The organism is uncultured Roseibium sp. (assembly GCF_947499295.1).
Taxonomy (GTDB): Bacteria; Pseudomonadota; Alphaproteobacteria; order Rhizobiales; family Stappiaceae; genus Roseibium.
This window is the reverse complement of the sequence record NZ_CANMNP010000001.1, coordinates 797,694-855,364: the sequence shown is the minus strand read 5'-3', so window position 1 is coordinate 855,364 and position 57,671 is coordinate 797,694. Positions and strand designations below refer to the sequence as shown.

General features: G+C 55.6%; 53 protein-coding genes and 1 pseudogene (2 of these 54 cut by a window edge). 25 read left to right on the top strand and 29 right to left on the bottom strand.

Annotated elements, in window-relative coordinates; all coding sequences use genetic code 11:
- The 7 genes and pseudogenes from chvE to Q0835_RS04055 form a co-directional block, all read left to right on the top strand.
- Window positions 1–563, top strand: partial view of a multiple monosaccharide ABC transporter substrate-binding protein gene (gene chvE, locus Q0835_RS04085; protein WP_298815611.1) — the 3' portion only. It extends 502 nt beyond the left edge of the window; only the last 563 of its 1,065 coding nucleotides appear in the window; its start codon lies beyond the left edge, outside the window; the stop codon is at window positions 561–563.
- An 82-nt stretch (window positions 564–645) separates the two neighbouring features.
- On the top strand, window positions 646–2,160 hold the full coding sequence (mmsA, locus tag Q0835_RS04080; protein WP_298958571.1) for a multiple monosaccharide ABC transporter ATP-binding protein: 1,515 nt from the start codon (window positions 646–648) through the stop codon (window positions 2,158–2,160).
- A gap of 12 nt (window positions 2,161–2,172) precedes the next feature.
- On the top strand, window positions 2,173–3,417 hold the full coding sequence (gene mmsB / locus Q0835_RS04075) for a multiple monosaccharide ABC transporter permease (protein ID WP_298815615.1): 1,245 nt from the start codon (window positions 2,173–2,175) through the stop codon (window positions 3,415–3,417).
- Between the two features lie 3 nt (window positions 3,418–3,420).
- A complete protein-coding gene (araD1, locus tag Q0835_RS04070; protein WP_298958569.1) occupies window positions 3,421–4,416 on the top strand; it encodes an AraD1 family protein in 996 nt (331 codons plus the stop codon).
- Between the two features lie 3 nt (window positions 4,417–4,419).
- Window positions 4,420–6,162 carry an L-arabinonate dehydratase gene (araD, locus tag Q0835_RS04065; protein ID WP_298958568.1) on the top strand — a complete coding sequence of 581 codons (1,743 nt, stop codon included), beginning with the start codon at window positions 4,420–4,422 and terminating at the stop codon, window positions 6,160–6,162.
- Window positions 6,162–7,086, top strand: a pseudogene (locus Q0835_RS04060) (Gfo/Idh/MocA family oxidoreductase). The gene araD and the pseudogene Q0835_RS04060 overlap by 1 nt, the downstream one beginning before the upstream one ends.
- 26 nt (window positions 7,087–7,112) lie before the next feature.
- Entirely contained in the window at window positions 7,113–8,621 is a 1,509-nt protein-coding gene (locus Q0835_RS04055) for an aldehyde dehydrogenase (NADP(+)) (protein WP_298958567.1), read from the top strand.
- 75 nt (window positions 8,622–8,696) lie between these two features.
- On the opposite strand, the gene Q0835_RS04050 is transcribed toward Q0835_RS04055, so the two are convergent.
- From Q0835_RS04050 to Q0835_RS04030, 5 genes are all read right to left on the bottom strand, one after another.
- A complete protein-coding gene (locus Q0835_RS04050) occupies window positions 8,697–9,857 on the bottom strand; it encodes a Gfo/Idh/MocA family oxidoreductase (protein ID WP_298958566.1) in 1,161 nt (386 codons plus the stop codon).
- Between the two features lie 182 nt (window positions 9,858–10,039).
- A complete protein-coding gene (locus tag Q0835_RS04045) occupies window positions 10,040–11,095 on the bottom strand; it encodes a sugar phosphate isomerase/epimerase (RefSeq protein ID WP_298815625.1) in 1,056 nt (351 codons plus the stop codon).
- Window positions 11,096–11,171: 76 nt separating this feature from the next.
- The gene (locus Q0835_RS04040; protein WP_298958563.1) at window positions 11,172–12,128 is read right to left on the bottom strand and encodes a substrate-binding domain-containing protein; all 957 of its coding nucleotides are present in this window, start codon (window positions 12,126–12,128) and stop codon (window positions 11,172–11,174) included.
- 107 nt (window positions 12,129–12,235) lie between these two features.
- Window positions 12,236–13,243, bottom strand: coding sequence for an ABC transporter permease (locus Q0835_RS04035; RefSeq protein WP_152504383.1), 1,008 nt, complete (start codon window positions 13,241–13,243; stop codon window positions 12,236–12,238).
- 2 nt (window positions 13,244–13,245) lie between these two features.
- Window positions 13,246–14,769 (bottom strand): sugar ABC transporter ATP-binding protein, encoded by a 1,524-nt coding sequence (locus tag Q0835_RS04030; RefSeq protein ID WP_298958562.1) that lies wholly within the window; start codon window positions 14,767–14,769, stop codon window positions 13,246–13,248.
- Window positions 14,770–14,971: 202 nt separating this feature from the next.
- Here Q0835_RS04030 and Q0835_RS04025 point away from each other — a divergent pair, with 202 nt between their 5' ends.
- Window positions 14,972–16,006, top strand: coding sequence for a LacI family DNA-binding transcriptional regulator (locus Q0835_RS04025; protein ID WP_298815631.1), 1,035 nt, complete (start codon window positions 14,972–14,974; stop codon window positions 16,004–16,006).
- A gap of 40 nt (window positions 16,007–16,046) precedes the next feature.
- Here the strand turns inward: Q0835_RS04025 and Q0835_RS04020 are convergent, their stop codons facing one another.
- The 8 genes from Q0835_RS04020 to Q0835_RS03985 form a co-directional block, all read right to left on the bottom strand.
- A complete protein-coding gene (locus Q0835_RS04020) occupies window positions 16,047–17,162 on the bottom strand; it encodes an isocitrate/isopropylmalate family dehydrogenase (protein WP_298815633.1) in 1,116 nt (371 codons plus the stop codon).
- An 11-nt stretch (window positions 17,163–17,173) separates the two neighbouring features.
- Window positions 17,174–17,821, bottom strand: a complete 648-nt coding sequence (gene otnC / locus Q0835_RS04015; RefSeq protein ID WP_298958560.1) for a 3-oxo-tetronate 4-phosphate decarboxylase — start codon at window positions 17,819–17,821, stop codon at window positions 17,174–17,176.
- Window positions 17,818–19,050: a 3-oxo-tetronate kinase gene (otnK, locus tag Q0835_RS04010; protein ID WP_298958558.1), complete on the bottom strand. Its 1,233-nt coding sequence runs from the start codon at window positions 19,048–19,050 to the stop codon at window positions 17,818–17,820. Before otnK ends, otnC begins: the two co-directional genes overlap by 4 nt.
- Entirely contained in the window at window positions 19,047–19,844 is a 798-nt protein-coding gene (locus Q0835_RS04005; RefSeq protein WP_298815639.1) for an N-acyl homoserine lactonase family protein, read from the bottom strand. Before Q0835_RS04005 ends, otnK begins: the two co-directional genes overlap by 4 nt.
- The gene (locus Q0835_RS04000) at window positions 19,841–20,131 is read right to left on the bottom strand and encodes a putative quinol monooxygenase (protein WP_298958556.1); all 291 of its coding nucleotides are present in this window, start codon (window positions 20,129–20,131) and stop codon (window positions 19,841–19,843) included. The genes Q0835_RS04005 and Q0835_RS04000 overlap by 4 nt, the downstream gene beginning before the upstream one ends.
- A 15-nt stretch (window positions 20,132–20,146) precedes the next feature.
- Window positions 20,147–21,430 carry a TRAP transporter large permease gene (locus Q0835_RS03995; RefSeq protein ID WP_298815643.1) on the bottom strand — a complete coding sequence of 428 codons (1,284 nt, stop codon included), beginning with the start codon at window positions 21,428–21,430 and terminating at the stop codon, window positions 20,147–20,149.
- Window positions 21,430–21,957 carry a TRAP transporter small permease gene (locus Q0835_RS03990; RefSeq protein WP_298958554.1) on the bottom strand — a complete coding sequence of 176 codons (528 nt, stop codon included), beginning with the start codon at window positions 21,955–21,957 and terminating at the stop codon, window positions 21,430–21,432. Before Q0835_RS03990 ends, Q0835_RS03995 begins: the two co-directional genes overlap by 1 nt.
- A 68-nt stretch (window positions 21,958–22,025) precedes the next feature.
- Window positions 22,026–23,039, bottom strand: a complete 1,014-nt coding sequence (locus Q0835_RS03985) for a TRAP transporter substrate-binding protein (protein WP_298958552.1) — start codon at window positions 23,037–23,039, stop codon at window positions 22,026–22,028.
- A 221-nt stretch (window positions 23,040–23,260) separates the two neighbouring features.
- Here Q0835_RS03985 and Q0835_RS03980 point away from each other — a divergent pair, with 221 nt between their 5' ends.
- Window positions 23,261–24,301, top strand: a complete 1,041-nt coding sequence (locus tag Q0835_RS03980; protein WP_298958551.1) for a Gfo/Idh/MocA family oxidoreductase — start codon at window positions 23,261–23,263, stop codon at window positions 24,299–24,301.
- A complete protein-coding gene (locus Q0835_RS03975) occupies window positions 24,294–24,968 on the top strand; it encodes a GntR family transcriptional regulator (protein WP_298958549.1) in 675 nt (224 codons plus the stop codon). Before Q0835_RS03980 ends, Q0835_RS03975 begins: the two co-directional genes overlap by 8 nt.
- A 52-nt stretch (window positions 24,969–25,020) precedes the next feature.
- Here Q0835_RS03975 and Q0835_RS03970 read toward each other — a convergent pair whose 3' ends face one another.
- Entirely contained in the window at window positions 25,021–25,575 is a 555-nt protein-coding gene (locus tag Q0835_RS03970) for a DUF2585 domain-containing protein (protein ID WP_298958547.1), read from the bottom strand.
- Window positions 25,576–25,756: 181 nt separating this feature from the next.
- On the opposite strand from Q0835_RS03970, the gene Q0835_RS03965 reads away from it, so the two are divergent.
- Both Q0835_RS03965 and Q0835_RS03960 read left to right on the top strand, forming a co-directional pair.
- Window positions 25,757–27,358, top strand: a complete 1,602-nt coding sequence (locus tag Q0835_RS03965) for a peptide chain release factor 3 (RefSeq protein WP_298958545.1) — start codon at window positions 25,757–25,759, stop codon at window positions 27,356–27,358.
- Between the two features lie 123 nt (window positions 27,359–27,481).
- Window positions 27,482–28,222 (top strand): class I SAM-dependent methyltransferase, encoded by a 741-nt coding sequence (locus tag Q0835_RS03960; RefSeq protein WP_298958543.1) that lies wholly within the window; start codon window positions 27,482–27,484, stop codon window positions 28,220–28,222.
- Between the two features lie 23 nt (window positions 28,223–28,245).
- Here the strand turns inward: Q0835_RS03960 and Q0835_RS03955 are convergent, their stop codons facing one another.
- The gene (locus tag Q0835_RS03955) at window positions 28,246–31,848 is read right to left on the bottom strand and encodes a P-loop NTPase fold protein (protein WP_298958541.1); all 3,603 of its coding nucleotides are present in this window, start codon (window positions 31,846–31,848) and stop codon (window positions 28,246–28,248) included.
- Between the two features lie 173 nt (window positions 31,849–32,021).
- On the opposite strand from Q0835_RS03955, the gene Q0835_RS03950 reads away from it, so the two are divergent.
- From Q0835_RS03950 to Q0835_RS03940, 3 genes are all read left to right on the top strand, one after another.
- On the top strand, window positions 32,022–32,900 hold the full coding sequence (locus tag Q0835_RS03950; protein WP_298958539.1) for a choline kinase family protein: 879 nt from the start codon (window positions 32,022–32,024) through the stop codon (window positions 32,898–32,900).
- A 161-nt stretch (window positions 32,901–33,061) separates the two neighbouring features.
- Window positions 33,062–33,907: a metal-dependent phosphohydrolase gene (locus tag Q0835_RS03945; RefSeq protein WP_298958537.1), complete on the top strand. Its 846-nt coding sequence runs from the start codon at window positions 33,062–33,064 to the stop codon at window positions 33,905–33,907.
- 324 nt (window positions 33,908–34,231) lie between these two features.
- Window positions 34,232–35,677 carry a diguanylate cyclase gene (locus tag Q0835_RS03940; RefSeq protein WP_298958535.1) on the top strand — a complete coding sequence of 482 codons (1,446 nt, stop codon included), beginning with the start codon at window positions 34,232–34,234 and terminating at the stop codon, window positions 35,675–35,677.
- An 80-nt stretch (window positions 35,678–35,757) separates the two neighbouring features.
- On the opposite strand, the gene Q0835_RS03935 is transcribed toward Q0835_RS03940, so the two are convergent.
- A complete protein-coding gene (locus Q0835_RS03935; RefSeq protein WP_298958533.1) occupies window positions 35,758–36,210 on the bottom strand; it encodes a thioesterase family protein in 453 nt (150 codons plus the stop codon).
- A gap of 12 nt (window positions 36,211–36,222) precedes the next feature.
- Window positions 36,223–37,269 carry a methyltransferase gene (locus Q0835_RS03930; protein ID WP_298815671.1) on the bottom strand — a complete coding sequence of 349 codons (1,047 nt, stop codon included), beginning with the start codon at window positions 37,267–37,269 and terminating at the stop codon, window positions 36,223–36,225.
- 347 nt (window positions 37,270–37,616) lie between these two features.
- Here Q0835_RS03930 and Q0835_RS03925 point away from each other — a divergent pair, with 347 nt between their 5' ends.
- Window positions 37,617–38,132, top strand: coding sequence for a DNA topology modulation protein FlaR (locus tag Q0835_RS03925; protein WP_298958531.1), 516 nt, complete (start codon window positions 37,617–37,619; stop codon window positions 38,130–38,132).
- 338 nt (window positions 38,133–38,470) lie between these two features.
- On the opposite strand, the gene minE is transcribed toward Q0835_RS03925, so the two are convergent.
- Genes minE through minC form a run of 3 tightly spaced genes read right to left on the bottom strand, consistent with a single transcriptional unit; the run spans window position 38,471 to window position 40,441 of the window.
- Complete coding sequence (minE, locus tag Q0835_RS03920) at window positions 38,471–38,731, bottom strand: cell division topological specificity factor MinE (protein ID WP_298815675.1); 261 nt, start codon at window positions 38,729–38,731, stop codon at window positions 38,471–38,473.
- Entirely contained in the window at window positions 38,728–39,549 is an 822-nt protein-coding gene (minD, locus tag Q0835_RS03915) for a septum site-determining protein MinD (protein WP_298815677.1), read from the bottom strand. The genes minE and minD overlap by 4 nt, the downstream gene beginning before the upstream one ends.
- 55 nt (window positions 39,550–39,604) lie before the next feature.
- Complete coding sequence (gene minC / locus Q0835_RS03910; RefSeq protein ID WP_298958529.1) at window positions 39,605–40,441, bottom strand: septum site-determining protein MinC; 837 nt, start codon at window positions 40,439–40,441, stop codon at window positions 39,605–39,607.
- Window positions 40,442–40,814: 373 nt separating this feature from the next.
- Between minC and Q0835_RS03905 the strand changes: the two genes are divergently transcribed.
- Both Q0835_RS03905 and Q0835_RS03900 read left to right on the top strand, forming a co-directional pair.
- Window positions 40,815–41,147, top strand: a complete 333-nt coding sequence (locus Q0835_RS03905) for a hypothetical protein (protein ID WP_298815681.1) — start codon at window positions 40,815–40,817, stop codon at window positions 41,145–41,147.
- A 214-nt stretch (window positions 41,148–41,361) separates the two neighbouring features.
- The gene (locus Q0835_RS03900; protein WP_298815683.1) at window positions 41,362–42,282 is read left to right on the top strand and encodes a DMT family transporter; all 921 of its coding nucleotides are present in this window, start codon (window positions 41,362–41,364) and stop codon (window positions 42,280–42,282) included.
- Between the two features lie 11 nt (window positions 42,283–42,293).
- On the opposite strand, the gene Q0835_RS03895 is transcribed toward Q0835_RS03900, so the two are convergent.
- The 7 genes from Q0835_RS03895 to Q0835_RS03865 form a co-directional block, all read right to left on the bottom strand.
- Complete coding sequence (locus Q0835_RS03895) at window positions 42,294–43,439, bottom strand: ABC transporter permease (protein WP_298815685.1); 1,146 nt, start codon at window positions 43,437–43,439, stop codon at window positions 42,294–42,296.
- A complete protein-coding gene (locus tag Q0835_RS03890; RefSeq protein ID WP_298816053.1) occupies window positions 43,436–44,371 on the bottom strand; it encodes an ABC transporter ATP-binding protein in 936 nt (311 codons plus the stop codon). Before Q0835_RS03890 ends, Q0835_RS03895 begins: the two co-directional genes overlap by 4 nt.
- The gene (locus Q0835_RS03885) at window positions 44,371–45,327 is read right to left on the bottom strand and encodes an HlyD family efflux transporter periplasmic adaptor subunit (protein ID WP_298815687.1); all 957 of its coding nucleotides are present in this window, start codon (window positions 45,325–45,327) and stop codon (window positions 44,371–44,373) included. The genes Q0835_RS03890 and Q0835_RS03885 overlap by 1 nt, the downstream gene beginning before the upstream one ends.
- Before the next feature lie 189 nt (window positions 45,328–45,516).
- Window positions 45,517–46,221, bottom strand: a complete 705-nt coding sequence (locus Q0835_RS03880; RefSeq protein WP_298815689.1) for a ParA family protein — start codon at window positions 46,219–46,221, stop codon at window positions 45,517–45,519.
- 390 nt (window positions 46,222–46,611) lie between these two features.
- Window positions 46,612–46,974, bottom strand: a complete 363-nt coding sequence (locus tag Q0835_RS03875) for a rhodanese-like domain-containing protein (protein ID WP_298958527.1) — start codon at window positions 46,972–46,974, stop codon at window positions 46,612–46,614.
- 6 nt (window positions 46,975–46,980) lie between these two features.
- Complete coding sequence (locus Q0835_RS03870) at window positions 46,981–47,196, bottom strand: DUF2892 domain-containing protein (protein WP_298958524.1); 216 nt, start codon at window positions 47,194–47,196, stop codon at window positions 46,981–46,983.
- Between the two features lie 63 nt (window positions 47,197–47,259).
- On the bottom strand, window positions 47,260–47,886 hold the full coding sequence (locus Q0835_RS03865) for a Crp/Fnr family transcriptional regulator (protein ID WP_298958522.1): 627 nt from the start codon (window positions 47,884–47,886) through the stop codon (window positions 47,260–47,262).
- 246 nt (window positions 47,887–48,132) lie between these two features.
- Here Q0835_RS03865 and Q0835_RS03860 point away from each other — a divergent pair, with 246 nt between their 5' ends.
- Window positions 48,133–49,017 carry an alpha/beta hydrolase gene (locus Q0835_RS03860; protein WP_298815697.1) on the top strand — a complete coding sequence of 295 codons (885 nt, stop codon included), beginning with the start codon at window positions 48,133–48,135 and terminating at the stop codon, window positions 49,015–49,017.
- 114 nt (window positions 49,018–49,131) lie between these two features.
- On the opposite strand, the gene Q0835_RS03855 is transcribed toward Q0835_RS03860, so the two are convergent.
- Window positions 49,132–50,040, bottom strand: coding sequence for a LysR family transcriptional regulator (locus Q0835_RS03855; RefSeq protein ID WP_298815699.1), 909 nt, complete (start codon window positions 50,038–50,040; stop codon window positions 49,132–49,134).
- 229 nt (window positions 50,041–50,269) lie between these two features.
- On the opposite strand from Q0835_RS03855, the gene Q0835_RS03850 reads away from it, so the two are divergent.
- The 3 genes from Q0835_RS03850 (at window position 50,270) to Q0835_RS03840 (ending at window position 53,036) form a co-directional block, all read left to right on the top strand.
- Window positions 50,270–51,046 carry a class I SAM-dependent methyltransferase gene (locus Q0835_RS03850; RefSeq protein ID WP_298958520.1) on the top strand — a complete coding sequence of 259 codons (777 nt, stop codon included), beginning with the start codon at window positions 50,270–50,272 and terminating at the stop codon, window positions 51,044–51,046.
- A 16-nt stretch (window positions 51,047–51,062) separates the two neighbouring features.
- Window positions 51,063–51,734 carry a class I SAM-dependent methyltransferase gene (locus tag Q0835_RS03845; RefSeq protein ID WP_298958519.1) on the top strand — a complete coding sequence of 224 codons (672 nt, stop codon included), beginning with the start codon at window positions 51,063–51,065 and terminating at the stop codon, window positions 51,732–51,734.
- A 120-nt stretch (window positions 51,735–51,854) separates the two neighbouring features.
- Window positions 51,855–53,036 (top strand): MFS transporter, encoded by a 1,182-nt coding sequence (locus tag Q0835_RS03840; RefSeq protein ID WP_298958518.1) that lies wholly within the window; start codon window positions 51,855–51,857, stop codon window positions 53,034–53,036.
- On the opposite strand, the gene Q0835_RS03835 is transcribed toward Q0835_RS03840, so the two are convergent.
- A complete protein-coding gene (locus tag Q0835_RS03835) occupies window positions 53,030–53,932 on the bottom strand; it encodes a hydrogen peroxide-inducible genes activator (protein ID WP_298815708.1) in 903 nt (300 codons plus the stop codon). The two genes, Q0835_RS03840 and Q0835_RS03835, sit on opposite strands and share 7 nt — an antisense overlap.
- Before the next feature lie 277 nt (window positions 53,933–54,209).
- Here Q0835_RS03835 and katG point away from each other — a divergent pair, with 277 nt between their 5' ends.
- From katG to Q0835_RS03820, 3 genes are all read left to right on the top strand, one after another.
- Entirely contained in the window at window positions 54,210–56,381 is a 2,172-nt protein-coding gene (gene katG / locus Q0835_RS03830; RefSeq protein ID WP_298958517.1) for a catalase/peroxidase HPI, read from the top strand.
- 234 nt (window positions 56,382–56,615) lie between these two features.
- Window positions 56,616–57,380 (top strand): enoyl-ACP reductase FabI, encoded by a 765-nt coding sequence (gene fabI / locus Q0835_RS03825; RefSeq protein WP_298958516.1) that lies wholly within the window; start codon window positions 56,616–56,618, stop codon window positions 57,378–57,380.
- Between the two features lie 9 nt (window positions 57,381–57,389).
- On the top strand, window positions 57,390–57,671 hold the 5' end (the start) of the coding sequence (locus Q0835_RS03820) for a DUF3141 domain-containing protein (protein ID WP_298958515.1). The gene runs 2,322 nt beyond the window's last position; 282 of the gene's 2,604 nt are visible here — the first part of the coding sequence; it begins with the start codon at window positions 57,390–57,392; the stop codon falls past the right edge of the window.

The following is a 57,671-nucleotide window of genomic DNA, read 5'->3' as shown; positions in this document are numbered from 1 at the left end:
ACAATGCCTATTTCTTCTACGACGGTGCCATGTCCGTTCTGCAGCCACTGATCGACGACGGCACGGTTGTTGTCCAGTCCGGACAGATGGGCATGGACACGGTCGGAACCCTGCGCTGGGACGGTGCTGTCGCGCAGGCCCGCATGGACAACTTGTTGTCCGCCCACTACACGGACAAGCCCCTGCACGGCGCGCTGAGCCCTTATGACGGCTTGTCGATCGGTATTCTGTCGTCGCTGAAAGGCGTCGGCTACGGTTCCGGCGATCAGCAAATGCCAATCGTGACCGGTCAGGACGCGGAAGTGCCTTCGGTGAAGTCCATTCTGGCAGGTGAGCAATACTCCACAGTCTTCAAAGACACCCGAGAACTTGCCCGCGTGACAGTCGGCATGGTGGATGCCTTGCTTGATGGCGGAGAGCCTGAAATCAACGACACAAAAACCTACGACAACGGTGTCAAGGTGGTGCCGTCTTATCTTCTGGAACCGGTCGCGGTCGATGCAGGAAATTGGGAAGATATTCTGATCGGCAGCGGCTACTACACCGAAGACCAGATCAAATAATCACCGGACGACACAGCAACCAGGTCGCCCGCGAGCTTGTGCTCGCGGGCGGGTTTGTCACGTAAGTTGGAGACCAGAGGCAATGGCACTCCTTTCCATGCAAAACATCAGCAAGACCTTTCCAGGCGTGAAGGCGCTCGACCAGGTCAGTCTCGACGTCCAGGCGGGTGAGATCCATGCGATCGTCGGGGAAAACGGTGCAGGGAAATCGACCCTGATGAAGGTGCTCTCTGGTGTTTATCCTCATGGCCAATATGACGGTGAGATCGTTTTTGGCGGGCAGCCGGCCCGGTTCGGGGGGATCTCCGACAGTGAAAAACAAGGCATCATCATCATCCATCAGGAACTGGCCCTGGTGCCCGAACTTTCCATCGCGGAAAACATCTTCCTCGGAAACGAGTGTGCTTCCAGGGGAGTGATTGACTGGCGCCGGACAAACAGACGGACCGAGGAGCTTCTCAAAAAAGTAGGACTGAGCGAAGCGCCCACCACCAAGGTTGACAACATCGGCGTTGGCAAGCAGCAGCTGGTTGAGATCGCCAAGGCTCTTTCCAAGGATGTGAAGTTGCTCATTCTGGACGAGCCGACTGCAGCGCTTCAGGAAAATGACAGCCGTAAACTGCTGGATCTGATGCTTGAGCTCAAGGCGCAGGGCGTGACGAGCATCATCATTTCGCACAAACTCAATGAAGTGCGTTATGTCGCCGACAGCGTAACTGTCATCCGCGATGGCCAGACGGTTTCAAATCTGGATGCAGCAGCGGGTCTTAGCGAGGACGAGATCGTTCGGGACATGGTCGGGCGGGACATGACCCATCGCTTTCCGGATCACGACCGAACGCCAGGAAAACGCCTTTTTGAAGTCAAGAACTGGAACGTCTGGCATCCCGAACATGCCGAACGCCAGATCATCAAAAACGCTTCGTTCAACGTTCGTGCCGGCGAAGTGGTCGGGATCGCCGGCCTGATGGGCTCCGGCCGTACAGAGCTCGCTATGTCGATATTCGGTCGCTCCTATGGACGGAATATTTCAGGATCTGTCGAGTTGCATGGCGGTGAGATCGACGTCAGTTCGGTCGACCGCGCCATCGCAGCGGGCATCTCTTATGTCACAGAAGACCGAAAGGCGCTGGGTCTGGTGCTGGATGAAACGATCCGTTTCAACACAACGCTCGCCAATCTGAAAGGCGTATCCACCGGGTCCATTTTGAAGCGCAACGAGGAAACCAGCATCGCTGAAAGGTATCGCGAAGTTCTGGCGATCCGTACGCCGTCGGTGTTTCAGAAAACGGTCAATTTGTCAGGAGGCAATCAGCAGAAGGTGGTTCTGGCGAAGTGGCTTTTCACATCGCCTGAGGTTCTGATCCTGGATGAACCGACCCGAGGCATAGATGTCGGCGCGAAATACGAGATCTACACGATCATCAACGACCTCGCGGCGGACGGAAAGGGCGTGCTGATGATCTCATCGGAAATGCCTGAACTGCTCGGCATGTGCGACCGAATTTACGTCATGAACGAAGGGGCTCTGGTGGGTGAACTCGACGCCGACCAGGCAAGCCAGGAGCGCATCATGTCGCTCATTGTCAACGAATAGCGAGCATTATCCATGGACTTGGCAAAAAACGATAGCCAATCGACAACGACGGTGGAAACCAAGGGTATCGGCGAATATCTGTCTTCTCATTTAAGACAGTATGGTTTGCTGTTCGCGCTGATCGCCGTGATGGTTTTCTTCCAGATCGTTACGGACGGCACATTATTGCGCGCAGTGAACATCACCAATCTGTTGCTGCAGAATTCCTACATCATCATCATGGCGCTCGGTATGCTGGTCGTGATCGTGTCCGGCAATATCGATCTTTCGGTGGGGTCTGTCATGGGGTTCATCGGTGCTCTTGCAGCCGTGATGATCGTCAACTTTGAGCAGCCCATTTTTCTTACCATTCTGACGTGTCTTGCCGCCGGCGGTCTTATTGGCGCGGCGCAAGGCTACTGGGTTGCCTATTGGAAGATCCCGTCCTTCATCGTCACACTCGCCGGAATGCTGGTGTTTCGGGGGCTGTCGCTCTGGCTCCTGCAGGGGCAGTCGGTCGGACCGTTTCCGAAGGAATTCCAGATCATCGCGACGGGGTTTGTGCCTGACGTTTTTCCGGCAGTCCTTGGTCAGGGACTGGCTGATCTGTTCGGAGCCCGGCAAGTCAATGTGCTGGCACTCACAACCGGGCTTGTTGCTGCAGCTCTTGTCGTTTGGCTTGGTCTGCGGCAGAGGGCGCAGAACAAGGTCTACGGCATTGAAGATGAGCCCAAGAGCTTCTTCATTGCGCGCAATGTCATTGTCGCCGCGGCACTCATTTTCGTGATGTACAAACTCTCCCTGTTCCGGGGGTTGCCAAACGTCTTGATCACGATGGGCGTTCTGACGATCATCTACGCCTTCATCACCGAAACCACCACTGTCGGACGGCGTATCTATGCGCTCGGAGGCAACCAGAAAGCGGCCAAACTGTCCGGTATCAAGACTGAACGGCTTACCTTTCTGGCCTTTACCAACATGGGCGTTCTGGCGGCAGCTGCAGGTCTGGTGTTTGCAGCGCGGCTCAACACGGCAACGCCCAAGGCAGGATTTGCACTGGAACTGGATGTGATTGCAGCGGTCTTTATCGGCGGCGCATCGATGTCTGGCGGGGTTGGCACCATCGTCGGGGCGGTCGTCGGCGCGTTTCTGATGGGTGTCCTCAACAACGGCATGTCGATCATGGGCATCGGGATTGATTATCAGCAGATGATCAAGGGCCTCGTACTGCTCGCTGCCGTCATCTTCGATGTCTACAACAAAAACAAGCAGGGATAGGTGATGCTGATATCGCAAATTAGGGACGATTCAGGTGAACTTGCCGTTGTCGTTCGGAACGGCAGCGAAGCCTCGATCCTGAAAGATGTGCCATCAAGTTACCACCTGGTGAAAGAAGCAATCAGCCGCGAGCAGAGCCTGACATCGTGTATCAGGTCACATGACCTTGGACCTGCTGTCGATCTTGAAAAGCTTGCGGAAGAAAACCGGCTGCTGCTGCCGATCCACCATCCGGACGCTGCGCACATGCATTTGACCGGTACGGGTTTGACGCACCTTGGGTCTGCGTCAACGCGCGATGCGATGCACAACAAGGTGAAAGAGGATCCCGACAACCTTACAGATTCCATGAAAATGTTTCACATGGGATTGGAAGCCGGACGTCCAATGCCGGGACACGTGGGTGTTCAACCCGAATGGTTCTACAAGGGCAATGGCAGCGCTGCCGTCGCGCCGGGGGCTGAACTGGTTAGCCCAGGCTTCAGCGAAGATGGTGGCGAGGAACCTGAAATTGCCGGCATATACGTGATTGCAGAAGACCGCACGCCTTACCGGGTCGGGTTTGCGCTCGCGAATGAATTCTCCGACCATGTGATGGAACGGCAGAACTACCTTTATCTGGCGCATTCCAAACTGCGACCTGCATCCTTCGGGCCGGAGCTGCTGGTCGGGTCATTGCCGGAAACGGTCCAGGGGACAAGCCGGATATTGCGGAACGGCAATGTCCTTTGGGAAAAACCGTTCCTGTCGGGTGAGGCGAACATGTCTCACTCGTTGGCCAATCTGGAACATCATCACTTCAAATATGAGCTGTTTTGTCAGCCTGGTGATGTTCATGTGCACATGTTCGGTACGGCAACGCTTTCATTTGCCGACGGTATTTCCTGCGAAGAAGGCGATGAAGTTGAGATTTCCGCGCCAGGTTTTGGCGTTCCCCTCAAAAACCGTCTTGCTTTTCGCGCGGACGAAAACGCAGCCACACTTGTGAAAGTTCTCTAGCCAATGGTTTTCCAACCCGCAAAGTGGCCGCGCAAACTGCGTTCGACCGAATGGTTCGGCGGCACGGGCCGCGATCACATCTATCACCGCAGTTGGATGAAAAATCAGGGCCTGCCTGATGACTTGTTCGATGGCCGTCCCGTGATCGGCATCTGCAATACCTGGTCGCAATTGACACCCTGCAACGCGCATTTGCGGGATCTGGCAGAACGGGTCAAACACGGGATTTACGAAGCTGGAGGGTTTCCTGTCGAATTTCCGGTCTTTTCGACAGGCGAAAGCACTCTGCGCCCGACGGCCATGATGTTCCGCAATCTTGCCAGCATGGACGTCGAAGAGGCCATCCGCGGTGCGCCGTTGGATGGGGTCGTCTTGCTTGTGGGGTGCGACAAGACCACTCCGTCACTGATGATGGGGGCGGCGTCTGTCGACCTGCCGGCCATTGTGGTCACCGGTGGCCCCATGCTGAACGGCTGGTTCCAGGGAGAGCGGGTCGGATCAGGAACACATTTGTGGAAGTATTCAGAAGCCGTCAAAGCAGGGGAGATGACACAGGAGGAGTTTCTCGAAGCAGAAACGGCTATGAGCCGCTCTCCGGGAACATGCAACACTATGGGAACGGCATCCTCCATGGCCTCCATGACGGAAGCTCTCGGTATGGCCTTGTCTGGCAATGCGGCGATCCCTGCTGTCGACAGCCGTCGCCGGGTGATGGCGCATTTGTCCGGTCGCCGCATCGTACAAATGGTGAAAGACGATCTGAAACCGTCGGACATCCTGACACGAGAAGCCTTTGAAAACGCGATCCGCACCAATGGCGCAATAGGGGGGTCAACCAACGCGGTGATCCATCTGCTTGCCATTGCCGGACGTGTTGGTCTGGATTTGTCGCTTGAGGATTGGGATCGTTTCGGCAAGGACATTCCGACGATCGTCAACCTGATGCCGTCCGGCAAATACCTGATGGAGGAGTTCTTCTATGCAGGTGGTCTCCCCGTCGTCCTCAAGCGTCTTGGTGATGCAGACCTGCTAAACAAGGAGGCAATAACAGTTGCCGGCGAACCGATTTGGAACCAGGTGAAAGACGCCCGAAACTGGAATGAAGACGTCATCCTGCCGGTTGACCGCGCCCTTACATCGCAAGGCGGTATTGCCGTTCTGAAAGGCAATCTGGCCCCAAGCGGTGCGGTCCTTAAACCTTCCGCAGCATCTCCGCACCTGATGCAGCACAGAGGCAGGGCCGTGGTGTTTGAAGACATTGATGACTACAAGGCAAAGATAAACGACGAAGCCCTCGACATCGATGAAACGTGTATCATGGTTCTCAAGAATTGCGGCCCAAAGGGCTATCCCGGTATGTCCGAGGTCGGCAACATGGGGCTTCCCCCTAAGGTTCTGAAAAAAGGAATTACGGATATGGTGCGCATATCCGACGCCCGCATGTCCGGGACGGCTTATGGAACAGTCGTGCTGCATACGTCGCCCGAAGCTGCCGCCGGAGGCCCGCTTGCCGTCGTTCGCTCAGGCGACATGATCGAACTGGATGTTCCAAACCGTCGATTGCATCTGGACATATCCGAGGTTGAGCTAGTAGACAGGTTGGCCGCTTGGACACCGTCGCACCATGTCCCGGAAAGCGGCTACGCCCGCCTGTTTCACGACCATGTCGAAGGGGCAGACACAGGCGCTGACTTTGATTTTCTGAGAGGTTGCCGCGGTTCCGCGGTGCCAAAGGACTCCCACTGATGGCAGAAAAACTGGCGCTGGTTGGCATTGGCAAGATTGCCCGGGACCAGCATATTCCGGCAATCGAGAACAATCCGGACTGGTCGCTGCAAGCTGCGGTCAGCAGGCATGCCTCCATTGATGGCCTTGATAACTTCGAAACGCTTGACGAGCTGCTGGACCGCAGGCCCGACATCACCACGATCTCTCCTGGCCATTCCGCCTCAGCCTCGTTTTGAGTACGCGGCCAAGGCGCTGCATGCAGGCAAGAATGTGATGCTGGAAAAGCCTCCTGGACAAAGCCTTGCCGAGTGCTTCACGCTCGAGAACCTGGCGAAGGAACAAGGGGTTTCGATTTTCGCGACATGGCATTCACGCTATTCCGATTGTGTACCGGACTTGAAGTCCTGGCTGTCGAACCGCGTCATCCGAAAACTGATGATTACCTGGAAAGAAGATGTCCGCCGCTGGCATCCAGGTCAGGAGTGGATCTGGGAGCCGGGTGGCATGGGGGTGTTCGATCCTGGCATCAATGCCTTGTCGATCCTGACTGAAATCTTGCCGTATCCTGTTCATTTGAGCGAAGCCGCACTTGAATTTCCGGAGAACAGGTCGACACCAATTGCAGCGGACCTGACCTTCGTCGACCCCACCGGCGCAGACATGCGCGCAGTTTTCGACTGGAGAGAAGACGGGCCGCAGGCCTGGGATATCGATGTGGAGACCGACCAGGGAAGTGCAAAGCTTTCAGATGGCGGTGCAAAGCTCGAAATTGACGGCACATTGGTGAAACAAGGCGCGGACCACGAATATGCCAATCTCTATGCCCGCATGGCAGAACTGATCAGACACGGTAACAGTGATATGGATCTTTACCCTATGATCCATGTCTGCGATGCGTTTTCACTGGGCCGCAGGCTCACCACTGACGCCTTTCACTATTGATCAGTTACAAAACCAAAAGGTTTGACATGACTTTTATGCCTCACGGAAAGCAACTCGTTGCAGGTCAATGGGTTGGGAGCGACGCTTCGTTCCTGTCTCAGCCCGCGCAGGGGACACCTCATAGCTATTCCACAGGTACGGTTGCTCAGGTGGATGCGGCTTGCCGCGCGGCTGAGGAAGCGTTCTGGACCTTCGGATATTCCTCGCGTGAGGACAGGGCCAAGTTTCTGAATGCAATTGCAGATGAAATCGAAGTGCGGGCCGAAGCCATCACCGAGATCGGGACATCCGAAACTGGGCTGCCTGAAGCGCGCCTCAATGGGGAGCGTGGCCGCACAACGGGTCAGCTTCGTTTGTTCGCCGCACATATTCTCAAAGGTGATTACCTGGATCAGCACCACGACGAGGCGCTTCCAGACCGTCAACCCTTGCCGCGCCCTGACCTGAAACTGGTGCAAAGACCGATCGGGCCGGTCGCGGTTTTCGGTGCATCCAATTTCCCTCTGGCCTTTTCGACTGCGGGTGGCGACACGGCATCTGCGTTTGCAGCAGGTTGTCCCGTTGTGGTCAGGGGCCATCCGGCGCATCCGGGTACGGGTGAAATTGTCGCTGAGGCGATTTCGGCTGCGGTCAAATCGTGCGGCCTGCATCCTGGCGTGTTTTCCTTTATCCAGGGAGACGGCTACGAAGTCGGGCAGGCGCTGGTGCAGCACCCGTTGATCAGTGCTGTCGGTTTCACAGGTTCCTTGCGGGGTGGCCGCGCGTTGTTTGATCTTTGCGCGCAGCGCCCGGTTCCAATCCCGTTCTTCGGTGAACTGGGATCTGTCAATCCGATGTTCCTGCTGCCCGCGGCACTTTCGGGCAAAGGTGAGGCCATCGCAAAGGGATGGGCGGGGTCGCTGACCATGGGAGCAGGTCAATTCTGCACCAATCCGGGTCTTGTCATCCTTGTTGACGGTCCTGATGCCGATTCTTTCGTCGAAGTTGCGGCTGCGGCTCTAAATGAGGTTGGCAAGCAAACCATGTTGACGGATGGAATCGCGGCAGCCTTCCGGTCAGGCAGTCAGCTTGTTGCCGGTACCACCGGCGTTCGGGAGTTGATGGGTACCAGCTGTGATGCCCGGGAAGCTTCTCCCTATCTTTTTGAAACGACAGGTGAAGCCTGGCTGGAAAACGAACAGCTCGGGGAAGAGGTTTTCGGCCCGCTCGGCATTGTCGTGCGCGTGAAAGATGACGCGCAGATGGTTGAGATCGCCAAGAGCCTCGATGGTCAGCTGACCTGCACGCTGCATTTGGAAGAGGGGGACACCGCGCTTGCACGCACGTTGATGCCAGTCCTTGAACGCAAGGCGGGCCGTGTCCTGGCAAACGGGTTTCCAACAGGTGTTGAGGTCGCTGATGCCATGGTTCATGGCGGTCCATATCCGGCATCGACGAACTTCGGTGCGACTTCGGTTGGCACGCTGGCAATTCGCAGGTTCCTGCGGCCGGTTTGCTATCAGAACCTGCCCGGCACGCTGCTGCCGGAAAGCTGATCCAAACGTCTAAATTTCAGAAAAAAACGCCCGAGACACGCGTGCTCGGGCGCTTTTTGTGGAACGTTGGCAGCGTTAGCCGTCGAGTTTGACCCAGGCCGCATTCCTTGAAGACGACTTTACGCAGGCATCGATAAAACGAACGCCGGCCAGACCGTCTTCCACATTCGGCACGAGCGACGGGAGGTTTTCCCCACGCTGATGGGCACGGATGACATCTGCCGCGTCCTTATAAAGGTTTGCAAAGCCTTCCAGGTATCCTTCAGGATGTCCTGGTGGAATGCGGGTTGAAGGCCCGACACTCTCCGACATGCCTGCACCACCACGGGTGATAATCCGTTTCGGTTCGCCAAATGGTGTCAGGTAAAGATAGTTCGGGTTTTCCTGATGCCACTCCAGACCGCCCTTGTCGCCATAGACGCGGATCTTGAGATTGTTCTCATTTCCCGGTGCGACCTGCGAACACCAAAGCATGCCTCGCGCACCGCTGGCATAGCGAAGCATCACGTGGCCATTGTCGTCCACCTGTCGGCCCGGCACGAAGGATTGGAGATCGGCCGCGAGACTTTCAGCCAGCTGACCGGTAATGAAGCTTGCCAGATTATAGGCATGAGTGCCGATGTCGCCGGTCGAGCCGCCCAGCCCGGTCCGCGCTGGGTCGGTTCTCCATTCTGCCTGCTTGTTGTTTTGTTCAATCGTGAGCCAGTCCTGCGGATATTCGACCTGGATCACACGAATTGTACCAAGCTCACCACTTTGAACGAGTTCGCGTGCCTGACGGACCATCGGATAGCCGGTATAGTTATGCGTCAGGAAAAACAGGGCACTTGAGCTTTCTGCCGCTTTGACCAGCTTCTTGGCGTCGGCAAGAGTAGACGTCAGCGGCTTGTCACAGATGACATGAATACCGCGTTTCAGAAACTCCCTGGCTGCCGGATAGTGCACGTGGTTGGGCGTTACAATCGCGACGGCCTCGATGCCATCCTTCAGCCTGGCCTCGCGTTTGGCCATATCAGCGAAGGATGCGTAGGTCCGATCCTCCTTCAGACCGAGTGCGCGCCCGGATTCAAGCGCTTTTTCCGGCGTGGAGGAAAGGGCACCGGCAACCAGGTCATAGGCACCGTCGATCCTGGAGGCAATCCGGTGGACCGCTCCGATAAAGGCATCCTTGCCACCTCCCACCATGCCGAGGCGGATCGGGCGTGTTTGCGCGCTGTCTGTTCCTTCAATGGCCATCCTGGTCCTCCAGTTTGTTCTTCAAGCACCCATCTCGGCGCTTCATAAATCGATTGAATACTCTTTACAAAGAAACGCTGCCGGGAGGAAGCGTGCCGACGCCATCCCGGAGAAGATCATTGAATTCGTCATCAATGACATGTCCGGCAGGATGGCGTGCGGCAATGAAATGCGTGCTCTGACTAGCTTATTCCAAGCATTTTCCGGTTGGCGGCGTCATCGGTACCTCCGTCAGCAAAATCGTCAAAGGCTTTTTCTGTGACGCGGATGATGTGGTCCTTAACGAATTGCGCGCCTTCCCGTGCACCGTCTTCCGGATGTTTCAGGCAGCACTCCCATTCAACCACGGCCCAGCCGTCAAAGTCGTTCGCTGCCATCTTGGAAAAAACCGCACCGAAATCGACTTGTCCGTCACCGAGCGAGCGGAACCGTCCCGCCCGGTCAACCCATGGCTGATAGCCGCTGTAGACACCTTGCCGACCGGTTGGATTGAACTCGGCGTCCTTTACGTGGAACATGCCGATCCTGTCCTTGTAGATGTCGATATTGTCCAGGTAATCCAGGCATTGCAGCACGTAGTGCGAGGGGTCGTAGAGCATCTTGCATCGGTTATGATTGCTTACCCGCTCAAGGAACATTTCGAACGTGATGCCGTCATGCAGGTCTTCGCCCGGGTGAATTTCATAGCAAACGTCGACACCCATATCCTCGGCATAGTCGAGGATGGGACGCCATCGTTTTGCAAGCTCGTCAAAAGCCGTTTCCACCAGGCCTGCAGGACGCTGAGGCCAAGGGTAGAGATAGGGCCAAGCAAGGGCACCGGAAAAGGTCGCATGAGCCGAGATGCCGAGATTGTGGCTGGCGGCGAGCGCCATTTTCACCTGATCGACAGCCCAGGCCTGCCTTGCGGTTGGATTGCCGCGCACATGGGCCGCTGCAAAACCGTCAAAGGCAGTGTCATAGGCCGGATGTACGGCAACCAGCTGGCCTTGAAGGTGAGTCGAGAGTTCCGTGATCTCAACTCCGTTTTCCTTTGCGGTCCCGGCAAACTCTTCGCAATAGGTCTTGGAACTCGCTGCCCTTTCCAGATCGATAAGGCGCCCGTCCCAACTCGGCACCTGCACACCGAGATAGCCGCAATCAGCGGCCCACTTTGTGATTGAATCCCAGGAATTGAATGGCGCTTCATCCCCGGCAAACTGGGCTAGAAACAGTGCAGGACCCTTGATGGTTTTCATTTTCTCTCTCCAGAGTAGGGACAAAAATGGGCCGGGACCCCATCGCAAGACCCCGGCCCAAGTGGCTACTTGTTCCTTAGAACGGTGAGTCCGGGAAGTAGTAGCTTTCTGCGTTGTCTTTGGTGATCAGGGTCGCACCGAGAATGTAGCGACCGGCCACTGGCCCGTTGGACTTGAATGCCTGAACAGTTGCATCCATGGCCGTTGCGATCATCGCGGGCGGATAAAGCACGTCGACCGGGATCAACGTTTCACCATCCATGATGCCCTTGATGATTTCCTTCATGCCCGCGCCACCGACAACGAACATGCCGTCACCATCACGTCCTGCCTGCTTGAGCGCTGCCACAACGCCGATTGCGATATCGTCGTCCTGTGCCCAGACTGCATCGATATCCGGGAAGCGGGACAGGAAGTCCTGCATCACTTCAAAGCCGTCATCGCGGTTCCAGTTTGCGTGTTTGTGATCCAGGACATTGATGCCGAAACCTTCGATTTCCGCCATGAACGCATCAAAACGCTCATTGTCGATCACTGTTGGAATACCGCGCAGGACAACAATGTTGTCGCCGTCTTTCAAGCGGGTCTTCATGTACTGAGCCGAAACACGGCCGAGTTCCGGGTTATTGCCGGCGACATAAAGGTCCTCGATGCCCGGCTGGCTGAGACCGCGGTCGACGACTGTGATCCAGGCGCCGGATTTCTTGACGTTCAGCACAGGGTCGGTAAGCGGCTCGGATTCAAACGGCAGAACCACCAGAGCATCGATCTGATGGACGGACACAAGGTCTTCCAGGGCGCTGGCCTGTGCTTCGGGGTCCGGAGAGTTGACTAGGATAAGGTCAACATCAGGATAAAGCTCTTCGAGCCTCTTTTCAGCCTGTTCCGCGTGCCAGTTCATACCTGCAGCCCAGGCATGGGTCGGTGTCGGATAGCTGACGCCGATCTTGATTTTCTCGTCGGCAACTGCGGAGCCTGCAAAGGCAAGCATCCCTGTCACTGCCATTGCTCCCAAGGCTTTCTTCATAAGCATGGTTTCCTCCTCCAATGCATTTCACTTGGACGCACCTCTCCCGTCCGGTGCGAGCCGGTCTTTAAATTGGGGACGGGTCCCTATTCCGTTGAGTTCAGCGCATCGACTTACTTGCTCTTGCCAAGTTTCCAGTCGCTGCGCTGCAGTAGAACCGCAACGATGATGATCAAGCCCTGCATGGTTCCATTCAGGTAGTTCGAGATCAGATCGGTGAAGTTCAAAATGTTGCCGATGGTCGTCAGGATCAAAGCGCCCAGAATCGTGCCTCCAATACGGCCGTATCCGCCCTTCAAAACCGTGCCCCCGATAATCACAGCCGCAATTGCTTCCAATTCCCAGAGAACACCGGTCGAGGCTGACGCCGAACCGAGCCGCGGAACATAAATGATCGTAGCGAACGAAACGCACAGACCCTGGATGACATAGGTAAGCGTTTTCACACGGTCGACATTGATCGCAGAGTAGCGGGCAACGGCTTCGTTTGATCCGATCGCCGTGCAGTAGCGCCCGAATGCGGTCCGGTTTAGTAGCAGCCAGCCGCAGATGGCCACTCCGATGAATACCCAGACCGGGTAGGGGAGGCCAAGGAAGCTGTCATAGTAGACCGGTCGGTAGGTGCCGCGGATATCGAAGTTGAGCGACAAGGTCCCGCCATCGGCGAAATAGGTCACGAGCGAACGATAGATACCCATTGTACCAAGGGTGACAATGAACGCTTCGATCTTGCCTTTGGTTGTCAGGGCACCGTTGATCCAACCCGCACCGATGCCGAGTACCACGGCACAGCCGCAGCCGAGCAGAACCGTTGCGACACCGGTCCCCATCGTATCGACTGCGTTGTTCATGATGATGATCATGACACCGGAAATCGCCGCGGCCATCGAACCGACCGAGAGGTCGATACCGCCGGCCGTGATGACGAAAGTAGCGCCGACCGCGATGATGCCGATGAAGGCGGAACGGGTCAAAAGGTTGGTCAGATTGCCTTCGCTGACAAATGACGGGTTCAGCAAAAAGCCGATGATACACAGGATCAGAAGGGCAAGGGCCGGTCCGATCGTCTTGAAATCGATTGAAGACCGCTTGGCAGTCGTCTCGGTCGATGAGGTGACCATGGTCAATGAAGTTCCTCCCGTTTCAGCCCGGCGGCGTAACGCATGATTTCGTTTTCGTTGATGTGATCACCGGTCAGAACGCCCGTAATGCTGCCTTCGCGCATCACCACCACCCGGTGGCAAATGCCGATGATCTCCGGCATTTCGGAGGAAATGACGACGACCGAAACGCCTTCGGCGGCAAGCGCAGCAATGAAATGATAGATCTGCTGCTTGGTCCCGACATCGATGCCGCGCGTCGGTTCATCGATAACGACGATCTTTGGGTCGCACTCCATGATCTTGGCGAGCAGCAGTTTTTGCTGGTTGCCGCCGGACAGTTTGCCGACGGTGATATCGTTGTCCTTGGCCCTGACGTCGAAACGGCGGATCGCGCGTTCAAGCGCAGCTTCTTCGCGCTTGCGGTCGATAGCAAAATTCTTCACGAATTTCGGGAGCGCGAACAGGGTCAGATTTGGCTGCATTTTCTTGTCGAGCAGCAGCCCCTTTTCCTTCCTGTCCTTGGTCAGGTAGGCAAGTCCGGCATCTCGTGCTCCGGCCACGGTCATCGTGCCGGCATCGCGTCCGAACAGCTTGACGGTTCCACCGTCGGTCGGCGCTAGTCCGCAAATTGCTTCAAAAACAGCAGTTCGTCCCGACCCGATCAGCCCCGAGAAACCCAGGATTTCACCTTTGCGTAGTCCGAAGCTGACCCCGTTCACACCCGTTGCAACAAGATTGTCGACTTCCAGAACAAGGTCAGCGTCGAAATCCGCCTCCTGCATCGGGGGGTAGAGGTCCGACAGTTCACGGCCCACCATCATCTGAGCCATCAGATCCGGTGTCAGATCTTGCGCATGTCGGGTGTCAATCCATTGACCGTCCCGCAAGATGGTGATGCGATCCGAGATTGCCTTGACTTCATTCAGCTTGTGGGAAACGAAAACGATGCCAACGCCGCTTTCCTTCAGCTTCGTAACCTGCCGGAAGAAGACTTCCGTTTCTTCTTCGGTCAGCACCGCGGTCGGCTCGTCCATGATCAGAATGCGGGCGTTTCGACTGACTGCCTTGACGATTTCGACCATTTGCTTCTGCGCGATCGTCAAGTCGGAAATGCGGTCGGTCGGAGAAATATCCAGGCCGATTTCATCGAGATAGCCCTGCACGGCCGCACGCATTGCTGCCTTGTCAAGCAATCCTTTGGATTTGACCTCGCGCCCGAGAAACACGTTCTCTTCGACCGTCATCTGCTCGGCGAGGTTCAGTTCCTGGTGAATGAGCACGATGCCAAGCGATTCGGCTGCGCCATTTGGAGGCAGATCTGTCTTTTTGCCGTCGAGCCGGATTTGACCGGATGTAGGGTCGTGGAAACCGGACAGAATCTTCATGAGTGTCGATTTACCGGCGCCGTTTTCGCCGATCAGCGCATGAACCTCTCCTGAGCGCACATCCATGCTCACGCTGAACAGGACCGGCACCGGACCGAAAGATTTGCTGATGTTGACAGCTTCGATGATCGCCGCTTGTGCGGTCGTTTCCATCTGCATTTATGTCTTCCTCCCAGGCGCCGACATGTTTCCTCCACACTGACGCCATGTTTGGATGTAAACGTTTTCACGATTGATGTAAACCTTTACATTACTCATTGTAAACCTTTTCATCAGAGCCAATGCGCATTATACAGCGTAGAGGGCGTGTAGATTCATGAACTTAATGGGTCTTCGCGCTGCAACATGTCTGGATCAATAAATGAGCGAACCGCTGGAGCGGCCGGCCACAATTGAAGATGTTGCAAAACTTGCGGGCGTGTCGATTGCCACCGTCAGCAGGGCTCTGCGCTCGCCCGAGAAGGTCGCCGAAAGCACGCGGAAAAAGGTCACTGCCGCGATTGCGCGAACAGGCTACACCGCCAATGCCATGGCGCAGAATTTGCGCATGCAACGTTCGCAGATGGTCCTGGTCCTGGCATCTTCGATTGCTGATCCGAACTTTGCCGGCATTTTGATCGGTCTGGAAAAGGCTGCGGCCGACAGAGGCTATGGCGTCCTGATCGGCAACACGGAAGGCACTACAGGTATAGAGCAGACCTACATGCGCTTTTTGTCGACCGGCATGGCGGATGGACTGGTGCTTCTGACGGGCCACATTCCCGTCGCCGGTGAACCGCAGACGCCATTGAGCTCCCTGCCGGCAGTCGTTGCGACTGAACGGCCTCTGGCGCATTCCGATATCAGCTATGTCGGGGTGGATGACGTTGCAGCTTCCAAGATGGCGACGGAATATCTGATCTCACTCGGTCATCGGAAAATCGTTTTCATTTCCGGGGGACCTGCGGACATTCGAAGTGATTTGAGGCATTCCGGATACCGCCAGGGCCTGAAAGAGACACCGGACGCGCCGAGAGATTGGCGTGTCGAAGGTGACGGCACGGCGGAAAGTGGCCGAGCCGCGGTAGAGCGCCTTTTTATCAAGGATGACCTGCCTACCGCGTTTTTCTGCTTTAACGACAATACCGCAATTGGCGTCATCTCCGCGCTCCAGCTGCGCGGTTACAACGTGCCGGAAGACTTCTCTGTTTTGGGGTTTGACGATATTCCCTTTGCCAACAATTTCACGCCGGGGCTGACGACCATTCGCCAGCCGCGCCACCACATTGGCGAAAAGGCCATGACAATCCTTCTGGATCGTTTGGCTAACAGATCACTTGAAACCAGAACGCACCTATTGCATGGGGACCTGATCGTCCGGGAAAGCTGCGCGGGCGTCAGCAAACGCGGCAGATAAGTCCGGATAACCTTGGGGTAGTGCCAGGACAGCGTTGCTCTTAAGCGCTGACACGATCCTTTGCAGGTGCAAGTTCCGCGATTCCAGTCAACAGCTGGTTGGTCACAGCTTTGGTGCCCATGTCGCCGCCGAATTCCATCGGTCTCAGGGCGTTTTGTTCAAAAGCCTCATCAACGGATGAATTGATCAGGTCGGCAGCATCGGCCAGGTGGGAATTTCCAAGTTTCTCAGCCAGGTAGTCCAGCATCAGGGCTGCGCTCAGGATTGCCGCCAAAGGATTGGCCTTGTCCTGTCCCATAATGTCGGGCGCGCTTCCGTGGGCAGGCTGAAAAAGACCGGTCGTATCGCCGATCTCGCCGCAGGCCGCCATTCCCATGCCGCCGACCAGACCACCTGCAAGATCGGACAGGATGTCACCGAACATGTTTTCCATCACCAGTACATCGAATTCCCAGGGCTTGCGGACCAGATCAAGTGCCTGCGCATCGACGTAGTTATAGCCGACGGGAACGTCGGGATAGTTCTCTTTCACCTCGTTGAAGATCTGGCGGAAGAAAGCGAGCGATGTAAAGACGTTGGCCTTGTCGACGCAGGTGAGGGTGCCGTTCTTGCCCTTGGCTCTGCGCTTGCGCGCCAGGTTGAAGGCAAAATGATGCAGTTTCGTTGTTGTCTTGCGCGTTACGCGAAGCACGTCCTGAACTTCATCGTTGTTGGCCACAAGCGTGCGCTTGTGCGCAGCGGCCGAATAAAAAAGCCCTTCTGTGGATTCCCGCAAGATAATCAGGTCGATGCCTGCTGCACGCGGATCTGCCAGCCGTTGCGGTGCATTCGGATAAGCTTTGACCGGACGGACCCCGGCAAACAGCTCAAAGCGATCGCGCAGCCGCAGGTGTGGAGAAATTTCCGTTCCATCGGCGTGACGGATCGACGGCATGCCGATTGCGCCGAGGAACATGGCGTCTGCTTCACCTGCCCGCACTTCGCCGTCTGGTTCAATGTCGGTCCCGGTCTCCCGAAAATAGCCGGCTCCGGCCAGAATTTCGTCATAGGCCGGCAGTGCCTGACCGGTTTTCCGCAGAGCGACTTCCATGACAGCCATGGCCGCTTCTGCAACATCGACGCCGATCCCGTCACCTTTTATCAGTGCTATTTTCATCGGTAACTTCCTCAATTCCAATCAACGTCAAAACGCTCTACCACCTGGCCAATCTGATCAGGTGTGAGAGAAATGGCCCCGGTTCCGCGCATAAGCAGCGCCAGCCGGGCCGTGGCTTCCAACTCTTCCATGGCATAAACCGCTGCCTCCAGATCCTTGCCGGCGACCACAGGTCCGTGATTGGCAAGCAGGACAGCCGATCGTTTTCCCGCCAGGCCTCGCACAGCCTCTCCCATGGCTGGATCACCAGGCACAAAGAAGGGCAACAGCCGTACCTTGCCGAGCTGCATAATCCCGTAGGGTGTCAGCGTCGGCAGGACATTTTCCGGATCGATGTCCGGCAAAAGCGTGAGCGCGACCGAATGACAGGAATGAAGATGAACAACCGCACCAGTGTTGCTGCGGGTCTCATAAAAAGCAGTATGAAGCGGGATTTCCTTTGTCGGTTTGTCACCTGACAAAAGCTCGCCCTTTTCTGATAGATGGCTGATCTGCGCCGGATTCAGAAATCCCATGGAAGACCCCGTTGGCGTGACCAGCAGGGTGCCGTCGGACAGCCGCAGCGAAATATTACCCGTCGATCCGTGTGTCAAACCACGGTCGAACATGGATTTCGCCATAAGACAGATCTGCTCGCGTGCCGAGGCGATTTCGCTCATTCGCGGCCCTCCAGAACGGAAAGCGCCTCGGAAAAGAAATCAGGTCCGCCGAAATTGCCGGACTTGAGGGCAAGGGCGAGGGGGCGTCCGGCAACCTTGAGCGCGGGAACGCCCGCAGCAATCTTGGGTCCGATCTCAAGCGTGTCGGCCTGAAGACCCGAGACCACTGCACCGGAGGTCTCTCCTCCGGCAACCACGATCCTTTTGACCCCTTCGTGCGACAAGGCTGCAGCAAGATTGGCAAAGACCTTCTCGATTGCGTCCGCGCTTTTCTCGCGGCCGTATTTGTCTTGAGCGGCGGCAACGATCGACGGATCAGCAGAGGAATAAAGAAGAGGTGCGGTATCCTGTCGGATCGCCCATTCGACAATCTCCTGCAGCGACAGCTTTTGAGCCATAATGTCGTCTGCATTGAGTTCCCGCGACGGTGCGTTGGCCTTATAGGCCTCAACTTGACCGCGCGTGGCTGTCGAGCAGGAGCCGGACAGGACGACGGCCTTGCCGGAAACCCCGGCCCAGGAAGATGTTTCAGGTTGAAACCCGAAGTTCTGTGGCAAGCCAAGCGCAATGCCCGAGCCGCCGGTCAGAAGTTTACGGGATGCTGCCGCACGACCGAAGGTTATCAGGTCTTCGTTGCGGATGGCATCGACGACCACCATGGCCTTGCCGGCCTTTGAAACGCTTTGAACAACAGCATCTGCGCCAGCCCAGACGTCGGATATCGAGATGTGTTTCACGGTGCGCGAGGTTTGCCGCGCAAGTACACGTCGAATGTCGGGATCATTCATGGGCGTCAGCGGATGGTGCTGCATACCGCTTTCGCTCAACAGAACGTCATTGACGAAGAGATGGCCCTGATAGACTGAGCGTCCGTTTTCAGGAAAGGCCGGGCAGACCAGAACTGTGTCTTCACCAAGCCGATCCGCCAAAGCTTCGGTCACCGGGCCGATGTTGCCTGCGTCGGTGGAATCGAACGTGGAGCAAATCTTGAAAATGATCTGCTGACAGCCCTGGTTCAACAGCCAGTCGCAGGCTTCCAGCGATATCGCAACGGCATCAGCAGCCGCAATGGTGCGCGACTTGAGTCCGACAACTCCTGCCTCGATATGATCTTCAATGCTGTGCTCCGGGACGCCGACGAATTGTGCGGTCGGCATGCCACCTTCAGACAGCATCAGCGCGATATCGGATGCGCCGGTAAAATCGTCTGCAATGACACCAAGCTTCATGGCAGAAACACCTTTTCCGGGCCCCGGTCTAGGCGAACGATGTGGTCCGGGCCATGTGAGGGAAACAATTGGCGTACCAGTGGATCGTGCCCAGGAATAACAAGCTCTTTCGAGCTGGCCAGACGCTGAATGGTCTTGAATCCGTTGAGCATGTCACCAAGGTCGACCACGATCGGAAACGGTTTTTCCTCTAGAAAGTTCTCGTAGTAGTGGGACGCGTCGGAGGCGAGGCACAACCAGCCTGCTTCGGTCAGGACGCGTACGACCTGCAATCCGTCGCTGTGACCTCCCGTCCGGTGAACCGTGACACCTTCGCGAACTTCACCATCTCCTTCGTGAAAGACGACACGTCCGGAATAAAGCCTTTGGACGGCTTCGCAGATATGATCAGCCGTGAAGGGTGCGTTCAAGGTTCCATGACACATGCAGGGGCCCGTGGCATAAGCCATTTCAGCTGCCTGGAGATGAATTGTGGCATTTGGAAAATGCCGAAGGCCCCCAGCATGATCGTAGTGAAGGTGAGTCACGATGATGGTTGTCACGTCTTCAGGAACGATGCCCAGAGGCGCCAGAGCTTCTGCCGGGTTCAGCCGAACTGGCCGTCCGCGCCGATCGCCTTCTTCCTGATCGTAGCCGGTGTCGACAAGCAAGACTTCGTCACGCTGGCGCAGCACCCAGATGAAATAATCCATGTCGTGGGGCTGGTTGTGATTGTCATCGAACAGAAAACTGTCCTTGCGCGTCCTGGCATTCCGGTCGGCATATTTAACTGCGAAGACTTCCCAGGGTGTCATGCGTCCACCTTCTGAAATGTCTTGACGGTTTTTTCGGCGATCATGTCGGAGACCCTGGCATCAAAGTCCTTGAAATGGTCAGTCGCAAGATGAAACTGGAACGCAGCTGCATCTTCATAGATTTCATATAGGAAAACCTCACCCGGCAGATCCGGATCGGTGCAGACATCAAACTGTCTGCACCCTGGTTCGTCTTTCACCGACGTTTGTGCATTTGCGATCATCAGGGGCATGAATGCTTCCATCTGCCCTTCCTTGATGCGAAACAGCACGGTCACTGCATACATCTTTTCAACTCCTCATCACCGGAACAGATGCACCATAGTCATTGAAACGGCGGGAATGTAGGTGACTGCAAGGAGCGCGATGATTGCCGCGATGTAAAGATGTGCCATTTTTCTGGCAATCGAGAGCACACCCACACCCGAGATCCGCGAGGCAACATAGAGCGTCGCGCCCACCGGTGGTGTGAACAGGCCCACTGCAACGTTACAGGTCATGATCACGCCAAGATGCACCGGGTCGACGCCGAAGGCTTTGGCCGTTGGCAGGAACAAGGGCGCGGTCAGCAGGATGGCGGGAACCGGGTCGAGCACCAGGCCCAGAATGAGCAGCACGATGTTGACCAGCAACAGGAACATCCATGGGCCGGAGGAAAACTCCTGAACGAAGGCAACCAGGATCTGGGGCATCTGTTCCAGGGTTATCAACCAGCCGAGCACGGTGGTTGCGCCGATCACCACCATCACCACTGAGCTGGTGACGAAGGAATCGACCAGCAGGCGCGGCAGATCCTTGATCTTGAAGTCGCGATAGACAACTGTCGTCACGAAGAGGCCATAGACAACGGCCAGCGCGGCAGCCTCGGTCGGCGTGACCCAGCCGGTGAAGATGCCGCCAAGGATCAGGATTGGCATAAAGAGCGCAGGGGCCGTGCCGATGAAGGACGATGTCAGCTCCTTCAGCGTTGTTGTTCGCCCGCCCGGATCGCAATTGGTTGTTTTGCCCACATAGTAGCAAACCGCCATGAATAGTGCGCCGAACAATACGCCGGGGATCATGCCGCCAAGGAACAGATCCGCGACGGAAACGTTGCCGACAAAGCCGTAGATAAGCATGGGAATGGACGGCGGAATGATGATGCCGATGGTTCCAGCTGCTGCAACGAGGCCTGCTGCAAACGCGGTGTTGTATCCCTCGCGGGACATGTTCTTGATCATCACCGAGCCGATGGCGGCAGAATCTGCAATTGCCGATCCGGAAATTCCGCCGAATATCATGGAAGCGCCAACGACAACCATGCCGAGCCCGCCCGCCATGAAGCCGAAGGCCGCACGTGCAAAGCCGATGATGCGCAGGCCGACACCGCCACGGCTCATCATTTCGCCAGCCACAATGAAAAGTGGAATGGCAAGGAAGTGGTTCGGTTCCACGCCGCCAATGAAATTAAGATACAACGCCTGAAGCGGATATCCGAGATCAAAGACGATGATGGGCAGAACGGCGGTGAGCAGAATTGCCCAAACAAGCGGAATGCCGATGAAGACGGAGGTCAAGAAAACCGCCACAACAAAGAGCAGGATCATTAAAGGGCCTCCCCGCCGTCAGAGTGAGATGCATGGGGTACGACCGGGTTTCTGATATCGAACACCATGTTGAATAGATGGAAGATCAGCGTCACGGCCATGCCGGCAGGCATGGATGCGTACAGCAGTCCAACGGGCCAATAGAGCACGGTGGTCTTCTGCGCCCAGGTATGAACGGAGATGTTGTAACCCGTATAGATCAGGCTGATCAGCAGAATTGCGATAATGGCATCTATCGCGATCGAAAGGGCGCGTTGACCGGGTCTGGGAACCAGTTTTTCGACAATTTCGGTAACACGCATATGCGCGCCGCGCGCAATGGCCGCGGCACAGCCGAAGAAGGTGCTCCACAGCAACAGGAAGCTGGTGACTTCCAGTGACCACGCCAGGTCGAAGCCGGCAAATCCACGAAGGGAAGCGTTGCAGAACACCAGTGTGACGATCGCAAATCCGCCAAGCGCCAGGCAAATATCGACCATATGGCTGAGCCAGCGCAGCACAGCCGGATAATGCTCTCGGTAATCCAAGGCTCTTCTCTTTTAGGAAAGGGCCGGGACTTTATAAGTCCCGGCTAGTTGTTGCCCGAAGTACTTGATCAGTTCTGGGCTGGGAGTGCTTCGCGGATCGCAGCCGCGTCGGCCAGGATCTTGTCGACTGCTTCGTCGCCGTAAACGTCCTTGGCCTTTGAATAGACCGACTGGACGGCATCACGGAACGGTCCGATTTCCGGAACGCTGACCGTTGCACCTTCTTCGGTCATTTCAGCAAGCTGGCTCTCAACGGAGCTCTTGACGAGGTTGCGGCTGAAAGTTGCGGATTCAGCTGCAGCTTTCAACACAGCTTCCTTGTCTTCGTCAGAGAAGGACTGCCAGGTCTTTTCCGCAATTGTCAAAGGCAGCGGGCTATAGACGTGACGCGTCAGCGTGATGTTCGGCGCGACCTCATAGAAGCGGAGCGATTTAATCGTGTCGACCGGGTTTTCCTGGCCGTTGACGATGCCCTGCTGAATGGAGAGGTAAACATCCGTGATCGGCATGACCACTGTCTGGAAACCGATGGCTTCCATCGACCAGCGGATCATGTCGTTCGGAAAGACGCGCATCTTCATGGATTCCGCATCGGTCGGAGACGCCAGCGGTTCATTGGTCGTGAAGCTTCGGAAGCCGGCTTCCCAAGTGCTCAGGACACGGAAACCCTTTTCCGGAAGCTTTGAGAACTCACCCTGCAGCCACTCGGAATTGTCATAAAGTTCCCAACCCTGTTCATAGGTGTCGACCAGAAACGGCATGGCCGTCAAGTTCAGGGTCGGCATATGCGTCGCATAGGAACCTGTCGCGGACACGGTAAAGTCCAGGCCGCCCAGCTGCAGCAGCTCGATCGCCTTCGGATCGTTGGCAAGCTGCCCTGACGGGAAGATCTGAACTTCGTAACGGCCGTCCGTATATTCAGCAACCTTTTCAGCGAACAGTTCTGCCGCCGCCTGGCGGGAACCGCCCGGATTATCGGTGTGGCTGAAACGCAGGGTTTCCACAGCATGTGCGCCACCCATACCGGCAGCAAGGATTGCCGCGCTCAGCAACAGACGGCTCAAACTCTTCTTATCAAGCATTTTGGTCTCCTCCCACGGCCGCTCCAGAAGGCCGTATCGATTTACACATTCGATTGCGTATACGTAAATCAATCCCTTGTCAACTTGGGAAATGTCGACTATCAAAAATCCAACGACGAATGCACTGAGCTTGTTTGGCCAGCGAATGCCGGCTCTGATCGACGTGGCCGCCAGAAGACGGCACCTTGGGACATCGGGCGTTAGCCGGTGGGAGGAAGCAATTGACGAAAAACGGTGGTGAAGCATTGCGTGTTGCCTGCCTTGGCGCAGGCTACTTTGCTCAATTTCATTATGATGCCTGGCGTCGGAACCCGCGCGTCCGTCTGGTCGGGTCCTGCGACCGGGACCGGGAAAAAGCCAAGGCCACCGGTCTGACCGCCTTTGGCGATCTGGAGCACATGCTCAAGATGGCCAAACCGGACCTGCTTGATATCATCACGCCGCCACCGACCCATTTTGAGGCCATCAGACTGGCAATCGCAAAGGGTGTGAAGGCGATAATCTGTCAAAAACCGTTCTGCACTTCTCTGGAAGAAGCGAAAGAGGCGACCGCACTGGCCGAGGCTGCCGGCGTCACGGTCGTTGTCCACGAAAACTTCCGCTTTCAACCCTGGTATAGAACCATCCATCAGGCACTGAACGATCGTCTGATCGGTGACGTTCTACAGGTCACGTTCCGGCTGAGAACAGGTGACGGGCAGGGGCCGCGCGCGTACCTCGACCGTCAACCCTATTTCCAGGAAATGCCGAAACTGCTCATTCATGAAACCGGCGTGCACTGGGTCGACACCTTCCAGTATCTGCTCGGCGATCCCGAGGCCGTTTACGCGGATTTGCGTCGTCTCAACCCGGCAATCAAGGGAGAAGATGCGGGCTATTTCGTCTTCGACTATGCCGATGGCGTTCGCGCACTCTTTGATGGCAACCGTCTTTTGGATCACGCTGCCGAAAACTGCCGGACCACACTCGGGGAAGCCCTGATCGAAGGCACCGGGGGAACGTTGACCTTGTCGGGGGATGGAGCCGTCAGGTTGCGCCATTTTGGCAATGTAAAGCCAAGCGTTCTCCTGGCTGCTCAGACCTGGAACGGCTTTGGCGGCGATTGCGTGAAGAATCTGATAGACCATGTTGTCGACGGTCTTTTGGACGGAATGCCGCTTGAAAACGAGGCGCGCGCGTATTTGAAGGTGATCGCGATCGAACAGGCGATTTATGAATCCGATCGCCTGGGGACGAAAATCCGGGAGTTTGCCCATGCTTGAGGCGCCAAAACCAAAAACAATCACCACCCAGGCGATGGAAAAAATCCGTCAGCTGATTTTCGACGGTGAACTTGCAGCCGGCTCCGATCATTTGGAAAGCGAGTTGGCGGATCGCCTTGGCATGTCCCGAACACCGGTGCGTGAAGCAACGCTCATGCTTGCCCAGCAAGGCCTCTTGGAAGTACGGCCCCGCAAGGGCGTGAGGATCTCGACCCTGTCGCTGAGAGACATGGAAGAAATCTATGCTGTGCTGACCGAACTGGAGAGCCTGTCTGCGGAACAAGCCGCCGACAAGGGGTATTCCGATGAGGATCTCAGTGCACTGAAACAGTCGATCGAAGCCATGGAAGAAGCGCTGGGGCGTGAAGATCGCGAAGCTTGGGCGATCGCGGATGATGCCTTTCACGACGAGCTCGTCAGGCTGGGCGGTAATTCTCGCGTGGAATCCATCGTGTCCATGATGGCGAACCAGGTCCGCCGGGCCCGCGCCATGACGCTCTATATTCGCCCCCTTCCGGTCAAGTCCAATGAGGACCACCGGGCGGTCTATGCCGCGATCAAGAAAGGCTTTGCCAACGAGGCGCGTGAACGCCACAGAAGTCACCGGCAGCACGCCCGCGAAGTGCTGATCGAGCTTTTGAAGAAACACAAGCTGTTTCAGCTTTAGAGCCTTGCATATCTTCCCCCTTTTTGTTGCAGGGGGAGCCGTCACGAAGCGCTTACCCGCCTTGCCAGACCTTGATGGCCTCAACCGGGTAGACAAGCATCAGCACGTTCAGGGTCAAGTTGTCCCGAATGACCCAAAGCGCCAGCAGCTCGAAAGCGATGGCAGTCAGGATGGTCACCCAAACGGGCATCCGGGCTGCAAAGAAGAACCCGGCCAGCATCCAAACAATATCGAATACGGAATTCAGGACACTGTCGCCGGTATATCCGACCGCAATGGTTGCTTCGCGGTAGCGGTCGATGATCCAGGGACTGTTCTCTGCGATTTCCCAGGCTGCCTCGATCAGGATCGCACCAAGCGCCCGCTCGGCAACCGAGTTGTGGCGGAAGAGCAGCCACAGCAGCCAGTAAAAGATAAAGCCGTGAATAATATGCGAGAACGTGTACCAGTCCGCGATATGCTGAGACGACCCCGCAACATCATCAGCCGGTGTCCAGAACAGAACATAGCCGCATTCGCAAATGGGAATACGCCCCATAGCCAGAAGAATGGCTGCGGTGGCGGCGGTCATCGCGATCCCGATGATCAGGCATTTGGTTCGGCTCACGCGTTTCTCCCCGGTGCAACTTGGTCGACAATGAATCAAGACTGGAAATTTTGCCGGATTCTCTCTATGACCTTGCGCCAACGAAACATCAATCCTTCCGGCCCCTTTGATTGAAGTTGCGCCCCGGTTTCAACCGATGCGTTTGCGCAACCTCGCCGGAGAAGGCATTCAGGAGTTCTTTATGTCCAGCCTCAACGGCAAGGCACCCTTTCAGGATCGACGCACGTTCGCGATCATTTCCCACCCGGATGCCGGTAAGACAACCTTGACCGAAAAGCTTCTGCTCTCCGGTGGTGCGATCCGCGCTGCGGGGCAGGTGAGGGCGCGTGGCGAAAGACGCAGGGCACGGTCCGACTGGATGAAGATCGAGCTGGAACGCGGCATCTCTGTTTCGTCATCCGTCATGACGTTCGAGCGTAAGGGAATTGTCTATAACCTGCTCGATACGCCGGGCCACGAGGACTTCTCGGAAGATACCTATCGCACCCTAACGGCCGTTGATGCGGCGATCATGGTGATCGATGCCGCGAAAGGCATTGAGACCCAGACCCGAAAACTGTTTGAGGTTTGCCGCTTGCGCGACATTCCGATTATCACTTTCGTCAACAAGATCGACCGTGAAGGCCGCCATGCGCTGGAGATCCTTGACGAGGTGCAGGAAGCACTCGCACTGGACGTGAGCCCGCAGACCTGGCCGGTGGGCATGGGATCGGATTTCTTTGGTGTTTATGACTGGCAACACAAGAAATTCCACACTTCAGATGGCGAGCGCGGTGGCGCTTTTGCTTTAACGAAGGAGGTTTCAGGTCTCGATGATGGCGCTCTGACCGATGTTGTCTTTGACCGGATCATGGAAGAGCTGACGGAAAACGTTGAACTCGGTGCCGAAGGCTATGCCGAATTCGACCAGGAAAGCTTTCTTGAGGGCCATTTGACCCCTGTCTTTTTCGGATCCGCTCTGCGCGACTACGGCATTGAGGAAATTCTCGATTTCATCGCCGAATTTGCCCCGGCACCCCATTCACAACCGGCCACTGGCGGGCGCACGATCATGCCGGCAGAAGACAAGGTCACGGGATTCGTCTTCAAGGTTCAGGCCAACATGGATCCCAAGCACCGGGACCGGATTGCCTTCGTGCGGCTGTGTTCAGGCACATTCAAGCGTGGCATGAAGCTGAAACATGTGCGAGCCAACAAACAGATTGCCGTCTCCTCTCCAATCTTCTTTTTTGCCGAGGAGCGAGAGATTGCGGATCTTGCCTATCCAGGCGACGTGATCGGCGTTCCCAACCATGGCCAGCTTCGCGTCGGCGACACCCTGACTGAGGGCGAGAACATCCACGTCACCGGTTTGCCCGCCTTCGCCCCTGAAATTCTGCGCCGGGTGCGCCTTTCCGACACCATGCGTGTCAAGCAGATGCGCCAGGGCCTACAGGACCTTGCAGAAGAAGGTCTTGTGCAGATCTTCAAGCCGGACCTTGGTTCAAACTGGATTGTCGGCGTCGTGGGCGCGCTGCAGCTCGACGTCGTCGTCGACAGGCTGAAAGCGGAATACGGGACAGAAATCGGCTTTGAAGCGGTGCCGTATTCCACAGCGCGCTGGATTGAAACCGACAGCCAGACCTTGCAGAAGATCATCGAAGGTCACCGCATGTCTGTGGCAAACGACCGCGACGACAAGCCGGTGTTTCTCTTCAAGAATGCCTGGGAGATCGGCCATGTCACCGAGAAATTCCCGGATGTCACTTTCCGTGAGACACGGGAAATCGTGCACGAAGAATAACAGATTGGCTCGAATCCAGCCCTGACAAGCTGCGAAAGTCAAATCGCGCCAAGGTGACGAGTGTTGTTTCAAACATGAAGCGTTGATACTGTCATGTTCTCAGTCGTGTAGCGCAAGGACACCATGGCCGACTACGACAAAAACCCGTCACCCTATCTGCAACAGGCCTTTTCCGACAACCCGTACCGGTTGTTGGAATGGACGGTGTTCCTGGAAGAACTCGGTCAGGTTCGAGGCAGGAAGGTGTTGGATCTAGCCTGTGGCGACGGCAGGCTGACCCGTGTTCTCGCCCATGGCGGTGCCGCGAACGTGCTGGGGCTGGATGTTTCAAACGAAATGTTAGACCGTGCTAAGGCTCAGAACGAAGCCGGCCAACCGGACGCCTTTCCCGACATAGTCGACTATAAACAGGTCAGCGCATCGGATACGGGTTTCGCACTGGCCGATCCGGCTGACATCGTCACGGCCATGTATCTCTTTCACTATGCAAACAGCGTGGAAGAGCTGACTGCAATGGGCCGGTTCATCGGCCGGAACCTTAAGCCTGGAGGTCGGTTTGTCACCTACACGATTAGCCCGGACTATGATTTCACCGATGCACCAGATGACATGGAGCGGCGGATAGGCTTCCGTTACGACATCGTCAATCCGCCTGAATTCGCGCTCGTCATCAAGGATTTTGCAGTCCCGATCTGGCAATGGAGCCGCCAGAACCACGAAGATGCCTTAAGGGCGGGGGGGCTCACCGATATCAATTGGCACCCGCTCAAGCTGCCTGCGGACCGGCAAGATCTGGCATCGGATTGGTCCTGGTATCTTGACAACGCAAGCTGCATTGTAATGACCGCGAGGAAAGAGGGCTGAGGGGCGACGGGGCCTAATCAATTCTACTTCTCATCCGCCTTGGCGGCACGGCTGTGCAGCGGTGTGAGACTGACGAGATCGACAATGGCGTTGCGGTTAAGTTCTTCGCTATCGCCATCGCCCTGGATCAGAGCAAGCAACTTGGCGTCGCCTTTGATGCGCTCAATCTCCGCCAGCGTTGCATCTTCAGAACCTGGAAGTTCAGCTGCAAAAAGCTTGTTTTTCATAAGCTTCTTGTAGGCCTGTTTGGGGTTTTGTTCATCGAGCAGGTCCGGCAGCGATGGATAAGAGGCCAATAGCCGCCAGGTCTTCGGCCACTCGGTCATGATCACGATCCAGCGGGCAAGCTGCAGCCAGCGTTCATCGTCAGGTGGCCAGTCGCGTTGTCTGAACGCGACAGCATTGTACATTGTCACGCCATTGATAATGCGCTTGATCTGGCGCGGGTTCGCAGGAAGGTGATCAGCCAAAGGTTCGAGCCTGTGGGAGATTTCTGCCTCAACATCTTCATCGGAGGCCGCGTGGATTGTGAATTCGTCCTTGAACCACTCATCGAACGCCTCGGTGTTTTCAAGGGCACTTTTCAAATCCGTGGTCGGGGTTTCTCCTGCGTCAGTTTCTTCTCCAGAACCAGAACCGGTCGATGCGGTTGCCGCTTCGCTGCGAACCTGTGCCTTGAGGGCTTCACTGTCGAGCACCGGCGCGGTGGGCTGTTGAACGGCGCGTTGAAAGAAGACACGCAGGCTTTGCGTTGTTTCGCTGGAAAAAGTCTTGATCTGCGCTTCGTCCAGATTGGCCTTGGAACCAAGGAGCAGGCGCCGGACATAGTCCTTTTGCCTGTCCGGGATAAGGCCCGGCAGGATAAAGGACATCTGGATCGCCTTTTCAACAAAACGCGCACCGAAAGTCTGTTCAGGACCGACACTAACCTTGTTCATGTCCTTGTGATGGACTTCAAAGGCACGCTCGATCCAGTCACGGTCACCTAGAATGACAAAGACGACGCGCGGGCTGCGCAACAGCGTCTGCATTCCGCGCACCAGGTCGACAATGAATTCCGGGCTGCAACGATCGAGATCGTCGACCACCACAAGGACAGGACGTTTCAGACGCTTCATTGTCTTGTAGAAATGCCGCCGGAACCGTTCGAACGGGTCGCCATTGCCAAGGGAAAGGCGCTCGGCAAGTGTGTCGGTGCCAGGTCGAATGGACTCTGTGAAGCACGCTCCTATACCCCAGAGAAAACTCAATCCCGTCAGAGCGGTCAGCATGAGGCCAATGCCGTCCGCAATGCCGAAACCCTTGTCCGACCCGACGCTGAACATAAGACTGCCCTGACCTTTGGCATTGGTGTTGAGTTCCAAAATGCCAAAAACATAGAGCAGCCAGAAAAGCAGCAGACTGACAAACCCGGTTGAGATCAAGGCCACGATTTTCGGGCTTGTCAGGCGCCAGAATATTTCCGGCAGCCAGAGCCGCAAACGCAGATACTGGCGTTGCCACCAGTCCGGTTTTCGGGCGGGTTCTCCATCGACGATTTCAGGGTCCCAGCCTTCATATATTACGGAATCAAAGCAACGCTTGCGAACGGATTGGTAAAAGACCCACCAGGGAGGTGTAACATGCTGTGCCTGCCACGCGTTGAAAGGCACCACTATCCAGGGTCTGCGCGCGCTGTCCGGCCAATCCCGACCATCCCCGGTGATGGAGCCGTCCTTCGGCAACGGGTCGCTGAGAAAAATGGTGGTCAGGTCCGCATGGCCGTATCTCTTGGATAAAAACGAGTTCTTGCCGTGCCGGTAGCCGGTTGGGTTGAGAACCCTTGCAAGGAAATTGGCAAACGTCGTTTTGCCACCGCCCCAGGGCGCGTCCAGGTGCAGTACAAATCCCGCGCGCGTGTTGTTGCGTGACCGGTCTCCGGAAAAACCTTCCGCCTGCTCAGTTGGGTCCGCACCACTGCCGGCGCCGCTCAATTCTTCAGCGCCTTCACCTGTCCAATATGCCGAGGAATAAACCGGACGACGGGGAAACCCGGCAGCTTCCTTCTCCTCCCGCCACATGGCATCGTTGAGACGGCACCAGATCAGGTGGAGCCGCCGTGCCAGTGCAATTGCCAGAATGCCTCTGCCAAGATCGTCACGTTCCGTTTCAGCGTCATCGGGTGCGAAACTTGTTTCAGATTCGACAAGAGCATCTCCTTGCCCGGTTCCCGTGCCTGTTTGACCGGCCTGCGTTTGAGAATTTGATCCTTCTGAATCGGATTGCACTGGGCTGGATTGAACAACTGCTTGAAGCTGGCTGTCATTGAACAATGGTGGGCGGTTTTGTGTCCGCAGAAATGCGTCGAGTTTAAGAGCCTGGCTTTCCGGCAAAGCCAGAACTGCACCTTGCCAGTTCTTGCGGGTTATTCCGGCTGCCTCGATGACAGATTTCCGGGAAATCAGACGAGTTTGATCGAATTCGTGAACTTCGGTCTCGAATGTTCGCTGGCCGTCATCTCTGCTCTGTGTATCCTGTGCTGTCGATGTAACATGGCCCGTGCCAACCAACCCTCCGTTCGACCGGGTTCTCCAATAGATGACCGGATCATTGGTTTGCATCTCCGCCGGAAGAGCTTTTGCGGTCTTCCAGGGTAAGGTTTCACCTGTGTTGATCACATCCGGGGCAGATGTCCAGTCCTCCGGGTTGAACTGCAGGATCCAGACCCGCGGAAGGGCGGCGGTTCCATTGCTTGCACCCTGTTTGCCGTTTTCCCCCTTGAACGTGGCTTTTGCTTCGTCCTGCGTCTCATTGTTTGTTGATTGGCTTCCCTCGGCAGAAGACCGGCCATGAAGCTCGATCATGCGGGCTTCAACGGCTTCTGGACCGTCTTTGTCGTAGAGCTCTTGCAGGTTCGCGATTTCAGGATTGACTGCTCTTGCGCCATCTGCCCACATCGGTTCAGGCAAGGCGATGCGCGCAATCTCAAGCGTCAGGTCGCGCAGCGCCTGACCTGCCAGACGTTGTTCGTACCAAAGCGTCCAGACGTCCCAGTTGGGACCATTTTCCAGGAGCCATGCCTTCAGCTCTTCCCACATTTTGAGGACGTCATCTGGCATGCGTCCATCCGGCCAGAGCGCATTTTGCACAAGGGCGTCGGCAGGTAGCCCCTCGTAAAGTTGCTCAACGTCTGTTTCATATGCCGAACCATTATAGTCGCTATCAATGTAGATTGCGTTCAATGCGGCACGTATGGCCAGCATCCGGGCCGCGTCATCTGCCGTTTCTTCGAACCGGGGATCGATCGAACCCTTTGTTATTTCCGGCGAGGCGAATGCTGAATCTGCGCTCTGGTATCCACTCAGGACAGCAGGGTTTTCACTTGATGTGTCCTGACCGGCAGAGGTTAGCCCTGAAGAGCGGCCGACATCGCCACCGGAACAGACAAAGGCAAACACAGCGTTGTTTTGGCGAAAGGCTTTCAGGATTGCTGCATCGGCAGTCTCGTCGCTTTCGAGCTGCAAAAGGAGAAGCGGCACTGCACGCAGGGAACAGCGCAGGGCGATAGCCGCCGCAACGTGTCGGGGCTGTTTTGAAAGCCAGGCTTCAAGTTCAGCGAGATCAAATTCCTGTTTCCGTGCAGTCACGTGATCACTCCCCCATAAATCAGCTTAAACGGGAGGTGCTGTTTTGAGCAACCGTCGAGAATGGCCGCCGAAATCGAGGGGCCAGAGGAAGCAACTTTTGCCAGCCGGATTTGCGGCACATCATTTCCACCGCGGGACGCCTTCGATACGCTTGGTATAGACTGGAGATTGCGTTGATTGAACAGCCGTTTGAAATCGTCCTCGATCTGCCTTGCTGGTCAGGGCCGATAGACCCGGAACCCCTTTCCGGCGGGATCACCAATACGAGCTACAAGGTGAAGGACGGCGGGCGCACCTTCGTTGCTCGGATTGGCGGCGATATCCCGGTGCACCAGATCATGCGCTTCAATGACATAGCCGCCAGTCGTGCTGCGTTCGATGCCGGCTTGTCGCCGGCAGTTCACTATGCACAGGACAATGCCATCGTCCTTGATTTCATCGACGGGCGCACGCTTGCGGTCGACGACCTGCAAGACCCGATGATGCTGCAGCGCGCGGTCGATCTGTTGCGCCGCTGTCACCACGACGTGCCCCGGTTCCTGAAAGGGCCGGTCATGGCCTTCTGGGTGTTTCACATCCTTCGCAACTATGACCGGATCTTGCGCGATGACGGGAGCAAATATGTGCCGATGCTGCCGGAATTGCAGTGGCAGGCGAGCCACCTGGAAGAAACCATAGGTCTGATCCAGATGGTTTTCAGTCACAATGATCTGCTGGCGGCCAATTTGATCGATGACGGCACACGCCTTTGGTTGATTGACTGGGATTATGCCGGATTTAACTCACCTCTGTTCGATCTGGCTGGGCTTGCCTCGAACAACTCACTTTTGCCGCAACAAGAAGCGCTCGCGCTTGAGATCTACTATGGCCATTCGCCGGACGGATTGCTTGTCAGGCGTTATCACGCGATGAAATGCGCAGCGCTCATGAGAGAAGCAATGTGGTCCATGGTGTCTGAGCATCATTCTGAAATCGACTTCGACTTTGCGGCCTATGCCGAGGAAAATCTGAACCGGTATCGGAAGGCCTTTCGGACGTTTGAGGAACTATAGGAAATCGCGGGCAGGCCGCGTGGAAGCAAGACAAGGTTGGCGCTGGTCTCGCCTGACAATGACCCAAGCGCCGACATTTGCTTGACATAACAGCGCGGCAACGTGCCAAACTGTAGTGCATGAATTGATTTCGACATTATCAGGCAGGGAAAGCGCCTCCAATGTTGACAGTGCCGGGACTTGCGGCCGACGCGCTCGGCGATTTTTTGACCGCTTACGTGCAGCGCCGTTTCGGCAAGTCAGATCCGGAACTGGCCGAGTTGGTGCCCTCCATTGCTCGCATTGCCATGGAATGCATCGGCAACAGCGATGCGCTCTACCACAATATTGAACACACAATGCTGGTCACTTTGGCCGGTCATGACATCTTGCGCGGGCGTGCATTGCACACCCACATGGCGCCAACAGACTATGCGCATGTGATTGTTGCCTGCCTGACGCATGATATCGGCTATGTACGCGGCATTCTGCCAGGCGACGATGCTGAGGGCTTTGTCGTAGATGATACAGGGAAAAAGGTTCAATTGGCGCGTGGGGCGTCTGATGCTGCGCTGACGCCGTACCACGTTGACCGGTCGCAGCTATATATCTTTGAACGGATCTCCGGCACCGGTTTGCTCGATCCTCAACGGATCGCCGATGCGGTTGAGGGATCACGATTTCCAAGCAAGTTCCCGGACGACAATGAAACGCTCGGTGAAGATGCCACTTTGGTGCGCGCTGCAGATTTCATCGGTCAGCTGGGCGATCCGCATTACATCCGCAAGGCCAATGCCCTCTATTTCGAATTTGAAGAGGCGGGCCTTAACAAACAGCTCGGCTACGACACCCCAGCGGATCTGGTTCTGAAATATCCTCAATTCTATTGGAACAGCGTCGCGCCCTATATTCAAAAGGCTATTCAGTATTTGAAAATCACGGCGTCCGGCCGCCAGTGGATTGCAAACCTCTATTCAAATCTCTTCTTGGCGGAGAGAGACATCGCGCTCCTGGGACCGCAGCGCTGAATTGCATTGCTCTCAGCCCACATGCTCGGCTTAAAGAGATACCTTTCAACCAATATCGTAATTTCAAGTTGTAGCGATGTTGATTTCGCTAAAAACTAAAAGTCACTTTATTGGTAATAATACGTATTATTTTGTTTAATTTTCATAGGCAAGTATTGTTAGTAATTCTTATTGCTGGAGTTTATTGAAAGTCCTCTGTTAGTAAGTAAGATGATTGAATTAACTAGATAAAAAATCATGCTAAGTCTAAGAATTCTTACTTTGAGTGAGCTTTAGGGACTAAATCCCGAGCATGGTTGAATGAGATCTGTAGAGAGAGTGAATTTGTCTCTTTCTGACCAATCAGGCGGCCGCAGCACAACTGTTGCAACTCCATCAGTTGGAGTTGAGGCCCAGGCAGCAGAAATTCGCCGACTGTCCAGACCGTTTTGGGCGACGGTCTTGATTGGTGCTGTCAGTTTGTTGGTCTTTGTCGCGTTTCTGACACGGTCGCTCGACCGGAATTCTGTCGAACAGTCTCAGCAAGTCTTCAAAGCTTTGCTGATCGACCGCATGGGACGGCTTGAAACATTAGTCCTTGAGTATGGGTATTGGGACAGTGCCGTCGAGAACCTGGTGAAGGATTTGAATCTTCAGTGGGTGGATCAAACCTTTGTCGACTATCTTCAGGAAAATCTTCAGGTCGAAGCTCTGCATGTACTGGATGGTGACAACCGTCCAAAACTTCAAATCTTGAATGATGCGATAGCTGAATTTGATCTGTCCCAGTACGAGAGCGGCCTCACGCCGCTTCTGAAAAAAGCGCGACGGGGCAATGCGTTTACAGCACCCGAGCCAGTTTCCGGGTTAATTGGAAATCTGACCGACCTCTCAATGGCCAGTGCGATTGTTCTCACGACTTATGACGATGTGGATATTCGAACAGACCACCTTCTTGTCTTTGTGCAACCGCTTGATAGCAACGAACTGGCCGCGTTGAGTGAAAAGTACGGCCTTCCAAACTTGCGCTTGTCCTCTTCCATGCCGACCTATTGGCAAGGAGGCTTCGAACTCTCAACGGTTGACGGAACTGAACTGGGATATCTGATTTGGGACCCTGCATTACCAGGCATCCGATTGTTGCCCTTGATGGCCATCGGTGTCCTTCTGGTCTTCATATGTACATTGTTGACTGCGCGGCTCTATGTTCACAGGGCGACGGCAATTGTACGGGATTTGGCAGAGGCCAAACACGAGGCGGAACATTCAAGGGAACTGCTTGCCGAGCAGGTGCAGCGTGATTTTCTGACAAAGCTTGGGAACCGGCGCTTCCTGGATGAGAAGATGTCCGAATTGCAGGCACAGGAGGTCTTGGGCGATGGTTACGCGCTCCTTTATCTCGACCTGGATGATTTTAAGCAGATCAACGACGAGCACGGACATGAAATGGGGGATTTGGTGCTTCAACACGTCGCCAAGTCACTGCGTGCATTTGCCGGCGATGATGACGCTGTTGTGCGCATCGGGGGAGATGAGTTCGTTATCGTCTTTTCAAGGGCCGATAAAGAACGGATCAATAAACTCGGGCGCATGATAATCGAGCACCTCAGCGAAGCCATGGAATTGAACGATGTGGTCTGCAAATTTGGAGCGAGCATAGGCATCGCTTTTGCAACGCAACCTTCTGAATTGCTCAGACAAGCTGATGTGGCCCTTTATGCTGCAAAGAGGCGCGGTCGGGGTCAGATGGCTGTCTATACCGATGAACTGCTTGAGCTGAAGGGCGGTTAGCAAAGCTGATCATGTAAATTTGCACGGAACGAAACAAATTGCGGAATGTCGTCGATGCAGATGTGTACTTCCAGCGAGCTTCAGACCAGTCTTCGCAAGGCTTGACCAACCCAATCAGGCGTTGGCATCAGGATTGAATCCTGCAGGGCACTTCTGGCTGCGTTCGGGAAGGGAGCAGACCTTTCTGCCTTTGTGTCGTAGTGCAAAAGCATGCATTCGAACGTGGCGCATTCACGGCTGTCGCACAGCATGGTGTGACCAACATGCAATCTCTTAGCGTCCACCCCCAGTATGGCGGTCTCTATTTTGAGAGTTGCAGGTGCACGGACTTCTCCAACATACCGTAAATGCGTTTCGAGCGTGTAGAGTGCGCAACCGGTCTTGTCGAAATAGTCCGTTCCGAACCCAAAGTGATCTTGTAGCTTCCACGTCGCATTGCTGAACGGGACCAGGTAATAGGCCTCGTTCAGGTGGCCATAAGCATCCAGCCAGTTGTTCTGTAGTGGTTCTTCGTGCAGTTGCAACGTCACCATGGTGCCTCTGGATCAAGAGGGTTTCACAAAAACAACCAGTTTGGTCATCGCGGGAATGAGATTGTCGACGATATCGACCTCAAAGCCCATCTTTTTGCCTGCGTCCGTCAGCCATCCGACAGACAGCGAGCGGGCCTCCGGAGTAAACGCCATATGCTGCAGCTGCCAGAGAGCGGCAAGGGCGGGTCCACGCCGGTCTTCTTCGACCATGAAATCATGCACCATCAGCTTGCCGCCTGGAGACAGTGCATTGGACGCCTTTTTTAGCAGCCCTTCCACATCGTCACCCGGCACACCGCTCATGAGATAGGACATCAGGATGGCGTTCTGATTGCTGGGCCATTGAACATCGATGGCATTGCCAGGAATATACCGGACGCGATCAACCAGGTCGGCCTCGGAAATGAAACGCCAGCCAATTTCAGCGACGTTCGGAAAGTCGATGATCGTTGCATGCAAGTTTTCATATTCGTTGCAAAGGCTTATCGTCATGGCGCCGGTCCCGCCGCCAACATCTAACAGGGTTTCCGTGTCACCAAGATCCACTTTCCGTGCAAGTGTCCGACCCGGTCCGAGCGAGCCTGCGTGCTGGCTTTCAGAATAGACAGAAGCCTGCTCTTCGTCCGTCATCCAGTGGCTATAGGAAGCGATGGCATCGTCGGACAAATCGCCTTTTATGACGGCGTTCAGCTGGAGCAGGAATGGATACATCTGCTGGTCGATCTGATGGCGAAGATAGTCTCCGAAGTCATATTGCGACTGTTTGGAGAGAAAGTTCTGCGCTGCAGGAGAATTTGAGATCCTTTTGTCGTCACCGATTGCAAGCAAGCCAATGCTGGCAAGCGCTGTCGTTAGAATGACGATGCGATTGACCGGTATATCAGTGGCTTTAGCCAATTGTTCGGCCGTTTTGGGACCGTCTGCGAGAACTGAAAACATATCGACGTGCAGTCCGGCAAACAGAGACTTGGATGCCATGAATCCGAATGCGATCGATGACAGGTCCTCCGCGCTTTCGATTGTGTGTGCACTCGTCGCCGCGGTGTCTTGGACCAGCATGCCGTATTCACTCCTTTGTTTTGAACTTGAGGTGCAAAACATACACCTTCGGTTCCGCAGTGCAACAAAGGTCCTGGCGGCCGGGCAGTTTGGAGCGACTCATGTCTTTACGATCGAACAGCTGTGGGCGCGTTGTTTTCATGGCGACGGAGAATGCAAAACCGGTTGCATCAATGAGCTCATTTTGGCGAAGTCGCGTTTTCAACATTTGTGATGGCCACCTTCGATCTGCTACCTTTCATGTACGACGCGGTGGGTTATGTCTCATTTGCGGACAAAGATGCAGTTTGCATTTGAAGGGCCAACCGCTTTGTTGCACCTCAATTTCCCAAAGACTTGAGACTTCATTGAAGAAGATCATCATCACCGGAGCCAACGGCGTTGGCAAAAGCCTCTTCGCGAGCAAATTGGCTAAGGCCCGTCCAGATGTCCCAGTGATCTCGATCGATGAAATGAAGCTCCAAACCAACTGGCAGAAACGAACTAGAATCGAAATCGAAACAGCCCTTGCGAGAGCGCTTGAGAAAGACGCATGGATACTTGAAGGAGGCCCTGGCTTTTTATCACAAGCTATTGCACAGGCTGACGCACTCGTTTGGCTGGACCCACCAGAATATGTGAGGGCATTGCAGCTAGCCGTACGCCCCTGGAAAAATTTCGGGCAGACCAGACCAGAGCTGCCACCGGGTAACCTCGATTGGCCGTTGCAACAGTATTTTTTCGCCCTTCGCAGTCTCAAGAACAAGTCGAAGTTTCGCTCCTGTATCTCGGAAGCATTTCGCTGTGCAAGCGGGCTTGAAAAGTGGCAATGTCGAAACAAACACGATCGTATAGCGGTCGTTTCAAGATGGTCCAGTGTCTAAATCCAAACGACATCTTGGGCTCATTTGAATGAAGTGCTTGCTGGAAGTGTTCGGCATCTTAAGTTGCGGTCTTTCAGCAGGATCAAGCATTGCCGCGCGGCATGGAAAGTGAAGGGTGAACTTCCTTCGTCAAACGAGCGGCAATCCGGATCTGGTTGCCCGTCTCTGGTCAACTTTAGCGACGTAAATGTGGGTAACACCTGGAAAGGCAGTTCGCAGTGGTCTCTGTCGACCGGATACCGATGTGGGATGCTGTCTTCATCACCAAAAACAATGCTTCATGCAGAACAGAAAAACCGGCCGGAAGGGCCGGTCAGTCTCTGGTCATGAAGATGCCCTCAAGAGGCGCGCGCCGCCGGAAGTTCGATGTCGATACCAAGTGTGGTGACATCTCCGGATCTGTCCATTTCAAGCTTGACGGAGTCCGGGTCGATGTCGACCCGCTTGGCGACGACTGCAAGAATGTCTTCCCGAAGACTGGAAATCAGTGCCGCGTCTGAACCGTTATCCGCCCGTTCATGCGCGAGGAGAATTTGCAGCCGGTTCTTGGCTACCGAGGCGCTAGCGCCTCTTTTGCCAAAGAGGCTCAGAAGGTTCATGCGGCCCTCCCTTTGAAGAGCTTGCCGAGGAAGCTTTTCTTCTCTTCGGGAATGGTCACCGGAATGTTTTCGCCAAGCAGCCGTCGCACGGCTTCCATATATGCCTTGGAGGCCGGTGAGGTTTCGTCCGACACGGTGATCGGCAATCCGACGTTGGAAGCCTTGAGCACGTCCTTGCTCTCCGGCACCACGCCGATGAGAGGCACTGACAGGATGTCGACGACATCGTCTGTCTCCAGCATATCGCCGGACTTGGCACGTTCCGTATCATAGCGTGTGATCATGAGATGCTTTGGCATCCGGCCGCCGTCTTCGGCAATTTTTGTTTTTGCATCGAGCAAGCCAATGATCCGGTCACAGTCGCGCACGGAAGAGACTTCAGGATTGGAAACAATAATTGCTTCATCGGCGTGGCGCATCGCAAGGGTCGCGCCGCGCTCAATGCCGGCCGGACTGTCGCAGATCACCCAGTCGAAATACATCCGCAATTCGCTGATGACGCTGGCAACGCCCTCTTCTGTCAGCGCGTCCTTGTCTCGCGTTTGCGAAGCTGGAAGCAGATAGAGATTGTTGAGTTTCTTGTCCCGCACCAGGGCCTGCTTGATCGAAGCTTCGCCTCGTACAACATTGACCAGATCAAAGACGACGCGGCGCTCGGCCCCCATGATCAGGTCCAGATTGCGCAGACCGACATCGAAATCGATCGCGCAGACCTGGTAGCCTTCTTTGGCAAGCGCCGAAGCAATAGCAGCGGTTGTGGTGGTTTTACCCACTCCGCCTTTGCCTGACGTGACCACAACGACAGTGGCGTTGCTCATGGTGTTCGTCCCGTTTGTTGTCTGCGCCGCGCCTGATTGGACTGCGGCACCGTGGTTAGTTCAGTGCTTCAAAGACCAGGGTTTCGTTTTCGAAGCGGATCTGAGCTGGCGCGTTGCGCAAGGTTCCGTCGAAATCGTCCGCGACTTTGTAAAGTCCATTGATGGAGACCAGCTCCGCGTCCAGTTTCGAGCAGAAGATGCGTGCGCAGTCTTTGCCGGATACGCCTGCAAGTGCGCGCCCCCGTAACGCTCCGTAAACGTGAATGGAGCCACCTGCGATAATTTCAGCGCCGGAACTGACGGACCCGATCACAGTGACGTCTCCTTCCGGATGCAGAATGCTTTGACCGGACCGTACTGGTTCGGTCACGACAATCGAGGATCCGCTGGGAATGCTTGCCGGACCCGTCATCTTCTCGGCAGCACAATTTGTTGCAGCGGCGCTTGCCTTTTCATCACCTGAAGAAGCGGCGTCTTTGCTTTGAACCGTCGGAGCAGACTTTTGCGCATCAGGGGTTTCCGACGTCGCGGATGCCGCCTTTTTCGTATCTTCTGCTTTCATTGTCGGGTTTTTAGCCGAAGAAGGCTCAGGCACTTCGACATCGGATGCCAGCCGGCCACCGGAAAAGCTGGGCGGCATACCGGGCTTCAACCGGGTTCCGGCCACCCCGTCGATGCCCATGACCCTGACGGATCGCTCCGACAGCCCCGACAGCAGCTCTTCCAGATCATCTATCGGGATCTTGCTGCCTCGAACGTCCAGAATGATAGGCCGGTCGATGAAAAAGCCCGGTGAGCGGGCGATGATGCGGTCGATTTCCTGGAACCAGGCATCAAAGGGCGGCTCCGGCGACAACACAATCGCAATGAAGGATTTTCCTTTGAATTTCATTCAGAGGTCCGGCAGCATCTTCAGTGATCGGGGAGGGGATTCCAGCCCGTGGTGGTTCAGGTTGATTTGCTTTTTCAAAGGTATCATCAACAGAACGGAAGGTTTACGCGGGTGATCGTTTTCCACCGATATCAATTTTCGTTTGATATTTCAGATAATTGGCTGTTCGGCGGAGTCTGTCTTGGGATTCCGTCACCAGCGACCTGCTAGAAGTACCGAGTCCGATTGCAAGAATCGAACCGGCAATGCTGCCCCAAATTCCTTTGCCGGAGCAGGAGTTAACTGACTTCCAGCTTAGCGCTGGATTTTTGCCATATTGCAGTGCAGTATGGTGCGGTAGGTGTTGGGGCGCAATGGCGTCTTGGGGACAAAGATGAGTAATTTCAGTGATATGGTGAGTTACATCGGCTTGACGCCGTCTGAGGCCGCGGCGGCTCTTGATGTATCTGAGAATGAAATTGTTCGCTGGTGCAGCACGGACGAAGCGCCGCCCATCCATATTTGGCAGGGTCTGGTACGCATGCTTGACGAAATCCGCATTTCCGCAGAAGAAGCGGCAAAATCCGCGGATCTCGACCATATCGATGCTTCTGATCTGAATCGGATTGATTTGACGGTGCCAGGTCAGACCGCGGCTGAATTTGCCGGCCCGAAACGGGCTGCGACAGCACTTGCCGTGGCAGCACTTGCCCGAGTGTTTGTCTAAAACTGAAGGCCGCGATCTCTATCCGGCAGTTTCTTTCAGGCAATTCAAATGGTCTGCCCTTTGGGAATTCGGCGCTTTCTGATATCAATTTCAAGGCCAGCATTCGGAGGGCCTCTGGCGCAAGACTGGCTCAGCCGTACAGCGCCGACTTTCTCTAAATCGCGACGCCTGCAGAGTCGCAGGCTGAAGTCAGATATCTGAAAGGGGCATTGCCATGTCTGCAACGCTCAAGGGCCTTTTTGCCGCGCTGCTTGCATTTGGTGTGTTTTCGTCTCACGACGCGCTTATCAAGGCGCTGGGTGCTGACTATCCGGTTTTTCAGATAATCTTCTTTTCTGTGCTGTTCGCTTTTGTACCAATGGCGATGATGATGCTGGCGGACAAGGCGGTCGACAATTTCCGGCCGCGGCATCCGCTGCTTGTTGCAACCCGCGCAGGGCTTGCAATTATCGCTATGTCCTGTGGCTTCTACGCGTTCACGGCTCTGCCTCTGGCCGAAGTCTACGCGCTGTTGTTTGCCATGCCATTGTTGATAACGGCGCTTTCCGTCCCTTTGCTGGGTGAGACCGTGCGGGCGCAACGCTGGGCCGCTGTGATTGTCGGCCTGATTGGGGTTCTTGTCGTGCTGCGTCCCGGTGTCACCGAGCTGTCACTGGGCCATGGAGCAGCATTGGCCGCTGCCTTTGCCAACTCGCTCTCGACGGTGTTGGTCCGTAAGATCGGTGGACGCGAACGTCCGGCCGTGTTGATCCTCTATCCGATGATCCTGGCAATGACGGCGATGTCCATGACACTGCCCGTCGTCTATGTTCCGGTCCAGCTTCCGGATCTGGCCATGATGGCAGCCGTGGGCTTTTTGTCTGTGATCGCGCAGTTCTTCATGATCTCCGCCTATAAGGCCGCCCCCGCTGCTGTGGTTGCTCCGTTGCAATACAGCCAGATCCTCTGGGCAACCATGTTCGGCATGCTGTTTTTCGCCGAAACGCCTGACATTTACGTCGGCATCGGTTCATCGATCATCATCTTGTCCGGCATATTCGTTGTCTGGCGCGAAAGCCGTGAAAATGTTTCCGACAAGACACCGGTCCTCAAGTCAGCCAACCCCCGTTTCGACGCCGGTCCACAGCCGAAATAACATCGCGGCCGTCAGTCCAGCCGCTTCTTGAAACGCAAGGCTGCGACAAGCATGCCCAGCACGAAGAAACCGCACATCCAGATCACATCGCGGTGCAGGTCCAATAGACTTGCGTCGCGAAGTACGAAGCCCCGGATCATGCGCATGAAATGGGTCGCGGGAAACACCTCTGCGATATATTGCGCGACCAGCGGCATGCCTTCATAGGGAAACATGAAACCGGACAGCAGGATCGAGGGCAACAGCACGAATACGGTCATCTGTGTTGCCTGGAGCTGGCTCTGGGCGATGGTCGACATTACCAGGCCGAGAGAAAGGCTGGCGCCGATAAACAGCAACGTGCCGATAAAAAGGTCCAGCGTCTTGTCACCGAATGGCACACTGAACAGAAGGTGCCCTAGACCGAGAATGATCACCGTCTGCAAGAGGCCAATGAAAACATAGGGAATAATTTTCCCGATCATCAATTCCATCGGCCGAACCGGCGTATTGATCAGCATTTCCATATTGCCGCGTTCGCGCTCGCGAACGATGGCTGAAGAGGTGAACATGATCATCGTCATGGTCAGGATGATCCCGACGAGACCCGGCACAATATTGATGGCGGTGCGTTGTTCGGGATTGAAGAAAAGAGCCACTTCGAAGGTCGGTGTCGAGCGGTTCGGGGGCTGACGGTTGAGCTCGGACAAGGGCATGCTGCGCAGGGATTTGATAGCGCCGGCGATCATGGTGTCAGATCCGTCGACGATCCACTGGGCGACCGGACGACTGGTTTCCTCATCCGTTGAGGCTGGTGTGCCAAGTCCTGCCGCAGGCGATCTCGCAACGCGCTGCGAGAGGTCTTCGGGCAGGATAAAGGCTGCTCGTACGCGCGCTGACTTGATTGCCTGCTCTGCTTCCTCGATCGAATTCAGCCGTTCTGTGACTTCCACAACTGTCGTTGCCTCAACGATCTGGATGAGAACCCGGCTGAGCCCGGTCTGGCTGTGATCGACTACAGCAACGGGGATATCTCGGACATTCGTGTTGATGGCATAGCCAAAGAGAACCAATTGAATGAGCGGGATCATGATCACCATGCCAAAGGTCATCCTGTCTCGCCGTAACTGATTGAGTTCCTTGAAGAAGATTGCGGCAATGCGGGAGAGCGGTCTCATTGGCGGCCTTCTCCGGTCGCCGTTACGAAGACATCTTCAAGGTTCGGGCGTACCCTCTCGATCAGAGTTGCACCGTCGGTTTCGGGCCTGGCTTTCAAAAAGGCTTCAGGATCCGCAATGCCTGTCTCGACAAGAACACGAAGGCGCGCACCCAATTGTGCAGCGGCCACGATGCCATCGGCACCCAGCAGGTGACGCCGGATGTCGCGCAAGTTGGGCCCTTCGATTTCCACCACGTTGGCACCCATTTCGGCCATGAGGTCCTTGGGAGCGCCGTCAGCCCGCTTTTGCCCGGCTTCCAAGATGGCGATCTTGTGGCACCGTTCTGCCTCATCCATGAAATGGGTGGTAACGACGATAGACGTTCCGCCTTCAATCAGGTCAAAGAGCTGTTCCCAGAAATGCCGACGGGATTCCGGGTCGACCGCTGAGGTCGGTTCATCCAGAAACAGCAGTTGAGGTTCATGCAAAACAGCGGTTGCCAATGCGAGGCGTTGACGTTGGCCACCGCTCATCCGGCCGGCAAATCGGTTCTTGAGGTCGCTCAACTCATAGCGGTCCATGACCTCATTGATCCGCTGTTTGCGCCTTGCGCCCGTCAATCCGTAGATGGTGGCCATGAAACGGAGATTTTCCAGCACCGTCAGATCGCCATAAAGCGAAAAGGCCTGCGTCATGTAACCGATTTTGTATTTCAGGGCCTCCGCATCCTTGGGGACCGACAGTCCAAGGACTTCGACGCTTCCTTCGGTCGGTGTGAGCAGCCCGGTCAACATGCGCATGGCGGTTGTCTTGCCGCAGCCATTTGGACCCAGAAATCCATAAATCATGCCGCGTTCTATGGTCAGATCTAACCCGTCGACCGCGCGGAAGTCCTTGAATTTTTTCACAAGTCCCTCGGCACGGACGACAATATCGGTGTCTGCGACCATCACGGCAGCACGACCTGTGCAGGCACGCCATTGGGCAGATCGCTTGCACTGTCGGGAAGTTGAACTTCTGCCACATACATCAGCCGTGCGCGTTCCGACTGATTAAGCGCATAGTAGGGTGTGAAGGACGGCTCGGAACTGATCCATCGAACGTGACCTTCTATCGGGTCATCAAGGCCATCCACCTTGATCTCCAGCTTGTCGCCTTCGTTGATCTTGACCCGGTGCGGCTCCGGCACGTAAACGCGGGCAAAGGGAGCCGCTCCTGCCAACATGACTGCGACCGGACTGCCGGCCGTCACGCGCTCACCCAGGTTCCAGGGAAGATTGTCCAGCACGCCGTCGCGGCTTGCGGTGATGGTCAGGTCGGACAGGATCTTTTCCTGTGTGGCAAGGCTCGCCAACGCAGCTTCAAGTTCTGCTCTAGCAATATCGAGATCTTCTGGACGCGTTCCGGTCACCAGTTCTTTCAGCTGTTGCTCAGCGCTTTGCAGGCTGGCGCTGGCCGCATCTCGCGTGGCCTTGGCACTGTCAAATTGCGCCTGGCTCGTCGTCCCCCTTTGGGTCAGATCCTGAAAGCGCTTGAATGAGGCTTCCGCATCGACCAGCTCGGCCTTGGCACCGGCAACATTGGCGCGGGCCTTGGCGATCTCCTCTTCACGCGCCCCGTTTTCCAATTTGATCAGATTGGCGCGCGCCTTTTGAACCTCGGCACGTGCCTGGTTGACGATCGCCTGCTGCTCTCCCGGATCGAGTTGCGCCAGGATCGTCCCTTTTTCGACGAAGGTCCCTTGTGCAACCGGCAGGGAAACCAGAACCTCATTGGCAGTGGCAGTCAGCGCTACACGGTCTCGTTCAAGGGTCCCGAGTGCTATGTTGCCTTCATCGGGGCTGCAAGCGATCAGCAAAGCGCAACAGGCCAGAGCAAGGCTTGTGCGAAGTCGAGCCAAAGTCATGACGTTCCTCCCGTCCGATCGCTGGCATTTGGCCAAACGGATCTGAGTCGGGTCAAACCTTAGCGCGACTGTGGGAGGAGGGCCAATGCAAGCGGGTTTCCCGGGCAATGTGGATCAATCACCGACAGGTCCTGGATGCAAAGAAGCCGGGTGAGCCCGGCTTCAGGTTTCTCATTAGACTGGCTGAGGTCAGCTGGCGCGTTTGAAGATGTTGTACCAACGCTTTTTGGGCACCGTGATTGCGCGTTCCAGAATTTCGGCCGCATAAAGGGCAGCGTTTTCGCGAGCTTTTTTAACGCCGGAGACCACCGATGGATCAAGTTCCGCCAAACCGGCACCGAACTCAAACAGGTCGCGGAAGGCCGCACGTTCAACAATCGGCGTCATCAGGACGTCGATATTCTGGGCTGCCAGAAAATCCTGTACCGCTTTCATGGCCCGGGTCGTAACCGCGGCATTGGTGCGTGTCAAAACCACGCAGTGCTTGATGTCATGACGAACGATCTTTTCAAGCTTCTTGATCAGCGTCAGGATCTTGGCCCCGCCGCGCGCATCCATGGAAGAGCCTTGAATTGGAACAACCACAAGGTCCGAGACAGACAGCGCATTTGCAACGACCAGGTTCTCTGTACCTTCCAGATCGACCACCACGTAATCGGAATGTTCCGCTGCATAGGTGATTTGCTCTGTAATGGAGGCGGGCGAGATCTCACTGATCACCGATATGCCAGGACATTTCTTCGGCAGCTCGTGCCATTTCGAGATCCACTTTTGCGGGTCGGCATCGAAGATCGTGACACGCTTTCCCCGGGCGGCGACTTCTGTCGCCAGTAGAAGCGCTGCTGTGGTTTTCCCGGCGCCGCCCTTTGCGTTTGCGAAGGAAATGACTGGCATTTGGGTTCTCCTGAACTTGCCGTGCATTGTCTCTAAGACGGGCCTTATGGGGTCCTATCTATCTGGCAGTCTTGGATTTTTATGGTTACCAAATTCTTAAATTCGCATTTTGCGACGGAGTTATTCAGTGGCTGTTAATGAATGTGGATAAGAGGGGTAAAAACTCTAGTTACAATTTGCAGGGGTGCATCGTGATTAATCGCCATGTTCCAAAAAGAAACCGTGAGTTCGCTTGTATTTCACAGAAAACTATTTTCGGAACTCGGGTGGCTGATAGTTGCCCCAAGGCAGAAAACCGAGTGTGCTTTCAAGGAATGTCGATCTCGTCATGGATCAAATGGATCTTGAAAGAGGGAAGTCTGATACGCACTCCCAAAACCGAAGCCCGGTTCAAGTGTCGACGGGCAGTCCGCCTTTCACCCAATTGGAAATTCCTCCCTCGACAATCTTCAGGTTTTTTACGCCCGCTTTTTGGAGACGCTTAGCTGCCGACTTTGCGCGGCTTCCAGACAGGCAACTTAAGGCCAGGGTGGTCTCAGGGGCGGGCTCAAGGAGTTTCAAGACCTCTTGCTCGAAGTCCTTGTCATTCTTGCAAATGCGATGACTTGTCTTTGGACTTCCCGTCGCCTGCCATTCGTTTGGCGTTCGAACATCAATGACAACGACGTCACCCCGAAGACTGCCTTCGTAGGCGTCTCGAGGCGATAGCCGGTCGAACCTTGCAAAGAGGCTAAAGAGTTCGGAAATTTTCACGACGGCTTAGGAGTTGGACCGTGTGCTGGCACCAATGATCCGGTAGATCGGGCAAAAACTGATGAAACCCGTCCCAATCAGAACCGCACCTGCAATCATCAGCACAATCCCGAGGGTTGACGAAGCAGCGGCGATGAAGCCGAGCAAGGGGGCAAGAATGAGTGCGGCGCCCAAGACGATACGGACGATGCGGTCGAGTGAACCTACGTTGGCAATGCTCATGGAATGTCTCCTGACTTCAAGATGAGTCAGACATAAATCTGAGTGCCTAAAGGTGTCTGTGACTTAGTCACATTGGCTGCAAAGAACGGCGAGCGCCGGGCGTGACAGAATATCGATACTGCCTCTGTGTCGGGCAATCAGTCCCCGTTTTTCCCAGTCCGTCAGCTTTCTGCCGATCACTTCCCGGGCAGACCCGAGATCTTGCGCAAGGCGTTCGTGCGTGGTCTCGACAAGGTCTGTCTTGCCTGCCAATTCCAGCAGCCGCTTGGCAAGGCGGCTGTTGAGGGACGCAAACGAGACTTCATCGACCTTGGCCATCAAGCGGGAAAGACGCGAGGAAAAGGACCTGAAAACCAGATCCCGGAATTCTTCCGATGAGGCAAGACGGGCCTGGAATTCGCTTCTTGGGACCACCAGAGCAGTCACATCAGTCTCGGTCACCGCTTCCGCGCTGTAGTTCTCGTGCGACATCAGACATGATGTGGTCAGCACGCAGGTCTCGTTGGCGCCAATGCGGTAAAGAAGGATCGATTTGCCTTCCGAATTAACAAGATCGACGCGTACCGAACCGCTTTCAATCAAATAGAAGTTGCGGCATGGATCTCCTGCCCGAAACACCGATGCACCCTTGGGGAGCGATACGCTCTGAAATCCTTCAAGGCATTTGGGTCTGAACTGGTCTGACTGCATTGCTTTGCGTTTCTTTCAGGTAACCGATCTAGCAAGATCAGAGACCAGACGATGGTCCGTGTTTCGAGAGGGTTTTGCCTGGTCTGGACCCGCAGCCTGGCGCTGCGCACAGGCGGTTGGCAGACCTAATTCAGGAAAACTTTATCATGCCGCCGGTCTGAGCACGATTGCGGCAAAAGGACCGAAAGGCTACCTTGGCGCTAAGATTCTGTTGCGAAACTTTTCCAGGGTTCCTTGAGGACTGACATGACAATTCGGCACAAACTTTTGACGATTGCAACGACGGCGGCTTTCCTGGTGACAGGGTCTCTTGCTGCAAATGCCGAAGCGTTGAAACCTTATAAGGACCGATTGTTCCGTTACAAGAAAGTCCATGAAACGCTTTATAATGGCGACTTCATCGTCGTTGAATATTCAAAGCAGAGAGACCTGCGTGACCGGGACGAAGTCGATGAACGCCGGGTCTATGGCAACTACGTATCCTATAAGCCCAAAAGGGGGCGCGGCAGCGCCGAGTTAAGCGCGAACGGTCGGACGGTCCAGTATATGGGAACCGGCAAATGGAAGGGCGGTGCAAAGGCTATTGTCATCTACATTCATGGCCAGGGCGGAAACCGCTTTCAGGGCATGAACGATGTGTCCTTTGGTGGCAACTTCAACCGTATTCAGAACCTCATGGTGCGCAACGGGGGCGCTTATCTGACGGTTGATATCAAGAACTTCGACAAACGCGGAACGGCAGATGTCGCCGCATTGATCGAATACCAGAAACAGATTTCACCAGGCGCAAAGGTCGTTGTCGCATGCGGTTCAATGGGTGGGATTATCTGCTGGAACCTTGTGAGAAACGGCAATTACTCGCGTTTGCTCAGCGGCATCATGCTGCTTGGCTCGCCCAAGGATCCGAATTTCCTCGGGTCCAGTGCGCTGTCGCGGAATGTGCCTATCTACATGGGGCAGGGCACGCTGGATCGGGTCTATAATTGGGAAGACCAGGCGAATTTTTTCAAGCAGATCAAATCCAGAGCACCGAACTATCCAATCAAGTTCACTCTGTTCGACACCGGCACCCACGGAACGCCCATTCGCATGACGGATTGGCGGCTTGTGTTGAACTGGATGCTGGGGTGAGAAACTGACGATTTGAATTCGTTGCAAACTGATTCACAATTGCTCGCCCTCGTTTGAGCCAATCAGCCAAATGGAATTTCTTGCAAGTCGCCGCTACACACTTGTGCGGCAAACTTAAACGTTGGTACCTGCACGAACTTTCAACAACCCCTCAGCCAGATGATCGAACACGGTCCGAATTCTCAAGCTGGTGTGCAATTCCCTGTGGGTCACCAGCCAGATGGGAAAGGTGACCGGAGCAACGTCCTCGAAGGCGGGAATGATATCCGGACACCGATCGGCGACTTCGTCCGCTCCCACACCGAGGCCAAATCCCAGGCGCACATACTCCCAGGCGACAATCAGGCTTGGTGAGCTGAGCTTGATGTTAGCCTGGGTCACGTCAAGGCCCATAGCGCGCAGATAGCCGATCAGCTGTTCGTTGTCTTCATAGCCGAGAAAGTCGAGCTTGGGCGCATCCTCCTTCGTCAGCTTACGGCCGAACCGCTGAAGATAGGAACGGGCGGCAAAAATCTGGCCGCGCGCATCGCGCAGTTTGCGGGCGTAGAGTTCCGGATGGTCGGGTTCGACATGGCGTATTGCGATATCGGCTTCTCTGCGGCGCAAATCGCTGACGCTGTTTGTGGAGACGACCTTGATTTCGATGCCGGGGGCTTTCCGGCGCAGGTCCCGCAAGATGTCCGGCAAAAGATAGGCAGCCATCACATCGGTCGTGGAAATGGTAACCAGTCCTTCGATCTGCTGCGATTGACCTGAGGCCGAAAGAGAAACGCGGCTAGCGGCTTCACCCATGGCGCGCACGTGTTCGGCGAGTTCGACACCTGCCTCAGTGAGTATCAAGCTCTTGTTGACACGTTCAAACAAGGTCACGCCAAGTGTTTCTTCAAGGGCGGCAACCTGTCGGCTCAATGTGGGTTGCGTCAGCTTGAGAGCTCGCGCGGCCGCCGAAAGCGAGCCCTCTTCTGCAGTGACAAGAAAGGCACGTGCCTGGTTCCAGTCAAACGTAATACTCTGCCAGTTCATGCAAATATGTATATCACCCAGTGGAAATTCGGCAATTCCCATTAAATTCTGAAGGGGTTAACTAGCGGTTCAAAGGAGTGGTTCCCATGAATCCGCAATGGCTGACAGTGACATTGGTAAGAGCGTTTGAGCTGGTTTTGTGCTTCCTTGCATCGCCGAGCGGCGGCCGGGAAATCGGCCGCGTTATTTTTGATCGCATTGGGCTTTGGGGCGGTGCGGGGAAACGCAAATGACACTTGATACCCATGCGCCTCATATCCCTGTTTTCAAACGCCATCTTGGATCCTGGCAGATTGCCGTCAGTCGACAGGGTCTTGCCAAAGACCAGCTGCGTCGCGCTTATGACGATTGCGCACCGTCCTGGGAAAGAACCATCGAACGGCTCGGGTTCCCCTTGGCGTATCGGCAAGTTCTTCGCCAACTTGTGCCAAAACTGAAACGCCATCGCGAGAGCCCGGTGAAGGTTTTGGATTGCGGTGTCGGAACCGGGGCGATGGCGCTCGCATTGGCTGCGGAAATGGACGCTGCATTCGAGCTGTCGGCAGTCGATATCTCTCCGGTTATGCTTGAAGAGGCGAACAGCAGATTTGAGCAGATGGGCATCAATTGTCAGCTTCAGGTCGCCGACATCAGGGCGTTGCCTTATGCATCTGAGAGTTTTGACCTCGTAATGTGCGCGCATGCGGTTGAGCACTTGGAGGTCCCGCAAGCCGCGATCTGTGAGATGTACCGGGTTTTGAAACCTGGTGGCACACTGCTTGTCGTGACCACCCGCAAAACCCTCTTCGGTGCATTCATTCACCTGAAATGGCGAACTCACCGGCTCACCTCATCGACCCTAAGACAGTGGCTTAAGCAGAACGGCCTGAGCGACCTTGAAACGATGCCGGTGGGCACCGGCCGCTGGACGCGGCTCTGGAGTACGGCGGTCTCGGGCCGAAAGCAGCTGCCGGCTTTATGTGTCGCGCAAGACAATGCGCCATGCGCATTGCCCTGCTCAGCATGATAAGGATAACACGATAATGACGATCACCTGGACCAACGACATGACCCCTTCGACCCGTTTCTGGAGCAAGGCTGCCAAGAAATACGCTGCCTCTCCGATTAAGGACCAGAAGGCTTACGAAAAGACGCTTGAACGGACAACTGAACATCTTGGCCCGCAGGACAAGGTACTCGAGCTTGGTTGCGGTACGGGCTCAACTGCGCTTCTTCTTTCCGGAAATGTCAGCACATATCTCGCGACCGACTTTGCCGGCGGAATGATCGACATTGCCAACGAAAAACTTCTCACAGAGAAAGAACGGAACAGCGCCTCGGCAGACGGATTGAGCTTTGCGGTTGCTGATGTTTTCAGTGAGGAGATCGAAGCCCGGGACGGCAAGGGGTATGATGCGGTACTGGCCTACAATTTCCTGCATCTGGTTGAAAACCCGGAAGACACTTTGAAAAGAGTGCGGGACCTTCTGAACCCGGGTGGCCTTTATATTTCCAAGACCGTCTGCCTGAAGAAAAAGGCCTGGTTGTTCACACCGATGATCAAGGTGATGCAGCTGTTTGGCAAAGCACCTTTTGTGCGCATGCTGTCCTTTCAGGGCCTGGAAGAAATGATTGCCTCGAGTGGCTTTGAAATCATTGAAACCGGCACCTATCCGGAGCCTTACAGCCGGTTTGTGGTTGCCAGAAAAACTTGAATCACTGGATTGTGCTGCACCGGGTAAACACAAGCGGTTCGAGGCAAGCTGCAGTTGCAGGGCTCCATGGCGGGTGATACGACAGTCGTCCCGCCAATGATGGTCCATTGAAAGCATCTGATGCTCGTTCGCGACCGCGCGTTTTTCGCGTCCATGTTTCTGACGGTTCTGGCCGATCAGATCCTGCTCTTTCTGGTGCCGCTGGTCATCTTCCAGATCACCGGTAATGTCGCCTGGTCCGGCTTGGCGTTTTTCTTTGAAACGTTGCCTCGATACCTGACATTTCCGGTCGCAGGGATTTTGTGTGACCGGTATTCCCCGATCATGTTATTGCGCGTCAGTCGCGTGCTGCGAGCCCTTGTTTGCCTGATCGGCATCACAGGCCAGATCGTTTTCGGCGGTGTTTGGTGGCTGATTGCGCTCTCCGCGATTGTCGGCGTGTTGACGACACAGGGGCTGCTCGCACTGGAAATGGTTCTGGTCGGCGCATTCAAGGATCAACGCTTTGAAAAGGTGGCGAGCTACAGTCAACTGGCCTCACAAATGGGTGTCGTACTTGGACCATTGACGGCAGCTTATCTGATGGTGTTGTGGCCTTGGGAAACCGTGGTGATCCTGGCAACTGGGTTGTTTGTCCTGTCGGACGCCGTGTTTCGGCTTTGGCCTGGCCAGGTGCGCATGGTAGATCCTCCTGCGCCCCTCGAAGAGCGTCACCCTTTCGCCGATCTGAAGCATGCCTTCGTGCTGATCTGGCAGTTGCCGGATCTCTTGCGCGCTATTTTTCAGGCCGCGGGTGTCAATCTTATAATCGGTGCAACGCTAGCAACTGCGGCAGCCATGATGACGGGTTTCTTCGATCGGTCCGAGCAGGAATACGCCTGGCTGCAGGTAGGGGGAGCACTAGCGACGCTCGCCGTTCTGACTTTGACAGCACATGTCCATTTTGGTCTGAACACGCTCGGTCGCACGGCCTATGCACTCATTTGTCTTGGTGCTGTCTTGACCGGTCTCGGCGCTCATCCGCTGGTCTACGCGATCGGGTTCCTGTTGATTGCCGGCTTCGACAAGATGTTCAACATCTATGTTCGTACCCTGCGCAAGGAAATCATTCCGCCATCCGAGTTCGGCAAGACCACAGGAGCAATCATCTGCCTGAACAACCTGTCGCAACCGCTTGCAGGGCTCATGGTGGCATTGTTTGCAGCCGGGGATGACGCCAGAGCAGTTCTTTTAGGGTTGGCTGCAATCATGGCGCTTATTGGCGTTTGGACTTTCCGGCGCAAGATAACCGCTTCTCATTGATGGGGCATGGGTTCCGCTGACCGGCGGACAATGTCCGCAATCTCCGTCAACTGACTGGCTAGCGGGCTGCTTCTTCGCCACACCATACCGATCGTTCTGTTGGGTTCCGGTGTTTCAAAACGGGATACGGAGACCGGTGCCGATCTGGTTTCAACCGGAACGGCCATTTCCGGAATGAGTGTCACCCCCATTCCTGCGCTGACCATCTGGACGAGCGTCGACAAGGAACTTGCGTCCAGCACTTCCCTGGGCGGCCCGGAGGGCAGATTGCAAAATGACAGCGCCTGATCGCGGAAACAGTGACCCTCTTCCAGCAGCAGCAACCGCATTTCCTTAAGACTGTCTGCGTTGGGCAGTGGAAGATTGGCTTCACCGGCGGTGCGCACCAGGACAAAACTCTCCTGTATGAGCGGGATTTCTTCAAGAGAGCTTTCCGAGACCGGCAAGGCAACGATTGCCGTATCGAGCCGGCCTTCCTTTAACTCCTGTATCAGTTTGGGTGTCACGGTTTCCCGAACATGAATATCGAGTTCGGGATAGCTTTCCTTGAGATTGCCGATCACCTTTGGCAGCAGGTAAGGGGCAATTGTGGGAATCACCCCGATGCGGAACCGGCCGACCAGCCGTTCACGGGAGGCGCGGGCGAGATCGCCAAGCTCGTCAGCGGAACGAAGAATGTCTCTGGCGCGCTCTACTGCCACTTCCCCAAAATGAGTCAGTCTGACTTGACGTGCGCCCCGCTCAAAGAGCGTTGCACCCAGAACATCTTCCATTTCCTTGATCTGCATGGACAGAGCTGGTTGCGAAATTGCGCAGGCTTCCGCAGCTCTGCCGAAGTGCCCATGGCGTGCGAGAGCCTCAAAATAGCGGAGCTGCTTCAAAGTGATGTTGATCATAATCTAAACTTATCGAAGCGATCAGAAAATTCAACTTCTTCTGATGATTGCAGTTTGCTAGTTTAGAATCAGAACAGACTAGACAGATGACTGTGCATCCTTTGGTGGTATTGTCTGCAGTCTGTTCAGCCAAGAATTGAAACGGTGTGGTCTGTCACTATTTCCAGAGCATACAGCGAGTTTCGCAAGATAGTTCCAGCCCGATGTCAAATTGCCGACAAAGGGTCTGGTTTGTGTAAGCCGGTGCAAGGCACCGAGTTTAGAATTGGAGAGGAAGATGGACGCTAAGGTCGATAAATCAGGTGGTTGTCCCGTTATGCACGGTGGCAATACGGCCATGGACAAGCCCGTCACCAAATGGTGGCCTAACGCTCTGAATCTGGACATCCTCCACCAGCACGGTGCCCGCACCAACCCGATGGACCCGGACTTCGACTACAAGAAAGCCGTGAAGAGCCTCGATCATGAAGGTGTCAAAGCCGATTTGCGTGCCCTGATGACCGACAGTCAGGAATGGTGGCCTGCCGATTGGGGCCACTATGGCGGTCTCATGATCCGTCTGGCCTGGCACTCAGCTGGCTCCTATCGCATGCAGGACGGCCGTGGCGGCGCCGGTTCTGGAAACATTCGTTTTGCCCCTCTCAATTCCTGGCCCGACAATGCCAGCCTGGACAAGGCTCGCCGTTTGCTGTGGCCGATAAAGAAGAAATACGGCAACGCCCTTTCCTGGGCGGATCTGATCATCCTCGCCGGCAACATGGCTTACGAGTCCATGGGGTTCAAAACCTTCGGATTTGGTTTTGGCCGCGCCGATATTTGGGGCCCGGAGACAGACGTCTACTGGGGCTCTGAAAAGGAATGGTTGGCACCCGCTGAAAACCGCTACGACGACACCGACAATGCGGAAACGCTGGAGAACCCGTTGGCAGCTGTCCACATGGGTCTGATCTACGTGAACCCGGAAGGTGTTGATGGCAAGCCCGACCCGGTCAAGACAGGTGCCCATGTGCGTGAAACCTTCAAGCGCATGGCCATGAACGACGAAGAAACCGCGGCGCTGACCTGCGGTGGCCACACAGTCGGCAAGGCTCACGGCGGAGGTGCCGGAGACCATATCGGCGCTGAGCCGGAAGGGGCAGGTGTTGAGGCTCAGGGCCTCGGTTGGGCCAATCCGGACCAGGACGGCAAGGCTTCCAAGGCCTTCACCTCGGGAATTGAAGGCGCATGGACGAAAGAGCCGACCAAGTTCGACATGGGCTTCTTCGACTATCTCTTCAACTATGAATGGGAGCTGACGAAGTCTCCGGCAGGTGCTTGGCAGTGGAAGCCGGTGGACATGCCGGAAGATCAGAAACCCGTCGATGCTTCCGATCCGTCGATCCGTCACGACCCGATGATGACCGATGCGGACATGGCCATGAAAATGGACCCGGTCTACAATGAAATCTGCCGGAAATTCATGGCCGATGAAGCCTACTTCCGCGATTGCTTTGCTCGCGCCTGGTTCAAGCTGACCCACCGTGACATGGGGCCGAAGGCCAACTACATCGGTCCGGATGTTCCTTCCGAAGACCTGATCTGGCAAGATCCGATCCCGGCTGGTTCAACGTCTTATGATGTCGATGCGGTCAAGGCCAAGATTGCTTCCAGCGGCCTCACTGCAGCTGAGATGATTGCAACGGCTTGGGACAGCGCTCGCACATTTCGTGGCTCAGACAAGCGTGGCGGTGCCAATGGTGCACGCATTCGCCTGGCGCCGCAGAAGGACTGGGCGGGCAATGAGCCGGAGCGGCTTGCCAAGGTTCTGGCAGTACTGGAGCCGATTGCTGCCGAAGCTGGTGCTTCCGTTGCGGACGTGATCGTGCTCGCCGGCAATGTCGGTGTCGAGCAGGCGATCAAGACCGCTGGTCTGAGTGCGACGGTTCCTTTCTCGCCCGGTCGTGGCGATGCGACGGACGCGCAGACGGATGGTGAATCCTTTGATGTGCTGGAGCCGCTTGCTGACGGTTTCAGGAACTGGGAAAAGGAAAACTACGTCGTCAGCCCGGAAGAAATGATGCTGGATCGTGCTCAGCTTCTTGGGTTGACCGCTCAGGAAATGACGGTTCTTACCGGTGGCTTGCGTGTTCTTGGCGTGAACCATGGCGGCACCAAACATGGTGTCTTCACGGATCGTGAGGGTGCGCTTTCCCCGGACTTCTTCATCAACCTGACCGACATGGCCAATAGCTGGCTTCCGGTATCGGACGGTACCTATGAAATCCGCGACCGGAAGCTCGGAACGTTGAAATGGACCGCAACCAGCGCTGACCTGGTGTTTGGCTCTAATTCCATCCTGAGGGCCTACGCTGAGGTCTATGCTCAGGACGACAACAGCGAGAAGTTCGTAAAGGACTTTGTGGCTGCCTGGGTGAAGGTGATGAACGCCGATCGGTTCGATCTGGCCTGATAAATCGACGTCAAACGTTAAATGTGGCGCTCCGGAGCAATTCGGGGCGCTTTTTTGCGCTGCGACAACTGGCATTGGTCGCCAAAAACACCTATTTTCCCTGCATGGTTATGCTGTCGTCATGACGGATATGCTGCACTGCGGAGTGCCGCCGGGTCCCGTCCTGGTCAATGAGTTTCAGTCAGCCGTCAGTTTTGACAGCAGCTGAGACTTCCATGTGGGAAATTCGATTTCATGTTCGATCTGACAGGTCACAAAGCCCTTGTTGTTGGTGTTGCAAATGAGCAGTCCATTGCTTATGGCTGCGCCAAAGCTTTCAGGGCGCAAGGTGCTGATCTTGCCATTACCTATGCGAACGAAAAGGCCGAACCCTTTGTCAGACCTTTAGCCGAAGCACTTGAGGCAGAGATCATCGCACCGCTCAACGTCCGTGAAGAGGGTGAACTTGATGATCTGTTTTCCAGGATCGCCGAACGCTGGGGCAGGCTCGACACGCTTCTTCATTCGGTCGCCTTCTCGAACAAGGAAGATCTCCATGGCAGGGTTGTCGATTGCTCTTCAGAGGGTTTCGCGCTTGCGATGGATGTCTCCGTTCACTCGTTCTTGCGCTTGATCCGGAAGGCCGAACCCCTGATGACGGAGGGAGGCACGTGTATGACAGTCTCCTTCATGGGGGCACAGCGCGTGGTCGACCGATACGGTCTCATGGGCCCGGTCAAGGCTGCACTTGAATCCGCAACGCGCTATGCTGCCGCCGAATTGGGCCCGAAAGGCATATCGGTTCACGCGCTTTCGCCTGGTCCGTTGATGACCCGCGCTGCCTCGGGAATTGCAGAGTTCGATGCACTTCTCAATGACGCCGCCGAACGCGCGCCAACGCATCAACTGGCAACCATCGACGACGTCGGCGCCTACGCGGCCTTCCTGGCAAGCCGCGAAGCCTTCAATGTAACTGGCGGTATTCATCCGATCGACGGTGGCTACAGCATTCTAGGATAGGAGGTTCTGATGAAGGACATTTTCGACGCTCTTGAGAAGGGACAAAACCAGTTCCTGGACCTTCTGTCCGATGCGACTGCCTGGGCGCCTTCCGCGCACTACACTCGCATGCAGGCTCAGGCGACAGAGCTCACCAAGATGACAGAACTCATCTCCCTTGGTCTGACGCGGCACATGACAAGGATCGCCGATGTTCAAAAGGACCACTGGCACAAGAACCTGTCAGCTTTCAACAAGTCCGTTCAAGATCTCGGCGAAGCGCACAATTCAGGCGCCCTCCTCGATAACTGG

Coding starts and splice junctions, on each gene's coding strand:
- mmsA (WP_298958571.1), top strand. CDS start 646: ATGGCACTCCTTTCCATGCAAAACATCAGCAAGACCTTTCCAGGCGTG.
- mmsB (WP_298815615.1), top strand. CDS start 2,173: ATGGACTTGGCAAAAAACGATAGCCAATCGACAACGACGGTGGAAACC.
- araD1 (WP_298958569.1), top strand. CDS start 3,421: ATGCTGATATCGCAAATTAGGGACGATTCAGGTGAACTTGCCGTTGTC.
- araD (WP_298958568.1), top strand. CDS start 4,420: ATGGTTTTCCAACCCGCAAAGTGGCCGCGCAAACTGCGTTCGACCGAA.
- Q0835_RS04055 (WP_298958567.1), top strand. CDS start 7,113: ATGACTTTTATGCCTCACGGAAAGCAACTCGTTGCAGGTCAATGGGTT.
- Q0835_RS04050 (WP_298958566.1), bottom strand. CDS start 9,857: ATGGCCATTGAAGGAACAGACAGCGCGCAAACACGCCCGATCCGCCTC.
- Q0835_RS04045 (WP_298815625.1), bottom strand. CDS start 11,095: ATGAAAACCATCAAGGGTCCTGCACTGTTTCTAGCCCAGTTTGCCGGG.
- Q0835_RS04040 (WP_298958563.1), bottom strand. CDS start 12,128: ATGCTTATGAAGAAAGCCTTGGGAGCAATGGCAGTGACAGGGATGCTT.
- Q0835_RS04035 (WP_152504383.1), bottom strand. CDS start 13,243: ATGGTCACCTCATCGACCGAGACGACTGCCAAGCGGTCTTCAATCGAT.
- Q0835_RS04030 (WP_298958562.1), bottom strand. CDS start 14,769: ATGCAGATGGAAACGACCGCACAAGCGGCGATCATCGAAGCTGTCAAC.
- Q0835_RS04025 (WP_298815631.1), top strand. CDS start 14,972: ATGAGCGAACCGCTGGAGCGGCCGGCCACAATTGAAGATGTTGCAAAA.
- Q0835_RS04020 (WP_298815633.1), bottom strand. CDS start 17,162: ATGAAAATAGCACTGATAAAAGGTGACGGGATCGGCGTCGATGTTGCA.
- otnC (WP_298958560.1), bottom strand. CDS start 17,821: ATGAGCGAAATCGCCTCGGCACGCGAGCAGATCTGTCTTATGGCGAAA.
- otnK (WP_298958558.1), bottom strand. CDS start 19,050: ATGAAGCTTGGTGTCATTGCAGACGATTTTACCGGCGCATCCGATATC.
- Q0835_RS04005 (WP_298815639.1), bottom strand. CDS start 19,844: ATGACACCCTGGGAAGTCTTCGCAGTTAAATATGCCGACCGGAATGCC.
- Q0835_RS04000 (WP_298958556.1), bottom strand. CDS start 20,131: ATGTATGCAGTGACCGTGCTGTTTCGCATCAAGGAAGGGCAGATGGAA.
- Q0835_RS03995 (WP_298815643.1), bottom strand. CDS start 21,430: ATGATCCTGCTCTTTGTTGTGGCGGTTTTCTTGACCTCCGTCTTCATC.
- Q0835_RS03985 (WP_298958552.1), bottom strand. CDS start 23,039: ATGCTTGATAAGAAGAGTTTGAGCCGTCTGTTGCTGAGCGCGGCAATC.
- Q0835_RS03975 (WP_298958549.1), top strand. CDS start 24,294: ATGCTTGAGGCGCCAAAACCAAAAACAATCACCACCCAGGCGATGGAA.
- Q0835_RS03965 (WP_298958545.1), top strand. CDS start 25,757: ATGTCCAGCCTCAACGGCAAGGCACCCTTTCAGGATCGACGCACGTTC.
- Q0835_RS03960 (WP_298958543.1), top strand. CDS start 27,482: ATGGCCGACTACGACAAAAACCCGTCACCCTATCTGCAACAGGCCTTT.
- Q0835_RS03945 (WP_298958537.1), top strand. CDS start 33,062: ATGTTGACAGTGCCGGGACTTGCGGCCGACGCGCTCGGCGATTTTTTG.
- Q0835_RS03935 (WP_298958533.1), bottom strand. CDS start 36,210: ATGGTGACGTTGCAACTGCACGAAGAACCACTACAGAACAACTGGCTG.
- Q0835_RS03930 (WP_298815671.1), bottom strand. CDS start 37,269: ATGCTGGTCCAAGACACCGCGGCGACGAGTGCACACACAATCGAAAGC.
- minE (WP_298815675.1), bottom strand. CDS start 38,731: ATGAACCTTCTGAGCCTCTTTGGCAAAAGAGGCGCTAGCGCCTCGGTA.
- minD (WP_298815677.1), bottom strand. CDS start 39,549: ATGAGCAACGCCACTGTCGTTGTGGTCACGTCAGGCAAAGGCGGAGTG.
- minC (WP_298958529.1), bottom strand. CDS start 40,441: ATGAAATTCAAAGGAAAATCCTTCATTGCGATTGTGTTGTCGCCGGAG.
- Q0835_RS03905 (WP_298815681.1), top strand. CDS start 40,815: ATGAGTAATTTCAGTGATATGGTGAGTTACATCGGCTTGACGCCGTCT.
- Q0835_RS03900 (WP_298815683.1), top strand. CDS start 41,362: ATGTCTGCAACGCTCAAGGGCCTTTTTGCCGCGCTGCTTGCATTTGGT.
- Q0835_RS03895 (WP_298815685.1), bottom strand. CDS start 43,439: ATGAGACCGCTCTCCCGCATTGCCGCAATCTTCTTCAAGGAACTCAAT.
- Q0835_RS03890 (WP_298816053.1), bottom strand. CDS start 44,371: ATGGTCGCAGACACCGATATTGTCGTCCGTGCCGAGGGACTTGTGAAA.
- Q0835_RS03885 (WP_298815687.1), bottom strand. CDS start 45,327: ATGACTTTGGCTCGACTTCGCACAAGCCTTGCTCTGGCCTGTTGCGCT.
- Q0835_RS03880 (WP_298815689.1), bottom strand. CDS start 46,221: ATGCCAGTCATTTCCTTCGCAAACGCAAAGGGCGGCGCCGGGAAAACC.
- Q0835_RS03870 (WP_298958524.1), bottom strand. CDS start 47,196: ATGAGCATTGCCAACGTAGGTTCACTCGACCGCATCGTCCGTATCGTC.
- Q0835_RS03865 (WP_298958522.1), bottom strand. CDS start 47,886: ATGCAGTCAGACCAGTTCAGACCCAAATGCCTTGAAGGATTTCAGAGC.
- Q0835_RS03860 (WP_298815697.1), top strand. CDS start 48,133: ATGACAATTCGGCACAAACTTTTGACGATTGCAACGACGGCGGCTTTC.
- Q0835_RS03855 (WP_298815699.1), bottom strand. CDS start 50,040: ATGAACTGGCAGAGTATTACGTTTGACTGGAACCAGGCACGTGCCTTT.
- Q0835_RS03850 (WP_298958520.1), top strand. CDS start 50,270: ATGACACTTGATACCCATGCGCCTCATATCCCTGTTTTCAAACGCCAT.
- Q0835_RS03845 (WP_298958519.1), top strand. CDS start 51,063: ATGACGATCACCTGGACCAACGACATGACCCCTTCGACCCGTTTCTGG.
- Q0835_RS03840 (WP_298958518.1), top strand. CDS start 51,855: ATGCTCGTTCGCGACCGCGCGTTTTTCGCGTCCATGTTTCTGACGGTT.
- Q0835_RS03835 (WP_298815708.1), bottom strand. CDS start 53,932: ATGATCAACATCACTTTGAAGCAGCTCCGCTATTTTGAGGCTCTCGCA.
- katG (WP_298958517.1), top strand. CDS start 54,210: ATGGACGCTAAGGTCGATAAATCAGGTGGTTGTCCCGTTATGCACGGT.
- fabI (WP_298958516.1), top strand. CDS start 56,616: ATGTTCGATCTGACAGGTCACAAAGCCCTTGTTGTTGGTGTTGCAAAT.